Here is a 57671-nt window from a genome sequence, read left to right on the forward strand (position 1 = left end):
ACCGAACAGGCTTTCGACCTGGCCTTGTCAAAACCAGAGGTCTTGAAAGACCTCATTGAAAAGGAAGTCAAGACCCTCCTGAATTAAAATGGAATTTCTCAGGCAACTGGCTGCCAGTACCGAACTACCCATAATTTCAGCATTCCTGCTGGGGTTAATGACGGCCGTGAGTCCCTGTCCTCTTGCTACCAATATTTCTGCCATAGGATTTATCAGCAAAGACCTTGAGGATCGCCGAAGGGTATTCCTCAATGGAGTGTATTACACCCTCGGAAGGGCCATCAGCTATTCAGTTCTTGGAGCCGTCCTGATATTTATCCTGAAGCAAGGCGCCAGCACCTACAGGGTTCAAAAGCTGGTCAGCGTTTATGGCGAACGTATCCTCGGCCCCTTGCTCATCCTGATTGGCCTGTTTATGCTGGGGGTTTTTAAGCTGAATTTTTCCTTCCTGGGGAAACTGACCTCTTCCATGGAGAACCGGGCCAAAAAGGGTTCGCCCTGGAGCGCACTTCTGTTGGGGGTGGTGTTTGCCCTGGCTTTTTGTCCATACAGCGGAGTGCTATATTTTGGTGGCCTCATACCGTTGTCCGTTTCATCAAATGCAGGATATTTTCTTCCTGTAGTTTTTGCCATTGCAACAGGTCTCCCGGTAATTATTTTTGCCTATATTCTGGCCTTTAGCGTATCAAAAATGGGCTCGGTTTACAACAAGGTTAAAGCTTTTGAGTTTTGGTTCCGCAAAATTGTAGCTGTGATTTTTTTAATTGTCGGGGCCTATTATTGTTGGATCATTTTTATTAAATAATTTTTTTCAGGTTTCATTTCGCTATTTAGCGAAATACTAAAATAAATACGATGGAAGTTAGAAAAGAGTTTAAAATTCTTTTGGTGATTGTAGTGGTTTTTCTTGGGGTTTTTTTCATGCCCCTTGAAAGTAAGGTGTTTAATACCGCTATCGATGCTACACTTGATCTTTCGCGCTGGTATGCCCGCGAACACGTGATTCTTTGCCTGCTGCCCGCTTTTTTGATCGCCGGGGTCATTTCCGTTTTTGTAAGCCAAGCCTCCGTCATTAAGTACTTTGGTGCAAGGGCTAAGAAATGGGTTGCCTATTCGGTGGCCGCCGTGTCGGGCACCATCCTTGCGGTCTGCTCCTGCACCATCCTGCCCTTGTTTTCCAGCATCCACAAAAGGGGTGCCGGTCTTGGGCCTGCAATTGCATTCCTGTATTCGGGCCCAGCCATCAATATCCTTGCCATCATTCTCACAGCCCGTATTCTGGGCTTTGAAATGGGGGTAGCCAGGGTGATCGGCGCCGTAGTTTTTGCTGTGGTAACCGGCCTCATCATGTCTTTTATTTACCGCAAGGAAGAAAAAGCCCGGGCCGCAGAACAAATGAATTTTCCTGAGATACCCGAAACCCGCCCCTTGTGGCAAACCGCCCTGCATTTCTTTACCCTGGTGGTAATCCTGGTCTTTGCCAACTGGGGAAAACCCTCAGGAGAAACCAGCGGCGCATGGTATTTTATATGGTCAAACAAGTGGTACATCACCGGCATCTTCGGACTTGTGCTGGTGTTCTCCATGATTTATATCCTTAAGATGAAATCCTGGCAGGTGCTGTTGGGCGCTGCCGTTACTGCCCTTAGCGCCTTGTTGATAGGCAATCCGCTGGTGGTGATGGTCGTGGCCATTGCTGCGGTCAGCACCATTGGCCTGATGGATAAGGCCGATCACGGCGAAAACCGCGAGTGGATATTATCGAGCTGGGGATTTACCAAGCAAATTGTGCCTCTGCTGGCCATTGGGGTGGTCATTGCCGGGTTTTTACTGGGCTCCACCCATGATAATGTTTCCATGCCGGGTGTTGTTCCCAACGAATGGGTGGCCTGGCTGGTGGGTGGAAACTCTTTGGCAGCCAACTTCTTCGCTTCCGTAATCGGGGCATTTATGTATTTTGCCACCCTGACCGAAGTACCCATCCTGCAAGGGTTGCTGGCCTCCGGAATGGGGAAAGGTCCTGCCCTTGCCTTATTGCTGGCAGGCCCATCTCTTTCGCTGCCTAATATGCTGGTGATCCGCGGCGTTTTAGGAACCCAAAAAACGCTTGTTTATATTTCCATTGTAGTGGTGCTATCTACCCTTGCAGGTATAATTTTTGGAAGCATATAAATTGTTATTATAGCAAATCTTAAAATCCTGGTAATGAATTTTCTTAAAATGAAATCAGGTCTATGACAAGTAATGAGATTAATAATTGAAAACCTGAATAGGTAAATCCTGATTTTATAACTGAACTGGAATATTTGATAATTACCAAAGCTTTAAGACAACGTACTTTAAGAAACAAACTTTTAAAAAACACAAATAGTGAAAACAACAGACAAACCTGCCCTTCAGGAATTTCATATTGAAGGAGTAAAGCATATTACCCCTTCGCTGGTTTTTGAAGCTTTGAAGAACAATGAAGCGGTGCTAATTGATGTTCGTGAGGAAGATGAAGTGAGCCTTGAGAGGATTCCCCTTGACAATGTTTTGTATCACCCTCTATCGGTAATTCTTGACAGGATACCTTACATTTCCAAAGATCAGCAAATTATTTTAGGATGTTCGGCCGGAGTCAGGAGTGTCAAAGTAGCCAATTTGCTTAACATTCAGGGATTTCCGAATGTGGCCAATCTGGATGGTGGTTTTGCCACCTGGAAAACAATGGGGCTTCCAATAGAAAGCGTTTTGTCATTAGGAGGAAATTGTGGATGTGGTTGTAATCCCTCTCCAACCGGAAGTAAAGGAGGTTCTTGTTGTTAAGAAACCTAATTTTGGCTGGAGTTTTGCTTCTGGGTCCACTTCCTTGACAGGCATTACAATTAACTTCGGAAAAGCATCCCATCAGACTATACGAAGGTGCTATTTTAAGTATTTACCGTGAAGTCATATCAAATCTTTACAACAAACTCAAAAACTGAAGAAAGCAAGGCATGGTTAACTGATTATCCGAGAGAGAAGGTAAAAAGGAGAAGCCATTACATTCCCTGATGTGGCAGAGCTGAGAGAACTTTACCGAAAAGGACACCTGTGGGAAAAAGTGACCAAACAAATGAAGGCATCCGGGAAGCTGGAGCCGAAAGATAAATAACTTTTAAACCTTTTTATTATGAACATAAAAGTTCTTGGTCCGGGTTGTCCCAATTGTGTGCGCCTGGAAAATCTTTGCAAAGAGTTAGTGGATGAACTTGGGCTTAACGCTCAGGTTGAAAAGATTACCGATATTAATGAGTATGGAAAATACGGAGTCATGTTAACTCCCGGACTTGTGGTTAACGGCAAGGTGCTTTTACAAGGTAAACTGCCCACCAAAGCCACTCTATCAAATTGGCTTAAAAACGAGGAATAAATAATTATACAAGGGTAGTCTTTGAAAGCCTTAATGATCTTTTCAGCATTCGCCATTGCCGTTTCATCTTTGGCAAATTGGCAGAAAACCCGTGAAGGTTTATCTCGTGGGATTAAAATGTTTGTCAAGCTGCTTCCGGCATTGGTGTTGGTTTTAGTTTTGGTTAGCCTTGTGCTCTTTCTGCTGCCAGACGAATTGATCATTAAATACCTGGGTGAAGGATCCGGAATGAAAGGCTGGCTGATAGCCGCATTTTTTGGCTCTGTTGCCATGATACCCGGCTTTATTGCTTATCCCCTTGCCGGGATGCTTGTTAAAAGTGGAGTTGCTTATGGAACCATTGCTGTTTTTATCACAACTCTTATGATGGTAGGTATTGTAACACTGCCCATAGAGGCTGAATTCTTTGGTTGGAGAACGAGTCTTATCCGGAATGGACTGAGCCTGATTGCTGCAATTTTTATAGGTTTCATAATGGCCTTAATTTTATGAAATTACTTACAAAATATTCCTTTGCAATTTTGTTTCTGGCATTTATCGGATTGTCATATTGGTTTGATTTTTCGGTCGGTGAACAGATCGGGCTGAATTTCTGGACATTTTTCAAAGAGATGATTGTGTTCCTGCCAATGATGTTTATTCTGATAGGCCTTTTTGATGTCTGGGTGCCCAAGGAGCGTATCGAAAAACATATTGGTGAATCCTCGGGCTGGAAGGGAACCGGCCTTGTCATTTTACTTGCAGGTCTGCAGGCTGGACCACTTTATGGCGCCTTTCCCTTTGCTTATATCCTTTGGATTAAAGGTTGCAGTATTCGCAACATTTTTATCTATTTAGGCGCCTTCGCAACAATAAAAATTCCCATGATCGCTTTCGAAATAGGTTTTCTTGGGCTGAAGTTTTCTTTACTTCGTACCCTCATTACTTTGCCGGTCTTTATTCTTTTAGGTTATCTAATGGAATGGCATTTGCAAGACAAAAACTTTGAAGTTAAACACCCCTAAGTATTAATGTAAATTTTACAGTATGAAGAATCTAAAATTAGGCGGTACCGGTTTTTTTGCCTTTTTTGTTTTTATGGTCGCATTAGGCTGCACTGGGAACACCGGGTCAAACCAGGCAAATGTCATTGAAAACGAAACCTTGGCTATGGCTGAGCCGGCGGCTGAGAATGTGGCAACAGAAGCATTGGAAGCAAAACAGGAAAAAAAATATAAGGTTACTTTTATTGAGCTTGGTTCAGTACGCTGCATTCCTTGCCAGAAAATGGTGCCTATCATGAAGTCCATTGAAGAAAACTACGGTGACCAGGTCAAGGTTATTTTCTATGATGTCTGGACCCCTGAAGGTCAACCTTTTGGACAGAAATACGGTATTAATTTAATCCCAACCCAGGTTTTTCTTGATGAAAACGGGGAAGAGTATTTCAGGCATGAGGGGTTTTTCCCCGAAGAAGAGCTTGTTAAGGTGCTGAAAATGAAAGGGGTTATTTAATTGCCCCTGAGTTTTTAATTAAAGTTGGTTTAAATCGCGTTGAAAATCAACCTGAACGATTGTGGTTCTGAAAAGTGTCCGCCAGTGGATGGGAAAATAAGTTTTTGTGGATTTTTATCAGGGGTAGATGCGCAAAAAAAAGTGATTTTTTTAAAATAAGTGAATAATTTTTTGCTGTAAATAAAATTATGTCGTAAGTTTGCGACATAGAAAACATTGACATTGAATAAATCTACAAAATTTGATGTAAGCCTCCAGGAGCTTGCACTTTTTGCCAGGGCTATTTCGCATCCTGCAAGGCTTGCTATTTTGAAATACCTCGCTGAAACAAAAACGTGCATTTCAGGCGATATTTCAGAATATTTACCCCTGAGTCGTACCACTGTTTCACAACATCTTTATGAGTTAAAGAAATTGGGGTTGATTCACGGAGAAATTGATGGCCTGAAAGTCAATTATTGTTTGTGTTCTGGTTCCATTCAAGCATACCTCGAAAAATTCGAGGCTTTTTTCACTCCAATCAAAGGTGTTGATATTGAATGCCCGCCTAATTTGAATGAGAAAGAAAAACTTAAATAAATTTCGATTTTTTTGAATTGCTGTTCTGAATAACTCTTTGTTAATCTCTAAACTGTTTTTATTATGAAAAAAGCACTCTTTTTATTCTCATTTCTGGGTTTTATGTGCATTGGCCTTTTTGCCCAGAATAATCCTGTTGCCAAGGCTGATTCCATTATTTTTAAGAGTTTGGTTCACGATTATGGAACCATTGAACAGGGTGGCGATGGAACCTGTGAATTCAGTTTCACCAACACTGGAAAAGAGCCCATTGTGCTTTCCGGTGTACGTGCATCCTGCGGCTGTACTGTTCCTGAATGGTCAAAAGAACCGGTTCTGCCAGGCCAAACCAGCGTCATCAAGGTGAAATACGACACCAGGAGGCTGGGCGCAATCAACAAATCCATCGTTGTGAACTCCAATGCCATCAATTCCCCAGTGATTTTAAAGATCACCGGGAATATTGTTGCGAAACAATAAATTATTGATTTCCGAAATTACTTTTTTCAGTATTTGGAAAGCTATCCACCGGCTTTTTGCCCATGATTTTAGTGGCTGAGGGCCGGTGGAACGCAATAATCCCAAAAACGACTTTGCCCGTTTTGTGTTTAATGTCTTTAATCAAATGAGAAGCGGTTGTCCCGGCAAAATAAAAGGGCAACCTTAAAAACTATTTAAAAAATGAATTGTTATTAGTATATTTATATAACAAAGCACCTAAAGAAAATTCAAAATGAAAAAAAGCAATATTTTTATTACAGCCCTGGCTTTGTTTTTTGCAGTATCCTGCAGCGGCCCTGAAAAAAAGGAGGCTGAGCAATCCTCCGATGGAATTGTCCAGGAACAAACCCAACAAGCTGCAGAGGACCCGCAAGAGGAGGCCCTTACCGATTTGCCGGAACAGGCATCAAGTCAGTCGTCTGCTGGGCAAAATGAAGCACCGCCCTTGCTGAACCCTCCCCACGGACAGCCTTATCACCGCTGTGATATTCCTGTTGGAAGTCCTTTGCCAGCCGGTTCACCTCAAGAATCAACCACCACGGCGGCTGCAACTCCTGCATCTGCCCCGGTTGACAGGTCAATGATTCCCACCGTTGAAAATGCCAATCGAATGGGTGCTTCGGCGGGCAGCCAGGCCACTGCTGCAACAGGAACGCCGCCACGGCTTAATCCTCCGCACGGACAACCGTTCCACCGTTGCGATATTCCGGTTGGAAGCCCACTACCAGTCAATTAAGGTTTTTTGTATTTTTGCCCCGAGGTTTATTGGCAAGCCAGCGATTGGTGCGCTGGCTGCATTAAAACTTGTATTCCGGGTTTAATTGAAAGAATAACAATCAGTTATGGATAATCATTCAACAATAACAGGTGCTTTTCGTGTTTCTGAGCAGGCCGCCGAAAAGTTCAAGGAAATCATTGAGTCGATGGAAGAACGCCCTGCAGGGGTCAGGATTTACAATGCTTCGGGCTGCTGCGGCGCTTCGGTGCAGATGGAGTTGGCTGAAGGCTTGCGCCCCGGCGAAATGGAGGTGGATGTGGAAGGGGTACCCTTTTTTGTGGCAACCGATTTTCTGCCCGAACTCAGCCCCGTGACCATTGATTTTACTGATGGTGGTTTTCGCCTCCTGGGCTTCAAGAAAAGTGAAGGCTGCTGCGGCGGGCATTAAAAAACCTCAACATTTTCCCTGATTTTCGTTGAATTTCCTCTAAAAATCAGACTGTTAAGCTTATTTCAACACTTTGTTTGAAATAAGCTTTTGTTTGTATTAAAAACTCCACCCTCTGTTCTACCATGGTCGTACCATGCTCATGTAATGGTCGTGCCTGCTTCTTGTTTGCTTCGTCCTCACACGACCGTGGTAGGTCTTTGTTCCTATTCTGAGCCGTAATTGAGCATATTTTTTCAAAAATTTATGACGTAAAATTACGTTACTTGAAAAATGTGACGTATTTTTGCGTCATCCTGATAAAGCCTTGAAAGAATGAATAGCGACAAACGTGTTTTATTTGATGAAGAGCTGCAAAAACATGCGGCATTGTTCAAAGCCCTGGGGCATCCTGCACGACTGGCCATCCTGCAGTATCTGGCGCAGATGAAGACCTGCATGACGGGTAACATTGCCGAAGAGCTGCCTTTAAGCCGGACGACAGTGAACCAGCATCTGAAGGAACTCCGCGATGCCGGCCTGATCAAAGGAACAGTAGAGGGGGCCAGGAAGAATTATTGCCTTGACGCCCGGGCCATTGAAATGCTGAAACAGGTCGCAAATGATTTCTTTTCAAAAATCGACATCAGAAAAACCTACTGTTGATGTCTCAAAATCCAACGTATTATTCTCTATCTCAAACTTAACCTTAACCTTAACCTTAACCTTAACCTCAACCTTATTAGATGTCTTTGAAAATCCTGATTCTTTGTACCGGAAATTCCTGCCGAAGCCAGATGGCCCACGGATTCCTGAGCTCCTTCGATGATCGCCTGGTGGTGCGTTCAGCAGGGACTGAAGCTTCCGGAAAATTGAACGAAAAGGCCGTTGCGGCCATGAAAGAAATTGGCATTGATATCAGCCACCACACCTCCGACTCTGTGGATGAATACCTTGGCGAGGAATGGGATTATGTGGTGACCGTTTGTGGCGGGGCCAATGAAAACTGCCCTGCATTCCTGGGCAAGGTGAAACACCGCCTGCACATTGGTTTTGACGATCCTTCGCACGCCACCGGAACCGAAGCATTTATCTCTGGCGAGTTTATCCGGGTGAGGGAAGAGATAAGGGAGGGTTTTTATAAATTGTACACGGAAGAAATTTTACCGCATTTATGAAAGAAAACGAGCTAAAAAGGATTGTGAAGGAAAAATATGGCCAGATTGTCCTTCTTAACGAATCGGGAAATGGATCTGGCTGCTGTGGTCCGGCTTCGTCCTGCTGCGGGGGTGCTGACAACTCCGATTTTAGCGAAAGCTATGAAGGGAAGGAGGGCTATCTGCCTGATGCCGACCTGAACCTGGGCTGTGGCATACCCACTGAATTCGCTGGGATTAAAGCAGGGCATCATGTGCTTGACCTGGGCAGCGGAGCGGGTAACGATTGCTTTGTGGCCCGCGCCCTGGTTGGCGAGAACGGGCAGGTGACAGGGATTGACTTTACGGATGAAATGGTGGAGAAAGCCACGCGCAATGCCACAAGACTGGGGTATCCCAATGTCCGTTTCCTGAAAGGCGATATTGAGGCTATGCCACTTGCTGATGAAAGCTTTGATGTGGTGCTTTCCAATTGCGTGCTGAACCTGGTGCCCGATAAGCGAAAGGCGTTTTCGGAAATTCAGAGGGTATTGAAACCCGGGGGACGATTCTGTATCTCGGATGTGGTGCTGAAAGGAGTACTACCCCCTCAGCTTCAGCAGGATGCGGAAATGTATGCGGGTTGTGTTTCAGGTGCCCTTCAGAAAGAGGAATATCTGTCTGTTATTCACGATCAGGGGTTCGCTGAAGTAATCGTTCACAAAGAAAAATGCATTACCCTGTCTGATGACTTACTTGTTAGTTATCTTGATGAAAAGGAGATGCTTGCATTCAAAAATGGGGAATCGGGCATTTTCAGCATGACCGTCAGTGGCGTAAAGAAGCAGTAATTAAAAGGTTTAATATTTATGGAACAGAAAAGGAAGATCAGCTTTTTTGATAAATACCTTTCAGTATGGGTAGCCCTTTGCATCGGGCTTGGGATTTTGATTGGCCACTGGGCTGGTGATAGCATTCAAGTCATCAGCAGTCTTGAAATTTCCCGTGTGAATATTCCTGTGGCCATCCTAATCTGGCTGATGATCTACCCCATGATGCTGCAGGTTGATTTTTCGAGCATTAAAAAAGTGGGCCGTAAACCCAAAGGGGTGATCCTGACCTTGGTGATTAACTGGTTGATAAAACCTTTCAGCATGGCTTTCTTTGCCTGGCTGTTCTTTTCGAAATTATACCAGGCCTGGATTACACCCGAGATGGCGGGGGAGTACATTGCAGGTGCCATCATCCTGGGAGCAGCGCCCTGTACTGCCATGGTGTTTGTCTGGTCGTACCTGACCGATGGCGACCCCAATTATACGCTGGTGCAGGTCTCGGTCAATGATCTGATCATCCTGGTTGCCTTTGTTCCCATTGTGGGCCTGCTGCTTGGCATTACCAACGTATCGGTTCCTTACGATACCTTGTTTGCCAGCGTGGTGATCTTTGTGGTGGTGCCCCTGGCGGCGGGCTATATCACCAACCGTTACCTGATCAGAAAGCACGGGGAGGATTGGTTTAAGCAGGTGTTCCTGCCTAAATTGAAGCCTGTATCCATCCTTGCCCTGCTGGTGACCCTGATACTATTGTTTGCCTTCCAGGGGACCAACATTACCAGCAACCCGCTGATTATTTTATTGGCTGCCATGCCCCTGGTCATCCAAACGTATTTTATTTTTTTTCTGGCCTGGTTCATTGGAAAGAATATCAGACTGCCTTTTAATGTATGTGCTCCGGCTGCCATGATCGGGGCGAGCAATTTCTTTGAGTTGGCCGTGGCGGTAGCCATTGCCCTGTTTGGACTGGAATCACCGGCCGCCCTTGTGACCGTGGTTGGGGTGCTGGTGGAGGTGCCGGTCATGTTATCGCTCGTATGGTTTGCCAATCGCTCCAGAGGGCAATTTGTAAAGTAAAGCCAATGAAAGATCTTTTTGAACACCGGGGATTCTGGTCAGGTGACGTGAAAAATGTCACCCCCCGAGAAGCCTTTGACCTTTGCCAACAAGGGGCGGTAATGCTGGATGTAAGGGCCGATGAGCTGGTAGCCTTTAAGTGTTTTGGGGTTAGCAATTGGCTGAATATCTGGGAGAAGGAGCTTTCTGACCGCCTAGGTGAACTGTCGAAGGATTTGTATTACATTCTTGCCGACTCGGTGGGGATTCACAGCAAGGAAGCTTATCATCTGTTGCGGTCAGTGGGTTTTGAAAGGATAGTCCACCTGGCAGGTGGTTTGGTTGAATGGGAGCGTGACGGGCTGCCTGTATTGGAAGATGTCAGGGAGCGCTTGTCGGGTTCCTGTACCTGCCAGTTGCGCAAGCGCGAAAGAAAAGGAAAGATCGGTAAGCAAAAAACAGGAAGGACATAAAACAGTAGTGGGAACAACTCTGTTCGAATTGTTCCCACTCACTTCGGAAAACTTGCGTTTTCTTCTGTGCCAGACTACAGTTATTCTGACCGGCGCGTAAAGTTCAGTCCGAAGACTTTCTCTTTAACGGCCCCTGGTTTTCCGGCTACACCAGCTAAGGCATAACCTTCAAACTTTCCGCTGGAAGTACCCGAAAGCACTTCTTCCTGGATGAAGTGTCGTTTTTCTGAGGACCTTTGAGGGGCTTTCTGTCATGTGCTTAAACAGTTTCTGTCCTTTCCTTTCGGTCCGGCTGCCAACTGTAAAAGTCATTAACAGTATCCTGTCTCAGGGCAAATCCTTTTGGCCCGGGGGCCTCTGGGATTTCAGCATCTCATCCTTTGCCGAAGCTTTGGATCGATTTGCTGCCTCCGACTCAACCTTTTAAAGAACGCTGGGCGATCTTTGCGTGATTGACCTTGCCTTTCGTTGCACGCCTCGCGGCGTGGTATCAGGGCAGGAACTTCGGCTCCTCAAACTGGCAAACCTTTCGGTTTGTTCGATCCGGTCTGACGCTCACCTAAGAACGTCATCCTTCTCCCGGTTTTTTGGAGCGGCCTTTTATCGCTCGCCTGGTTCAACAAATATACAACCCTTAATCAACGCAAAGCAAGTTTTTTGGCTTCTTTTAATGAACTTGTTATCAACCATTTTTATTAACAAATGTTCATAACTCCACAAGCCGCTTTGGATAAATGTTTAAGGCCAGGGAATTGCCGTATGGAGGGGGTTATTAACAAAATTTCTGGCAAGGTTATTAACAGCCTGATCGTGAAATACAAGAAAAAACCCGGCAGAAAAGCCGGGTTGGTATGAATTGTTTTTCCAGCAACAAGGGAATTAACACCCTGCCCTCATCCAGGCTGGTCTGGTAATCTCTTCGGAGCCCGGGCTGGTTTGCATAAAGCGCAGGTAATCGAAGCGTGCCTTCTCATCTTTGAAGAAGGCATGAGCAGGATCGAAGTGGTCGATGGCGTATTTTCGGGCCATTTCAAAAGATCCGCCAAGAACCATCGCTTCCTTCACTCCGCGGGCAAGCAAGAGCATCCTGGCTTTTTGGGCTGTGGCCTCTTCCCCGGCATAGAGCACAGGTGTCTTTTTCCCGGCTTTCCTGATCTTACGGATGTTTTTCTTCTTCAGAAGCTTTTCGAAGGGGATGTTCACTGCCCCGGGAATCTGGTCCTCAGCAAAAGCCTGCTCGTCGCGCAGGTCAATGAATAAGAAGTCCGATGCCTGGCCATCTGAGATGGCGTCGTGAAGCTGGGCGTAATTCATAAAATATTCCTGTCCATCAAATTTTTCCATTACCTGCCGGTTGTTGAGCTTGTAGTTGCTGGAAAAAATAAAGTTTGCAGCGAGCCCGGCCAGCAGGATGGCAAAAAACAGGAATGCACCGTTATTTAAAGTTTTATTGCTCATATTTATTTCTTTTTTGATTTAACAACCGCCAGCGCCACCAACGATCTCTACCGTCTGGATTACAGGCTGTGACCTCTCAGGGTTTTTTTCAATGGCATTGCCTTCCTTAAAATAATCCCTGGCTTCCAGCACAAAGCGCTGGTAAAAGTTTTCTTCGCAATTGAGCGAGCGCTCATCCCTGATCGGGGTGTTGAACACATAATCGAAGAGATTGTTAAGCCCGCCCTGAAGGATATAAATATGCTCGGTTCCCGCCCGTTTTGCGGCCGACCAGGCCAGTTCAGCAGCGCTGTTTCCGAATCCGTAAAACACCAGCTGAGACTCATTTTCCTTGAAGAATTTTCTCCAGGTTCTTTCAAACAGGCTGTTGAGGGGGATGTTGACGGCCCCTGGGAGTGCATATTGCTGGAAGTCTTCTGGTTCGCGCACATCAATCAGGATCATCGATTTGTCCTGGGTCATGATGCGGAAGGAGACCTCCTGTGGGGTGACAAAAAGCTCAGGATCATGCATTTCGGCCAGGAGTTGGCTGGGCGATAATTCGCGAATCGTGCTGTGACGTTCGCTGGGCAACACCAAATAAATGACAGCCAGCAGGAACAACAGGAAGGCCGGAAGCACGTATGAAGGCCTTTGTTTTTTGATATCGGGCTCAACCTTGTTGACACGGTCTTCAATGATCTGCGTAAAAACGAAAGCCAGCAAGGCTATCACTGTAAAGATAAAGGCAAAAAGGTTTCTCGATAAGCCCAGCGATTCGTAGGCAAAAACATTGCCCAGGAACTTACCTGTATATATAGGTTCAAACGTATCGTAAAAATGCCCGAAAAAGAAAACACCGATCATGGCTCCCAGGATAAAGAGCATGGCATCGATTTTGCCGATGACGGCAGCTACAACGCTAGTCCCCGGACAATAGCCCCCCAGAATAAACCCCACGCCCATAATGGCGCCACCCATGAGTGCAGACCAAAGGTAAAGTGGATTGATATAAAGCAGGCTCATATCGATAAATCCGAGATAACCCAGAAAAAGCAAGCCAATCATGGCTGTGATACCAGCAGTGAAGAATACACGCAGCACAACAAAGTCGTATCCGAAAAAAACGCCTGCCAGTTTGCGTGAAGAGGAAAACCCGGCTGATTCAAGGACAAAGCCGAAACCAATGCCCAGGACAAGGGCAAAGAAAAGGTTAAGTTGAGGATTTATCAGTCCTTCAGGAATAAAAGGTGCCATAGTCAGGGGTTTTTAGGTTATATCCATAATTTTCTGAAAAACCAGGCTACCATATAGCCTGTTCCGAAAATGGCCAACATGGTAAGTATCCCACCACTTGACAGGACTGCCATGCCGCTGAGGGCAGCCCCGCTGGTGCAACCGCGTCCAAACTGTGCCCCCAAGCCAAAGAGCGCACCGCCCAGGATGGCAAAAACGGCTCGGGTGGCCGGTTTGATGCGAGGGCCTCTTTCCATTTTAAAGCCCAGACGATGTCCTGCCGCCCCACTCACCAGCCCACCGATGATGACCCCCAGGGAGAGGAACACCAGCCAGGATAGCAAGGGGTTCTCTCCTGAGGTGAAGAAATCGGCATAAAAGGGAGATTGGGCAGCATATTCAGGGGCTGTAGTCATTACGGTGGCTATGACCACACTTTTCATGGTCCCGCTGGCTCCCAGACCACGCCCTGTTATGACGTATGCAGCCAGCAATACCAATCCCAGCAGGAAACCTGCCAGGTAGGAGTTCATATAGCTTTTGGGTTTCTTTTCCATATCTTCAGGAATTTGAAAAGGTTCTCATTCTTGGTGTTTCCCTGTGACGTTTTTAGCAACCCCCCTGAACGACGGTGGTCTCTATTTGTTGAACAGGGGTTGCCATCTCAGAACTTATTTGCTTGAGGACATCTGTTGCCAGGGGGAAATTCTTGATGTGAATTTCTGAGAATGATCTTCCTGCAGGTTGAGTCAGATTCATGGTTTGATGAATAAAGCCATTGGCGCCATATTCAAGGCTGCGGAAATCGTATCCCATAACTGAAAGAAAAGCATTGGCATAGGAGGCATTCTGCCCTGTGAAGCAATAAACCACCAGGGGACGATCAGTGGGCAAGGTGAGGATGTCAGCCTCCCTGTGAAATGCTTTTTTGGGGTCATACTGGATGGCGCCCGGCAGGTGCCCCTGATCGTATAATGCCTTTGGCCAGTAATTAATCACATAATAGTCCTCGGTTTGCATCAGGATATCCATGTAGTCGACAATCACATCTTCCCAGTTCACTTCCAAAGCTTTTTGTGCACGTTCTCTGAGAATCTCATAACCGTTGGTTTTGTTTGTGTTGAGTGAGGGGAGCTCGCCAGGCTCATTCTTGGGATGAGGGGCAGTTTCCAGATTGCCGATCATATCATCGGAAATGTTGGCAAGCCAGTGACGGCGTGCAATGTTTTCATTCCAGGCACTCATCCCAAACCGCAGGTTATAAGTGTTGTCGTAGCCCAGCATGCGCAGGATGGCGGTGACGTAGCCCGATAAATGGGCGTTGTTACAGACGATGGCGATCTTTTCAAAACTGGCAGGCTCGATCTGGTTCTCAAAGTAATCGAGGATGTCTTCGGGCAGGACATTTACGGCATTCTCAATGTGGCCGCGGTTGAAATCGCTGGCAGAACGCACATCGATGACCAGGTAATTTGAGCCTTTCAGTTTTTCATAGATTTCCTGGGCATCAATAAAGAACGGGATGGAAGGATGATTTACAACATCTCCGTTTTCCTCGAGGTATTGCAGCAAAAGGGCAGTTTCTTCGCTGCTTCCGGTTTGTCCTTCCTGGGTTGAGGAGCCTGAGCAGGCTACCATTGCTGAAGCCAGGAACAGGATAAGCCCGGCCTTCTTGATGTATGCTAAATGTGCCATAAAGGTTAGTTTTTGATATATGAACGCTTGTTGCTTTTAAAATAAGAGATTTTAGATTTTCTCCGGATCATCCGGTTCATCTAGCTTTTTTCCTACCGGATCTTTTACCGTTTTGGATTCGGGGATCTCACCCTCCTCAGCTTCCATTTCTTCCCAACCAGTTAACATAGCCTTGAGGTTGGAGGTAATGGTATGGCCTGTGGTGATAAGGTACAGGTGGACGATCACGAAGGCTACCAGGAAAAAGGCCCCTAAGGTATGAGCCAGGGCGACCTTTTCAAGGCTTTCGATTCCGAGTGAAACCACCTCCCCATCTTTAACATAACGGAAATACATATAGGCAAGTCCAGTGATGATCATTACTGGAAAAATCAGAATTTTTAGCGAAAGATAAACCAGGCGCTGCAAGGGGTTGAGTTTGCTTAGGATGGTTTTGCGGGTGGGGTGGGGGGCATTGCGGAAGATGCCAAAGATATAATATTCGGCCTGGGCCCTCAGGTTTTTAGTGGTAGGAAGGTATTGCCGCCATTCACCCGAGGTAAAATGCCAGAAGATGGTGAAAATGGTGAGGATGATAAAGGCCCATGCGGCATTGTTGTGCAGGGTGACAGCCGTTTCAAAGCCAAAAAGATGTAATGATCCGTGGATCTCAAAGCCAGTCAGGGCAAGAAATAACACCAGAAAAGCCTGTGTCCAGTGCCAGAATCTTTCGTACGCCTTGTAAATGTATACTTTTTCAGTTGCCATCGTGTAAGTTCTTAGTGGGATTGTTTCTGTTTTTTGCTAAAGATAACTCTAATGGTGGCGTGGGCAATCACGCCCAGCAGGGAAAGTATGATCAGTAGTATACCAAACAGGTCCAGGGTGGCATTATAGGTTTGCGAGGGGATGTAGGCGTCTTCCACCAACTGCATCCTTCCATCGTTGCGGGTGTGACAGTCCTGGCACTGCAGGGCCTGCTCCTTGGGAGATACCATATGGTTGACCGGGAGGTACATCTCGGTGGTTATGAAACCGTACTGCCCGCTGTATGGGCGGTTGAGGTATTTCATCCCTTCAATAATTGCCCTTTCCCAGTCAAGATCTACCCAGAGTGCGCCTTCGCCTGCCTTTGGGGCCCAGAGTTTGGCCTGAAGGATGGAAAGGTTGACCTTATCATAGGGTTGGCGGCCGCGGTGCACTTTTGCAGGAATGATTTTTGATTCGGGATCATCGTGAGAACCCAGGAGCGTATTGATCTTCACCGCGGCTTTTGTGGTGTCAATTTTGTCGGATAATAGGTGGTGGTCGGCCGTTCCATTAAACCAGAAGTATTCGGGGATGACATTGGTTTCCCAGGTGAAGTCGCCCTTAATGGAGGTATAGGTGGCGTTACCCAGACTGTCAAGCAATTCAAAGGCCTTCCCTTCAAGCCTCTGGCCGGCGGTCGACCAGTCCCAGGTCATCTTGGTGGCATTCACCTTGGCATAAATGGGGATGTGGCAGGTTTGGCAGGCCACCTTTGCCCCGTGGGTGTTCAGGGTGTGGTTAATGTGGGGCGTAGTGGTATGGCAATCTTCACAGAGGACCCGGTTTCTGTTTTCAGATGACACGGCATAATACTTGCCTTTCATTTTATGGTTCTCGGCCGTGTGGCAGTCGATGCAATTCATGTTTCCACCGTCTAAACCCATATGAACATCCACTTCGCGGGGTGCAGTGAGCAAGGCCAATTCCAGGTCCCCGTGTTTAACATTGTTTCCTCCCCCTCCCACGAAGTGGCAGTATCCACAGTTTCTGGAGGTAGGTCTCCCCACGCTTTGAGCAATGGCTGCAAAATCCTGCCCGGGGGTGGGATAACCTGCTCCTCCGCTTAATTTCTCATAGGTGCCGGTATTGTCGTGGCAGACGAGGCAGTCAATATTGTAGGGGTTTTCAAAATCGAAGGTATTGTCGGCATATCCATAGCCCGCGTGACATTTGTTGCAAGTTCCCTCGTTAGAGAAAATTCCGGTGCAGAAGTTGTTCAGTAGGGTCTTTTTCCCCAGGTAAGTCACGCCCCTTCCGGGTGTGAGCTCTTCGCGTTCCCAGGTGAAGTGTGGACTATTGAGCAATTCTTCGCCACGTTCGGTATGACAGGAGAGGCAAGCCGCTGTGATTTCGTGGGGGTTGGTGAATTCTTGTTGCAAAACCGCATGTTTGCTGTGGTCAACCGACGGAATATGCGGAACTGAATATTCAGCCTGCAATTCCTCTAAAAGTTTGTTTTCCTGAGAGGCTTGGCGAAGAACCACCGTGATGATAAGCAGGGGGACGATGACTGCAAGGATAAATGTGATTATGTTTTTCATCTCAAAAGAATTTGGGACTAATTGCTGGGATAAAGGAAGTTTTTCTTTTTTGAAGTGCACCTTTAAAGCATACAAATATATGTATATAAACCCGAAACTGGAAGGAGCATAAGTGATTTTTAGTTTTTATGAAACAGGATGTTGAACCCTGTAATTCAATGCAATGATACATAATTTTTAATAAGAATAAATAAAAATTTCCAAAAGAAACAGAAATTTGCCATGAGAATTTATTTGAAAAGTCTCCCCTTGGTATAGAGAAGGTTTTCTGTAAAAGAAAATCAAATGGGACCAGGGTCGTTTTTTAGGATGGAATAAAAAAATATCGTAAATTCGAAAAGGCAACTGTATTCTCAAATCTAAACACCATGTCGAGGCCAGACCATACTTGTATTTTTGTGGTGGAGGATGACCTGATGTATTCAAGGGCTATTTTACATTTATTAGAGTCGCGTAATCTTTTGAATGTAAGGTTGTTTTCGAATGGTGAAGAGTGCCTTGAGCACCTGCATCTGGATCCTGATGTGGTTTTATTGGATTATTGGCTTGGCGATGGCAAGAAAAACGGGATGGAGATCATGGAAGTCTTCCGGAGGAAATCGCCCCGGACAAAGGTCATTTTTCTCACAGCCATGGATAACCTCAAAATCGCCCAGCAAACGATGGCCATGGGAGCATATGACTATGTTGTGAAAAGCGAGAGCGCCATGGAGCGTGTCAAAAATTTATTGCGCCGTATTGTGTTCGAGAAGCAAATCCAGGATGAAAACCGCACCCTTCGCAGAAGCCGGAAACTGATCCTTATCTTTTTTTTACTGCTTTTTTTTGCCCTTGCTGGCTTTTTTCTGATTAAATTTACCTGAGATCCAGCAAATTTATTTTTTAGTGTAAAAAAAAATACGTTCCGTATAATGTATTTAATATTTTTTGTATCTTTATCGGTCTTTTTCAAAAATTATTAACTTTTAAAATCCATTCAATGAAAAGCTTTAATTCTTCTGCCATTTTAATCAAAATGGCTTTCTCTTTCATTTTTGTTTTGGCAGCCAGCAGTGCATTCTCACAAAAGGCCTTGCAGCCTTTAGATGACTGGACCATTCAGGTATTAAATCAATTGAGAATCTATGAAGATCAGCTGGACCTTTCCAATCAGTCGCACGAAATCGTTACAGGCCAGCTTGATGATGATGGCACCGAGTGGGTCAATATTGAGATTCCCAGTGGCAATACCTATCGCATCCTGGGGGTTTGTGACAATGATTGCTTCGACCTTGACCTGGAATTATATACCACGGATAATACCCTGCTAAGCCAGGATGTTGAAACGGATGACTATCCATTGGTTTCGGTAACGCCCTCCCAGCAAACTGTTTATCGTGTGAAAGTGGTTATGGCCAATTGTTCCACAGGGCCTTGTCGCTATGGACTTGGTGTTTATAAAAGCGAATAAGTTTTTTCGCATAATTTTGGTATTCAGAACATAAAAGCCGGATGGAAAGATTTCCGTCCGGCTTTAATGTTTTTCAGCGGTGGGAACCACCACCGCTGAAGACTTGATCTCTTCCATTGATAAACTTTGAAAATCTTACAAAGGGCTAGCTGTCATCCTGACATCAAATTCAAAATAAACTTTGAAATTAACCGGGACTTCATTAATATCGCCCACAATTTTTAATGAAAGTTTGTGCGGTGGATTTTTGATGAGATCTGAAAGTTTCTTCGTGCCTTCTTCATTTGTTGGAAGGACGGTGGGGTTGTTCAACAATGGTGAAAGGACCACATTCTGCAGGGTTGAAATGTTTTTAGAGTCAGAGCCGTCTGCCTTAGCAACATTCAGGGAAATATTATTGTATTGCTGGGTTTCGGACCCCTCATGATAGGTAAGCCAGTATCTGACCTCCAAAATTTCGATTTTCTTGATTTTTGAACCATAATCCTTGATCAGGGAGTTCTTAAGTGGCATGTCAATAACTTCACTTTCCTGAAAGGACAAGTCATCTGAGGTGACTGGGAATTCATGCTCGAAGGTGAACGTTTTTTTAACATCCAGCCAATCTTCGCATGCAGTGAGGGAAAACAGGGAGGCAAAAACAATCAGAAACAAAATACCTGGTGTTTTCATAATTGTTGTTGTTTTATGAATTGCCTATAAATTTATAAAAAAATCCTTTAAAAGGAAAGAAATGACTGTTAATTTTGTGTTTATTAAACTTCATAAGATGGGTTTGGTTTATAATTTTTTTCATTAACCAGGGTTGAAAAATCAGTTAAAAGCAATGCACAGGCACAAAATTTGAGCATTTTTATAGCTTAGGTTAAATTATTTGGGCTTTAAATTAATTGGGGGTATGGAAAAGAGACGACTTGTTGTATTAAGTGGTTCAGGGATCAGTGCCGAGAGTGGCATTAAAACTTTCCGCGAAAGCGGCGGGCTCTGGGAGGAATATGACATTTCAGAGGTGGCTACCCCTGGGGCCTGGGATCGCAATATGGAGCTGGTGCTGGAGTTTTATAATCAAAGGCGTAAGCAACTGCTGGAGGTAAAACCCAATGCGGCTCATTATGCCCTGGCTGAACTGGAGCAGTATTTTGAGGTGGATATCATTACCCAGAATGTGGATGACTTGCACGAAAGAGCTGGTTCAGGCCGGGTGATGCACCTGCACGGAGAGCTCAGGAAAGTGCGCAGCACGGCTGACCCTGATCTGATCCATACGCTGGATGGCTGGGAGCTGAAGAAAGGTGACCTGTGTGAATTGGGTTCCCAGTTAAGGCCTCACATTGTTTGGTTTGGCGAACCCGTACCTTTGATTCCTTTAGCGGCCGAACTGGTTTCTTGTGCTGATCTTTTCCTCATCGTAGGGACTTCTTTGAATGTGTATCCGGCTGCCGGGCTGGTTGGTTATGTTAAACGGGGCGTCCCCATTTACCTGATCGATCCCGGTGAAGTATCGGTAAGCCATATTCCAAACTTGGTCTTCCTGCGGGAAAGAGCCACCAGCGGGATGGAGAGGCTGAAAAAGATATTGCTTGAAAAGCAAACCAAAAGGAATTAAGCTGATGCGCAAACTTTCAATGGACGAGCTGGGCCGGAAAACGGCAGAAGAATTTCGACAATCGTCAAAGTTTTCCATGATGCTGGTGCTTGATAATGTCCGCAGCATGATGAATACCGGGTCCTTGTTCAGGACAGCCGATGCTTTTCTGCTCGAAGGAATCTTTTTGTGTGGAATAACGGCCACCCCGCCTCACCGGGAAATACAAAAGACAGCTCTGGGGGCAACGGAATCTGTCCGTTGGGCCTATTACGACGAAACCACCGGGGCTATTCTGGAACTGAAAAAGAAAGGCTATAAGGTTTATGCCCTTGAGCAGGCTGTGGGTAGTGTGAACCTAAAGGATTTTAAGCCTGAACCTGGCCAGCCGTATGCGCTGGTGTTCGGAAATGAAGTGAAAGGGGTAGATGAAAAAGTGCTGGCTCTGTGCGATGGCTGCCTGGAAATACCCCAGTTCGGGACCAAACATTCGCTGAATGTGGCCGTGACGGCAGGAATCGTTATTTGGGACTTTTTCTCAAAATTGAGCTAGGCGCCTTCCTTTTTCTGTTGGTCGTGGTCGGCCTGGAACTTAAATCCCATGCGTTTGCCGGTGCGGATCTTCATGTTAAAGGAATTCTCCATCATGTCGGACACGGTGGTTTCTTTAATCATGTCATAAGGAGGCACCAAAAGATCGAAGTCGATGCTGTAACGCATGGCCGCCTCAATGATGTCGCGCATGGCTTGTTCATTGATGGCTTCGTGCATGAACTGATTGTAATAAAACTTGTTCTGGTGTTTCCCTTCGACCAGGAAAAATCTCTCCTTGTTGATAAAAATTCTGGCCACAAGGTAACCTATGTCGTTCATGCGGTTGTAGCGGAAGGAATCGGCAAGGAAGTTGTAAATATTGATGACACCGGAATAGGAGCGTTGGGAATCTTCCAGGATATAAGGGGTTTTCATGACTTCATGCACTCGGGAAAACTCAAAGACGTTGGTATGCATATTAAAAATAAGCGTATCGCCCGAGAACCTTAGTTCGAATTCAAATCCCCCTTTATCACGAAACTCGATGTTAAACGGAAGTCCCTCCTTGTTTAACCTTTTGTCGGTCTCGATTCGAATTTGATCAGCAACCTTTTTGAACTCCTGAAAAACCTCATAAGTATTTTGGTAGACAAGCCTTTTTAACTGTGACTTGGCTTTCAGTTTATCATAAATGGAACCATTTTTGTTATCCGTCATGGGCGTTTTTTTATTTGCAGAAATCATTTCCCCAAAAGTAAAAAAATATGGAGAAACCCATTAAGTAAACAAAAGAAAATAGAAAAGAACCCTCTATTCAAAAAGGAAGGATATCATGATTACCTTTGAATTGAGCCGGTCAATGGAGTTATAAAACATGGGGTTTGATTCTCCCGGGAAAATGAGGTTGCGCATGCCAAAAGATGCCTTTATTTCTGTTGAAAATTTGAAGTAATAGAAATAATGGTCAAGGCCTATGCCCAACTCGTAATGAAAATCGTTTTTTGCACTGCGGGCAAAGATCACCCCTTCATCACCTTCATCCTTGTACTGATTGGAGGATAAATCAGTGGTGAACTTCATGCCCCCAAGCACATAAGCCCTGGAATTGTTAATTCTGACGGATTTGTATTTCAGGTGCAGGGGGAATTCAATGGTTGTGGCCTCAAACTTTTGTCTGATTGTTCTAATTTCAGCCACAGAAGATGAGGCATTTTGGTATTCATAAACAATATTCCGGTCGCCAAAGGCAAGAGTGGGAACAAACCGAAGGTCGAACAACGGAGAAATCTTCAGATTGGATACGATGCCGATGTGAAAGCCCAGGTCGGGTTCAGGGGTGACAGTATACAGGGGGCCATAAGTGCCGTCATCGATGTGGCCAGTGTTAAGCTCATAGAGTGATTCGACCGGTTTCAGTGCAAAACCCATTTGGTTAAACCCCAGTGAAAACCCGAAGTTGTAAGGTTTGTAGTCATAATGCCCCAGGTTTTCCTGGGCAAAGGCTTTCCGCTGGGCTGATAAGGTGAGGGTGCCCGGCCATAAGAAAAGAGTAAGAAGCAATGCAACTGCAAAAAGGTTCCTGTATTTCACGCCTTATTAAATATGTTGTAGTTTAATATGAAACGAAAAAGCGTTATAGTTATTGTAATCAGGGCGCCAGTCTTTTCATTGTCCACTGACCATCCTGCATTTCATAAACCAGGCGGTCGTGCAGCCTGTTCTGGCGCCCCTGCCAGAATTCAATGTGCTCAGGAATCAACCGGAATCCCCCCCAGAAAGTTGGACGGGGAACTTCCCTGTTTTCAAATTTCTTTTCAAACGCCTGGTATCTTTTTTCAAGGTAATGCCGTCCACTGATCTCCTGGCTCTGGGGTGAAGCCCAGGCACCGATCTGGCTGGTTCTGGGCCTTAAGGCAAAATAGGTATCAGACTCTTCTTCGGTAACCATTTCCACTTTTCCTTCAACCCTGACCTGCCGCTGCAGTTCAAGCCACAAGAAGACCAGGCTTGCATAAGGATTGACCTGAAGTTGATTTCCTTTATGGCTGTCGTAATTGGTGAAAAAAACAAACCCGGTTTCGTCGAGGGTTTTCAACAGAACAACCCTGGCACGGGGTTTTCCTTCCTGATCTGTGGTGGCCAGGGTCATTGCATTGGGTTCGGGAATGCCACTCTCAAGGGCCTGATCAAACCATTGGCTGAACTGGCTGAAAGGGTGGCCCAGGGCCACCGACTCATCGAAGGTGGCCGCAGCATATTCCTGCCTGAGATGCGCCAGGTTTTTTTTCACCATTATGTTTTATTTGCAAAGGATTTCCAATGCTTCTTTCAGCAATTGCTCGCGATTAACGGGTACAACGCCTACCTGTTCGCAAACGATTCCCCCAGCCAGGTTTGCCAGCCGGGCAGTAAAATCAGGGGAGGCCCCTGCACCCAGGCAAAGGGCCGCAATACTGATCACGGTGTCGCCCGCCCCGGAAACGTCTGCAATTTGCCGAAGATGTGCTGGAATGTGTCCGAAGTGAGGCTCGCCTGTATTGGTTTTAACCTGGTAAAGGATCCCCTTGTCGGACAGCGTGGCCAGCACCATTTGCGCATCCAGCTTTTCCTGAAGGACATCAATGGCTTTTTTGATCGCTTCTGTGCTTTCGGGTTCCTCGTCCAGTTTTAAACCTTCCCGCAATTCTTTCAGGTTTGGCTTGAAAAGATCTGCACGATGGTAATGCAGGAAGTTCTTTTTCTTAGGATCGACCACAACCTGAATTCCGCTCTCATGGGCCAGATCCGTGACTTTCCCGATCAATTCACTTGTAATAACCCCTTTATCATAATCTTCAAAGATGATCACATCGGCCTTTTGGGCTTTGACCATTCCGCTGATATGGCTGAACAAGGCCTCTGTTTCTTCTGCAGCCAGATCGTGTTCGTGTTCTTCATCTACCCTGAGTAACTGGGCATTATTGCCAATGATCCTGAACTTAACTGTGGTCTGGCGCCCAGAACTTCTTAGGATCCCTTCGGTTGGCATCCCTCTTTGCTTTAGCAGTTCAAGGAATTGTCCCCCCTTTTCATCCTGCCCGATGACAGCACAAAGCATGGGAGTAGCCCCCATGCTCTGGATGTTAAGGGCAACATTGGCAGCGCCACCCAATCGGTTTTCCCGTTTTTTCAGTGCGACCACAGGCACTGGTGCCTCGGGCGAGATACGATCTACTTTACCCCACAAATAGGCATCGATCATCACATCGCCAATGATCAGTACCCTGAGGTCCTTAATTCGGTTAAAAAGCTGATGAATAGTTTCTTTGTCGAACATGTTCACGGTTCAAAACGGATTCCAACATCCAGGCATTATTTAAGGTCTGCCAGCGCTTTTTTCATTCGGTTGACCGCTTCAATCAGAAGGTCATTTGAAGTGGCGTAAGAAAACCTGATGCACTCAGGATCACCAAAAGCATCTCCTGGCACCAGGGCAACATAAGCTTTATTTAGTAGATACATGCAAAGGTCAGGAGCATTCTCGACACGGGTTTCCCCATCCGTTTTTCCAAAATAGGACTTCACATTGGGAAAAACATAAAAAGCGCCTTCCGGCTTGTTGGTAATGAGCCCGGGGATGTCTTTCATCAAATCCAGGACTAAATCGCGGCGTTCACGAAACTTCTCCAGCATTGGAATGGTGTTAGCCGGATCTGCTTCCACGGCCGCAATGGTAGCCCGCTGGGCTATGGAATTGGTGCCCGAAGTAAATTGCCCCTGTAGTTTGGTACAGGCTTTGGCAATATCCAGGTGAGCGGCCAGGTAACCCACACGCCAGCCTGTCATTGAAAATCCCTTGGAAACCCCGTTGATGATGATTACACGGTCGCGAACAGATTCGAACTGGGCAATACTTTCGTGGCTTCCCGAAAAGTTGATGTGCTCATAAATTTCATCCGAAAGGATAAAGACATGTGGGTGTTTTTCGAAAACCTCTGCCAGGGCTTTCAGCTCTTCACGGCTGTATACCGAACCAGTGGGGTTACAAGGGCTTGAGAACATAAACACCTTGGTTTTAAGAGTAATGGCGGCTTCCAGTTGTGCCGGGGTGATCTTGAAATCGTTTTCAATACCTGCCGTAACATAAACAGCTTCTCCTTCGGCCAGCTTGACCATATCGCGATAGCTTACCCAATAAGGGGATGCAACGATCACTTCATCACCAGGATTCACCAGGCAAAGGAGGGTGTTGATCAGCGCCTGTTTGGCTCCGGTGCTCACCACGATCTGATCGGGACTGTAATCCAGATTGTTATCGCGCTTCAACTTATGGGAGATGGCCTGACGCAGTTCCAGATAGCCGTTTACCGGGGTATAAAATGAGAAGTTCTCATCAATGGCCTTTTTGGCAGCTGTCTTAACAAAGTCAGGGGTGAAAAAATCAGGCTCTCCCAGGCTCAGATTGATAACGTCATAACCTTGCGCTTTCAGTTCACGACTTTTGCGCGCCATGGCAAGGGTTTCAGATTCAGATAACTTTGTGATTCGGTTTGATAGGGTGATCATAGTAATGATTAATAAAAGAGAATGATTTTGAATTAATGGTTTGATTACAGGTATTTTATGTTTGCCTGAAGCGGCAAATTTAGCAAATAAACCGCTTAAGCTGCAAAAACCCTTGCAATTTTATAGCCGCGAAGGCTGCTTAACTTTCATGGGTAAATGTAAAAAGCCATTATCTTTGTGGCCAAAACCTCAGAAATATGTCAGAAATTGTTAATGTGATCCGTTACACCATTCCTGCTGTGATCGTATTTATCACGGCTTATTTCCTGTTAAAGGAGTTTTTCCATCAGGAAAGTAAAAAGCGCGAACTTGATGTCAGGTTGGAAAAGGTGCGGATCATGATGCCCATCCGGATGCAGGCCTACGAGCGTATCATTTTATTCCTGGAACGTATTTCCCCCACCAACCTTGTGATGCGTGTGCACCAGCAGGGGATGACATCGGCCGAATTTCAGAAAGTGCTGGTCCAGACCATTCGTGATGAATATACTCACAATCTTTCGCAACAATTATATGTATCAACCAAGGCCTGGGACCTGGTGAAAACAGCCCGGGAGGAAATGATTCGCCAGATCAACACCTCTGCTGCACAGCTGGGAGAAAAAGCCACTTCCATCGATCTGAGCAACAAACTCCTGGAGATGAGCATGGAAAAAATGGCCACAAAAAAGGCCCTTGATTTCCTGAAAGAGGAAGCCAGGCAAAATTTCTAGAGCAACCTGAATGAAGATAATACTGAACAACCGTCCCGAAGAACTGGAGGGTTATGAAGAACTTACCGTTAACGAATTGCTTAAGGTAAAGAACTTTACCTTCAAATTTCTGGCTGTGCGTATCAACAGCAGGCCTGTAAGAACCGCTGAATACGATGATGCGGTTATCAGGGATGGCGATCAGGTGGTGGTGATGCACCTGATCAGCGGGGGCTGATTTGCCTGGCCGCCGTATTGAAATGCCGGATGCCGATAAGTCTGTCGTGCAAGGTCCCTGGCTGGCGGTGGTACACAAAAATCGAATAATCATTCTCCGCTTCTGAAAAGCTGCCTTCAATTTCACTTACACGCCCCATTGATGAACCGTCATCCAAAACGACATACTGGTAATTGTAATAACCCTGTTTAAGTAACAGGCTCGTCTCGTATTTCCGGGCGCGGGAATTATAGACCATCTCGTTGTCACGGGTCAGGTTCCAGTTAGTAAGTGCCCCCATGACATGTACGGTGGCATTATCCACCGGCGCATTCATCGGCAGGCTGAAATACACCCAGGCATAATCACTCTCCAGCATATCATCGTTGAAATCCACGTTTTTGATGTTATACCTCCCGTTGATGTCACCATCGCTGGAATATCTGCGTGCACTCCTGAGCGGGTCGTTGAGCAGGAAAACCTCCCAATGCCTTGGAGAGGAAGAAATATCGGCTATCCGTTCTGACAGAAAACGCAGGCTTCGAATGTCAAAGCGCCTGAATTCATTGCCACCCTCAAATAATAACTCCTGTTCGTAGTCATAAACAAAGCGGTTCCCCTGTATCATTCTCGGCTGAATGCCAATGATGGCATTATCCCAGCGTCCATTCTGGGTGATTACAAGTTTCATGTCCTGGCCCGGATTGGAAATGTAATAATCCAGGGTGTTGATGGCAAACGATAACTGCTGATGGGAATCGCGATATCTTACAAGGGTGGCCTGCCTTACATCGCCTTCTATTCCCACCTGCTGCTCAAAAACCATAAACCGCCTCGTAAATACCACATCGTCAGGGTTCCCGTTCAGATAAACCTTTAAAATGTAATTGCCCGAAAGCCGCGGCCGCAAGTTATAGGATGGAAATTCGAGATAATATTGCGTGTAAGGAACCACGGTATTAATCGAACGGCTATAATCCCGGATCATATCCTCATTAAACCCGTCAATGTATTCAAAACTTTGCAGGGGAGTAGGAGTCCAGTAAGCATCGCAGTGAATAATGGTGTAGTAATAGTCCTTGTAATCGGCATCCAGATCATCAAATCTTAAAATCAACTGCTCATCAGATTCAAACCGGATATGCGGGGGGGCCATGTCCCAGCCTTTTTTGTAAAATAAAATGGTTTGAATGTTGTTTGAATACACATAATCGCCGTACAGAAAAAAATCTTTAATATCTTTATTCTGATTTTGTTGACTTGAAGGAATTACTGAACCCTTTACTGCCTTTTTGATCGGTTCTGGAATTGCTGCACCAGTCTTTATAGGCCAGTGAAACAAAAAAAAGATCATCGTGGCCCCAACAAACAGGTATTTTCTTACCTGATTAATCTTGTGTTTGACGGAAGTTTTTTTAATGAACATATGAAAGAATTTAGATACCTGTTAAATTGGAGAAAGGCTCCCTTAAAACAAAGCTAATTAAAAACCAGTAAAAGGGCAAAAACGTTTCAAATATTTGAAAATATCAATAATTTTGCCCCTTGAGTCTTAACTACAAATTTTAGTCCAAAGATGCCAAAAACGATCAAGATCAGAAAAGGGCTTAACATTCCTTTGCAGGGCAATGCCGAAAAAATTCTTCAACCTTCCCCTGCAGCACAAGTGTATGCCGTCAAGCCACCCGATTTCCATGGACTGACCCCAAAGATGCTGGTGAAGGAAGGCGATGCCCTCAAAGCCGGCACTCCTTTGTTTTTCGACAAATACAATGAAAAGGTTTTATTCACCTCTCCGGTGAGTGGCACTTTTCAGGAAATTGTTCGTGGGGAGAAACGGCGCATCATGGAAGTGCTGATAAAAGCCGATGGTAAAGATGAAGCGGTTGATTTTGGTGCTGCCAGCCCCGCAGGACTGGACCGCGATGAAATCATCCAGCGCCTTCTTAAAAGTGGTGCCTGGCCCTTTATTCGTCAGCGGCCTTATGCAGTCATCGCCAATCCTTCCGACAAACCCAAGTCCATTTTTATTTCTGCCTTTAGCACGGTTCCCCTGGCTCCTGATCTTGATTTTGTTGTCAAAGGACAGGAAAACTTTTTCCAGGCAGGCCTCGACATCATGAAAAAACTTACGGATGGAGAGGTGCATCTGAGTGTAGATGCCCTCAATACCAGGTCGGAGGCATTCCTGCAGGCTAAGGGTGTTAAAATCCATTCTTTTGAAGGACCACACCCAGCTGGAAATGTTGGGGTACAAATTCATCACATCGACCCTATCAATAAAGGCGACCTTGTCTGGTATGCCGACGTTCAGGACCTTATCATCATCGGCCGCCTTTTCGAAAAGGGCGTTTTCGACCCTACCCGAGTCATTGCCCTTAATGGCCCCGAGGTGCTCAATCCACGCTATTATAAGGTTAAAATCGGGGCTCAGTTTCTATCATTTGCTGAAAATAACCTCCGCCGTGAAAAGGGTACTATCCCCAGAATTATTAGTGGCGATGTGCTTACCGGCACCGCCATAGAGGAAAAAGGTTTTCTGGGGTTTTATGACAACCAAATTACCGTAATCCCCGAAGGTAATCATCCTGAATTTATGGGATGGCTAATCCCCAATATCAACCGCTTCAGCATGTCGCGCACCTGGCCTTCTTTCCTGATGCCCTGGAAGAAATATCGTCTCGATACCAATATCCGGAGCGGCGAACGCCCCTTTGTAATGACCGGTGTATATGAAAAGGTGCTTCCTTTGGATGTGATGCCTATGCAGTTGCTGAAGGCTATTATGATTAATGATATTGAAAAAATGGAAAAGCTGGGTATTTATGAAGTGGCGCCCGAAGATTTTGCACTTTGTGAATATGTCTGCCCATCCAAGATTGAGATCCAGACCATCCTTCGGGAAGGCCTCGATTCCATTCGCAGTGAATTTGCCTGATGAGCCAGTATTGATTGTTAACTCAAAAGTGATTTGCCTTGAAAGCATTAATTCAGTTTGTTGAAAAGAAGATACAGCCCAATTTTGAATCGGGAGGTAAGCTTCATAAATTCCACCGGAGTTTTGAAGCTTTTCAGACCTTTCTTTATGTGAAGGGCGATGTAACCAGACAGGGTAGCCACATTCGCGATGCCATCGATATGAAGCGAACCATGTTTCATGTGGTCATCGCCCTGGTCCCCGCACTGCTGTTCGGCATGTGGAATGTGGGGCTGCAGCACTATATTGCCTTGGGCATGGATGTTACCTTCTGGAACGAATTTTGGTTTGGTTTTATTCGTGTGTTTCCCATTGTGGTGGTTAGTTATGTGACGGGTCTGGCCGTTGAATTTATCTTTGCCGAAATCCGCAATCACGAAGTCAATGAAGGCTTCCTGGTCTCGGGGATGCTGATCCCGCTCATCGTGCCCGTTACAACCCCTCTTTGGATGGTTGCACTGGCAACAATTTTCGCAGTGATCATTGGCAAGGAGGTTTTTGGAGGAACCGGAATGAATATTCTTAATCCTGCACTGCTTGCAAGGGCCTTCCTGTTTTTTGCCTACCCCGCATATATGTCGGGTGAGGTTTGGATCAACACCACCCTGCGCGAAGGACAGCAATTGGTTGACGGATTCTCAGGGGCAACCCCATTGGCTATGCTGGCCTCCAACGAGGTTCAGCAGCTTCCTTCGGTCCTCGAGATGTTTCTTGGCACCATACCCGGTTCCATTGGGGAGACCTCTACCGTGGCAATTCTGATTGGGGCGGTAATCCTGGTGACTACAGGCGTAGGAAGCCTCCGGATTATGCTCTCCGTGGTGGCAGGCGGACTGCTGATGGGCGGGGTGCTCAACTTGTTTTCAGTGAACGAATTTATGGCTATTCCTCCTTATTATCATTTGATCATGGGTGGGTTTGCCTTTGGGGCCGTTTTTATGGCTACCGACCCGGTCACCGCTTCCCAAACACCCAAAGGGAAATACATCTACGGCCTCCTTATCGGGGTATTTACCGTATTAATACGCGTGCTTAACCCGGCATATCCCGAGGGCATGATGCTGGCCATTCTGCTGATGAACGTGTTTGCTCCGCTGATTGACCACTATGTGGTGGAAGCCAATATGAAACGGCGCATCAAACGTATGAAGCCTTCCACGGTAAAAGTCCAAGCTTAAACCTGAAAATCTCAAAACAATGTATAGCAACAAGTATATTTTTATTTACTCTTCGGTGATGGTGCTCATTGTGGCATTGCTGCTTTCGGCAGCTGCAATGTTTCTCAAACCCATGCAGGAGAGGAATATGCGCATTGAGAAAATGCAGAACATACTGGCCTCCATTAACATTACGGCTTCCCGTGGGGAAGCTGAAACCTTGTTTGACCAGTATATCGTGGAAACAAAGGTGGTTAACAGCAAGGGGGAAGAGATTGAAGGTAATGCCTTTAATGTCAACCTCCAGGATGAGAACCGTAAGGCTCCGGAAGAGCGTCAGCTCCCCGTGTTCATTGCCGATGTGGATGGAGATACTTATTACATCGTACCCCTGAGGGGCAACGGCCTTTGGGGGGCTATCTGGGGTTACTTCAGCCTGGCCTCGGATCTGGAAACCGTCGTTGGTGCCAACTTTGACCATGCCAGCGAAACCCCCGGGCTGGGAGCCGAAATCTCACAGCGTGAATTTGAAAACCAGTTTGCCGGGAAACGCATTTTTGATGAAGAAGGTACCTTTACTCCCGTGACTGTTGTTAAGGGGGGTGCCCCCGAAGGAGATCCCCACGGTGTGGATGCCATTAGCGGTGGCACAATTACCTCCAACGGGGTGACCAATATGATCCGCGATGGCCTGGGTATCTATGAGTCGTACTTTTTAAAATTGAAATCCTTATGAGCGAAAACACCAATAAACCCAAAAAAGAAGAGCTATTCTCTCTGAAAAACCGGAAGCTCCTCTCAAACCCAATGGGAAAGGATAACCCCATTACTGTGCAGGTGCTTGGGATTTGTTCGGTGCTGGCCATTACCGTCCAGCTGAAGACTTCCCTGGTAATGGCAATATCTGTGCTGGCCGTCATGGGCGCTTCCAATGTCATTATTTCTTTGCTGCGCAACACCATCCCGCCACGCATCCGAATCATCGTTCAGCTGGTTGTGGTGGCATCCCTGGTGATTCTTGTCGACCAGGTATTGAAGGCCTTTGTATATGACGTGAGCCGCCAATTGTCGGTGTTCGTGGGGTTGATCATCACCAACTGCATTATCATGGGGCGCCTGGAAGCCTTTGCCCTTTCCAACAAACCCTGGCCTTCTTTCCTCGACGGGATTGGCAATGCTGCTGGTTATGGTGCCGTTTTGCTGACCGTAGGGTTCTTTCGCGAACTTCTTGGCTCAGGAACACTGTTTGGTTACCAGGTGATCCCCAATTTCCTCTATAATATTGGCTATGTCAACAATGGTTTCATGATTCTGCCTCCAATGGCGCTCATCGTGGTCGGGGTCATTATCTGGATACAGCGTCACAGGAACCCCGAACTGGTCGATATTAGCTAATACGGCGATTCGTTAACAAAAACATTAAGAAAAAATGGAAGAGTATATCAGTTTATTTGTCAGGTCAATTTTTGTTGACAATATGGTATTTGCCTATTTCTTAGGCATGTGCTCATACCTGGCCGTATCCCGGACCGTGAAAACCAGTGTTGGTTTGGGGATCGCCGTAACTTTTGTCCTGGGGATCACGGTTCCTATAAATTATCTTTTGACCAATTATGTTCTTGGTAAAGGAGCATTGTCCTGGCTGGGGCCCCAGTTTGCCACAGTCGACCTGAGCTTTCTCACCTTTATTATGTTCATTGCCATCATTGCCGCCATGGTTCAGTTGGTGGAAATGGTCATCGAGAAATTCAGTCCTACACTCTATTCCTCGCTGGGGATTTTTCTCCCCCTGATTGCCGTGAACTGCGCTATCCTCGGGGGCTCTCTCTTTATGCAGGAACGTAGCTTCCCCAACGTAGGGATGGCAACAGTGTATGGTCTGGGTAGCGGGATTGGATGGTTCCTTGCCATTGTGGGCATTGCTGCCATTCGCGAAAAAATTCAATATTCCAACGTGCCAGCTCCCTTGCGCGGATTAGGAATCACCTTTATTATCACCGGGCTTATGGGTATTGCTTTCATGAGCTTTATGGGAATCGAACTGTAATTGAGTAACACAGAAAAATTTTTACAACATGCTTTTGCTTGAAATTAGTAATCTGTGGATCATCACCCTGAGCGTAGTCTTTTTCCTGGTGGTTATGCTGCTGTTGGTGGCCCTGCTGCTTTATGCCCGGGCCAAACTGGTTCCCAGTGGGCCGGTGAAGATTACCATTAACGAAGAAAAAGAACTGACCGTGAATGCTGGCAGCACGCTGCTGACCACCCTTTCCCAGCAGGGAATTTACCTTCCAAGCGCCTGTGGCGGGGGCGGTACCTGTGCCATGTGCCGCTGCCAGATCCTGGATGGTGCCGGCGATATCCTGCCCACCGAAGTTGGCTATTTCTCCCGCAAGGAAATTCAGGACAACTGGCGCCTGAGCTGTCAGGTCAAAGTCAAAGCCGATCTGAAGATCCAGGTGCCCAAAGAAATCTTCGGCATCAAGAAGTGGGAATGCGAGGTGGTCTCTAACCACAACGTGGCAACCTTTATTAAGGAATTTGTGGTTAAACTGCCCGAAGGCGAAACCCTTGACTTCGAATCAGGAAGCTATATCCAAATTGACGTGCCTGAAATCGAGGTCGACTTCAAGGATATGGACATTGAAGAGAAGTTCCACAGCGACTGGGATAAATTCAAAATGTGGGACCTCAAGATGCGAAATCCCGAACCCATCTTCCGCGCATACTCAATGGCCAATCACCCCGCGGAAGGCAATATCATTATGCTTAATATTCGTATTGCCACCCCGCCATGGGATCCCAAACGAAATGCCTTTATGAATGTGAATCCCGGGATTTGTTCTTCTTATATTTTCTCCCGGAAACCCGGTGACAAGGTTATGATATCAGGGCCTTATGGTGAATTCCACATCAAGAAAACCAACCGCGAGATGGTGTATATCGGGGGTGGGGCTGGGATGGCTCCCCTGCGTTCGCATATTTTTCACCTCTTCCATACCCTGAAGACCGACCGCAAGGTCTCTTACTGGTATGGTGCCCGCTCAATGCGCGAGGTCTTTTACGAAGAGGACTTCCGCAAAATTGAAAGAGAATTTCCCAATTTTAAGTTTAACCTGGCCCTTTCTGAACCCCTCCCGGAAGACAACTGGAATGGCTATAAGGGCTTCATTCACCAGGTGGCACTCGATAACTATCTGAGCAAACACCCCGAACCTGAAGAGGTAGAATACTATCTCTGCGGGCCTCCTATAATGAATGAATCGGTCCTCCGCATGCTCGATAACCTGGGTGTGCCAAAAGAGAACATTGACCTTGATGATTTTGGCGGTTAGCCTCAAGCCCCGGTAACGGGGCTTTTTTTGCTCACCTCCATGCTTTTAATATGAAACAGCAACGTCAAAGAGAAGCGAACAGGGTCACTTGGGTTGGCTTTTTCTCCAACCTCGGCCTGACAGTGTTCAAACTGGTTGCAGGCATCCTGGGCCATTCCGGGGCTATGATTGCCGATGCCATACACTCGGTTAGCGACTTTGCCACCGATCTGGTCGTGGTTGGCAGCCTTAAGGTGTCTTCCCGCCCCAGCGACGGGAACCATAAATACGGGCACGGTAAGGTCGAAACCCTGGCCGCCGCATTGGTGGGAATGGTGCTTGCAGTCGTGGGCCTTGGCATCCTGTTCAACGGCGCTAAGAATATTTACACACACTACCGCATCGAAGCCCTGCAAAGTCCCGGCATCATTGCCCTGATGGCTGCCATTCTTTCTATACTGATCAAAGAGTTTCTGTATCGTTATACCATTGGTGTGGGAAAACGCATCAACAGCCAGGTGGTGGTAGCAAACGCCTGGCATCACCGCAGCGATGCCTATTCATCAATCGGTACGGTTTTGGGTATCGGCGGTGCCATTTTCCTGGGTCCCCGCTGGGTCATCCTCGATCCACTCGCCGCAATGGTGGTTAGTTTCTTTATTTTAAAGGTGGCTTATAAGATTTCCCGGGATTCCCTTGCTGAACTGATTGAAACTTCTCTGCCCCATCAGCAGGAGCAGGAAATCCTGGATCTGGCAGCGGCCATTCAGGGGGTTTTCAATCCCCACGACCTGAAGACCCGCAAGATCGGGAGCGATATTGCCATAGATCTGCACATCAACGTGAAGCGAGAGCTCAATGTGGAAGAAGCCCACGATATTACCGATGAACTCGAAGACTGCCTGCGCCGTAAATACGGCCCTGAAACCCATATCTCCGTCCACGCCGAACCCCTGATTGAAAATCATAACCAAGAATAAAAGATAATGATGAATAAACGATTTCTTCTATTTTTTATCGCTGTTGTCTTTTCGATTGCAGCCTGTAATGTTTCGCCCAAGGAATCCCAGCTTGTAAATATTCGCGGGGTGGTGTTCGGAACTTATTATTCTATTTCCTATTATGAGGAGGGGGGAACCGTTTTTCAGGAAGAAATTGACAGTCTCTTCAACGTCTTCAACGAGTCTATGTCGTATTATGTGCCTCAGGCCCTGATCTCAAGGGTGAATAATAATGAGACCCAGGAAGTGGACGAATTCTTCCGGGTGGTTTACCTGCGTTCTGTTGAAATTTATAAGTCCTCAGCAGGGGCTTTTGATCCCACCGTTTCCCCTTTGGTCAATGCCTGGGGATTTGGGTTCCTGAAAAGGGAAGAAATGTCGCAAAAAAAGATCGACAGCCTACAGCAATTGACCGGGCTTGACCGTACCCGTCTGGAAGGGAACATCATTATCAAGGACGACCCCCGCATTCAGTTTGACTTCAATGCCATTGCCAAAGGCTATGCCGCCGATGTAGTTGGAAACTTCCTTGAAACAAAAGATATCACCACTTACCTTGTTGAGATTGGCGGCGATTTGGTGGCCAAAGGGCTCAAACCCAACGGCACCAAGTGGCGTATCGGCCTCGAAAAACCAGCCACCGAGTTTGATGACCCACAGGACTGGGATTTTTATGTTGAACTCCAGGACCGGGCTGTAGCCACTTCTGGCAATTACCGTCGCTATTATGAAGAAGACGGCCAACGCTTCTCACATACCATCGACCCCTTTACAGGTTATCCCGTGACCCATAACCTGCTGAGTGTTTCTGTGTTTGCAAAGGATGGCATCACCGCTGATGCCTATGCAACGGCGTTTATGGTTATGGGATTTGAGAAAGCTAAAGGTTTTGTGGAATCCCATCCCGAAATGGATGCTTTCTTCATTTTTTCAACCGGTGCTGAACAATATGGCACCTATGCAACCCCTGGACTGACGCTCCTTAAGAGAGAAGATCTGTAAGTAAGGAATAATTCCTTAAGGGGTTTAAGCTGATTGAAAAAAAGGGAATAGTTATTGTTCGCTGATCAGTTTCAGGTAACGCTCCCTGATTGGATTGATCTTCTCGGGTGACATCCCTTCCTTGTAAATTCTGATCAGGTTCACAATCTGCTTGTTTTCGTATAAGTAAGCCGTTGCGGCATCAAAGAATAACAGATCGGTATCATATTTTGCCTTAGCGGTCAAACCCCTGAAATCCTCCCAGGGAATAAAGTCGGGCACTCTGAAATATCCCACATTGGCTTGGGTGGTGTCCAAATAAATGCCGCTATCATAAGGGATGAGGTACATAAACTTTTGCAGGCAAATCATCACTGGTTGCTCTTTGAAGCTGGCAAACTGTTTTTTAAACCTGATGCCTTCATCCTGGTAAAGTTTCTGGATATGCGGAACCTGACAGTATTTCTTAAGCTGTTTGATCCGGATCACCTGGCAGGTGCGCGTGTTCATGCTTGTACTCCCGGCGGCTGCGTCAAAAGGACAATTAACCTTTTTCTGCACTTTTGCAGTGGCCCTGAGAATGGTTTCAAAACCATGATACCCGTCGAGGACGAAATACAAATACGCGTCCATATCCATCTCCGGACGGTCGTTATAGTAATAGAAAAAAGGCCTCGGCGATTCCATCACCTGGGTTCCTGTCAGGACCAGGTCTTTGTCAAGGGTGGTCAGGGGTTCTTCTTTGGTGACACCACCAAATCGTTCGATGATCCGGTTATTTTCCATGGCAAAAAGGTTTTGGTGCTGTACCGCTAAAGATACAAAAAATTAAATACCAAAACAAAAGCCCGGAAAACGGGGTGTAAAAAATATGTAATAAAGGGGGATGTGATTTTTAACTGAGCTTAACCTCAATGGTATTCTTGCAATCCTCGGGGGCTTCCGAATGACAAGAGCAGGGAAGGGCTTTTCCCGTTTTGGGGTCGAAGTTGCTTCCGCAAGTCTTTTTGAAGCTTTCTCCAGGGATGAAGAACATTTTGATGGCAATGCCGCCGATGGCGAGCGCAACGAGGGCTATGGCGAGAAGAAAAACTTGCATATCAGAAAAGTGTTTTAATTTTTTCTTACATAAAGATAACTATATTTTTCCAATTTTCTCTATTTTTTGCTAAACCAGGCCATCAAAATTCCTGCAGCCACCGAGGCGTTGAGCGACTCGGCAGCATCTGCCTTGCCGGGCTTTCTGCCTCCGTGTATCCTGACTTTTTTATTCACCAGGGATGCCACCGCTGGGGAGATGCCCTTCGATTCATTTCCAATGACCAGCAGGCCATCCTTGGCTGCCTCCACATCATAATGGTCTGTTCCTTCAAGGAAGGCGCCGTAAACAGGAAATTTCCCCTTTACCTTTTCAAGGAAAGGCACCAGTTCCGAATAATTGACATCCACCCTTAGAAAGGAACCCATTGTTGCCTGGACTACCTTGGCGCTGAATACCTCGACCGTATCGGGGGAGCATACAATCCTTCGAATGCCAAACCAGTCGGCCGTACGGATGATGGTGCCGAGGTTGCCCGGGTCCTGCACCTGGTCGAGCAACAACGTAAGCCCGCCAGCACCAGGTTCCGGCTCATTCCCTGCCTCAGGCATTCTCACCACGGCAAGCACCCGGTTTGGAGTCTTCAGGCCGCTGATGCGACCAAGGTCCTTTTCGCTTACTTCATAGATATCAATTCCTTGTGGGATCTGATTCCGGTGGCTCTCCAGCCAGCCAGTCAGGGCATACACCCCTTCCACCCGGAAGGTGCTCGCCCAGAGTTCGGATACGATTTTTTCTCCCTCGGCTACAAAGGCTCCGTATTGCCGCCTGAATTTCTTCTGCTGCAGGCTCTGAACGTATTTGATTTGCGAATGGGTGAGCAAGGTGTGGGGTTTTGTTTGCAATATTACAAAAAAACCTGTCCCCTCAGCGAGGAAACAGGCTTTTCAATTGGTGTGGTTTTCGGCAATTGCTTATTCGGCAACCACTTCAAATTTGATGTCGAAGCGAACTTCTTTGTGGAGGTTGATCTTGGCGGTATAAACGCCCAGTTCTTTCACTGCATCACCGTCCACAACGATACGCTTGCGGTCTACTTCAATGTCGTACTGCTCTTTGATGGCTTCTGCGATCTGCAGGGCATTTACTGAACCGAAAATCTTGCCTGATGTACCCACTTTGGCGCCAATTTTCACTTCAATATCGCGGAGTTTATCAGCCAGCTTTTCGGCATCCTTCTTCACCTTTTCCTCTTTATAAGCACGTTGCTTGAGGGTCTCGGCCAGTTTTTTCTTCTCCGAAGGAATGGCAAGAATGGCGTAGCCTTTCGGGATCAGGTAATTGGCGCCGTAGCCGTCTTTAACGGTTAAGATATCGTCTTTGAATCCCAGGTTGGGAACATCTTGAATCAGAATAATTTCCATCGTTTTACCTCCTTATTTTAAAAGATCAGCTACATAAGGCATCAGGGCCAGGTGACGGGCACGCTTGATGGCGCGGGCCACTTTACGCTGGTATTTTACCGAAGTCCCGGTAAGACGGCGGGGAAGGATCTTGCCCTGCTCGTTGACAAACTTCAACAAAAAGTTGGCGTCCTTATAATCAATGTATTTGATGCCTGCTTTCTTGAAGCGGCAGTATTTCTTCTTCTTGATATCTACGGCAATGGGTGCCAGATACCTGATTTCTGAATTTTGCTGATTAGCCATTTTTCAAATCCTTTGTTCGTTAAACTACCTGTTTATTCTTTCTCCGTTACTTTAGAAACGTCCTTATCGGCGCGCCTCTTTTCGTTGTATGCCACGGCAAACTTGTCGAGCGATACGGTCAGGAATCGGATAATGCGCTCATCCCTTTTCATTGCAAGCTCTAGCTCGGCAACTACGGTGGGCTCGGCTTTGAATTCTATCAAGTGATAAAAGCCGGTCGATTTTTTCTGAATAGGATAAGCGAGTTTGCGCAGGCCCCAATGATCTTCATAAACGATCTCCGCACCTTTGCTTTTCAGGTAGTCCTGAAACTTACTTACCGCTTCCTTCATCTGTTCATCAGACAAAACGGGAGTCATAATGAAAACGGTTTCGTACTGTCTTACCATTTTTGTACTGTTTTTAAATGATTGATTTACTTTGCTTTTTCGTTTTTCTCAAACGAGTTGCAAAGGTAATAAAAGTTTTTGTAAATCCGTACCGGCTTTTAAAAGAGATTTTTAACCTTTAAAAAGTGATTTCGGCGAGGGCCTATCCCGGGATCAGGGTCGGAGTTAATACGGAGTTTATTCGGTTTAAACCGAATAAACTCCGTATTAACTCCGTATTAACTATGGGCCTGGCAGGGCATTAATATGTCTGTGATTCTTTTTTGGATTGATTTTCAGCGCTTTATGATTTCAGCGCTTTTGGTGGGAAATGGAACACCTGGATGATGGATTGAAAATTGTTTTTTCGTACTTTTGCCCGGCTCTGATCCCTTAATATTTATGCAGGAAGAAACTAAACCCCTTTCATAGGGCTTGGTGGCCTTGGTTTGGTTTGCAGGAATTTAGCGGGACGTTTTGCAGCCGCAGAATTTTGTTAGCGGAGTTGGGGTTTCTTACCTGAACTCGCTGGCTTCTTCCGATGGTTCACTTTCGGTGCCTTCCAGGTTTTTTGTGGTAAGATGGTAGGTGTACCATTTCCCGGTTTGAACATCCCGGTCAAGGTATTCCTCGGCATCGGCTTCAAGGGTAGCAATAAGAAGGGGTGTTCCACCTTCTTGACTTCGGTAGACCAGAACCGACTGAATGTCAGGATAAATGGCCCTGCTCCACTCCAGTTGCATTCCTTCCTCTATTGAGATCGTTCTCAGGCCAAAAGGGGCCACAGGGATGTTAATCGGAAGACTAACGGTGGCCAAGGCTCCCTCTGTACTGACATTCCCATCCAAATCGACAGAATGAACTTTGTAAGTGTAGGTTTTTCCTGCTTGGGCCGTGCTGTCGGTGTGGTTGTTGAGTAAAAAAATGGATTCTGGATCAAATAAATCGCTGAATGCGCCATCCGTTTCTTTTCTGAAGATTTTATAGCCAACGATGGCGATATTGTTTTCCTCCATATCTTCCCAGAATAAGCGTACCCTGCCGTTTTCTTCATAGGCATCAAGGCTTAAGGGGCTTTCAGGTGGTGTTGAAATGAGTGGTCGGGCATAGGCTTTGTTTGAGAAAGCGCTTTCAACAAAGCTGGTGCTTTCCGTCACGGCGGCATAGGTGTATGTTCTGCGGCCGGAGAGTAGGGTTAGCGTATCGTAATATTCCACGAAATCTTCGCCGGACTCAAAGCGTACCAGACTGCTTATGAGAGACAGCTCAGGGTCGAGGCCATCGTCACGATAAATCCTTACTCCGGCAGCCTCCGCATCGGTGGCCTGTATGCGGAGGTGAACCCCACCCTTTACGCCACGCGCAAATTCTATGAAAGGCGGGATGGGTGGATTGGGATTGTAGGAGGCACTGAAGATGACATTGCTGGTCAGGGGCTTATTGCCGCTATTGGTAATGGCTATTATCTGGTAGTAGTAGTTTATGTCGGCTTCCGTATCGTAATCGGTGAAGGAAAGTTCGCTGGCAGGGATCGTGGCAATTTTCTCAAATCCCCGCTCGAGATAACGGCTTTTGAATAGTTCAAACATTTTCACGTCTTCATACGTGTTCATTTTCCAGGAGATGGTAATACCCTTCTCCCTTCCGAGTTTCTCCGCCTGGGTTGAACTGAACCAGTGGCGTTTGGTTATTGTGTTTGGAATGATAACAATGTCAGAAGTTTGCCCGGCTTGCCCCAATGTATCAATGGGGGCCAGAAAATATTGCAGGTTGGAATCAATGGCCAGAAAGGGAGTGATGGTATCTTGCAATACGTAAAAGGTGGTGTCGTTTCGTTGATAAAGCATTTTTATCCCAACTGCCTCAATGGGTTCTCCCGGTTTATACCTGACGGGAATGAAATCAGGGGCTGGATTATTACCCGTTGAAAACCACTTGATATAAACCATTTGCGGGGTTCTTTCACTTTCGAAAAAGTGAATGGAATCAAACCTGGCTTCTGGCTGAGTTTGGCAAAAAGCCGCGCTTGCCCATAAGCCTGAAATTATCAAGAAAAAATACTTTCTCATTTTGACCAGTTTTTTGTTTATTGAACGCTGGAAAATTTTTTTAACAGGTTTGGATCAAGGACAAAGGCTGCCGCTTGAGGTACAACTACCCAAGAAAAGATTAAAGTCTGTTCCGGTGCTGGCAATTTTTAATGTCAACCCAAATTCGGGAGAAGGTGTACTCCAGTCAATCCAGCCTAATGGCGTTAAGAATTCGGCAGATGCACCGGCACTCAGGCTCCCGCAGCCAGTAATATCATAGTTTCCATTGGAATAGTACACTCCGGCAATTCCCAACTGTGCTTTGGCATAAGCAGATACATTAAATACTTCAATGCTTGCACTTCCTGCAATATCACCCTGGGCCATCAGTGACAGGCCATAGGTGTTAACGGCCGGATCGAAACTCATCCAGGTGCGGGCGTAAAGCGATAGATCTGCATTCACTTTTACTCCAATTACCTCATCCGATTCAGGAACAGGTACGCCCCATTCTATTGGGTGAATTAATTCTTTCGTTAAACTACCCTGCAGCAAAAAGCCCGAAACGTGACTTTGAAAGGCGGATGGAATGCAGGTTAGTGCGCCAAATGGAGCTGCTAATGCAGGTGGAACGTCCTTGTAATCGCCGAAAAGGCCGAAAAGGTTACAGCCGCCGATGCCTGGGATTTGAATCTCTCCACTGATGTTCAGATACCAGCCGTTGGGGTCGAAGATGCAGTCGGCTACGCCATCTGCTTGCATTCCCATCAGGTTTTTATGAATGTCAAGAGAGCCTTTCAAACGGGAGTTGGCGAAGTCGTAAGTAAAACTCATACCGGGAAAATCATCTAGTTTGCTTACCTTGATGCTTTGTCCCTCTGCAGATATTTCTCCTTCACACACAAATTTTATCCTGCTTTTTTGGGGGTTGTCGCTTATGCCTGTCATACCCATCATTTCTCCTTCAAACCAGAAGTTATTCCACTTGTTGATTGATTTATTGAGTTCCATTCCACCCACCACTTTTTCAAAATATTTTGATTTATCCTGGGTAATGAAAATATTCTCATTTGGAGGAATTTCAACTATGGTAGATGCGCTTCTGTGCAACAAAACTATGTTTACGGGCAAGAGTTTTCCTTCCTCTCCGGCAGTGCCCCTGGCCGTAAAAAGGTCATTGCTGAATTCAATGCTTTTCCTGTCCCACATAAAAGACATATTGTTGTGGATGAAGTTGATGGTACCCGGGCTGTTGACTTTAAACGTGTAACCCGAGGTGTTTTTCTCCCAGGCCATATTGCCGGCGAATTCATCGATATACTGAATCCGGGGTTTGTATTTCCCTTGAACTACGATGTACGGAGGGTCAGCAAATTCGTAAACAAGGATTTTTGTTCCGCTATATGTTATGAAATCAACAACACTAAAGAGTTTAATGCTTGCATTCATAACATTAATCCTGGGTTCTGAGCCATCGCTGAGCAAGGAAATGAGGGAAATGGGAACCCTTTGATTGCCTAAACCGGGAAGCTGTTCAATGTAAGCGGTTTGGGGGCCTCCATCGCTGGCTGCAAAAAGCTTCCATTTCATTATTCCGTTATCTTCAACGTAAGTAAGGCCTTTGTTGGAGGTTGTAATATGTAATGGGATGGAATTCAGCAGCGTGATGTTGCTGAAATCGGCCCGTGCGTTCTGGTATTTTAAGCTTGCATAGGTTATTTCAAGGTCTTTGATCCCAGCCTTGATTTTTGCATCGATGGTGGCGTTTTTTAACCAAATGCCATTCGAGCTCAAATCCCAGTCATTACTGGTGAGTTTCCACTGTCCAAGTTGAAGGGTGATGGGGTTGTTCTGTCCCAATTGGACCTCGTTTTTGGTGATCACCACGTTGCCTACGTTTAATCTCAGGTTTCTGGGGTTGGTATTGTCGCAATTGGTGTGAAGGGTCGTTTGCAGTGAGACCCGGTTTTGATTCAGGAATGATTTTGCCGGGTCGGCATAGGCTGCATTGGTAAATTGGGGGAAAGAATAACGTACTTCGCCCCCAGTGTTGTTGCACAGGTAAAACCCATTGGAAGTGAGGGAGACTGGGTTCTTTACCAGCGGGTCGGCCACAAATGCAGGGATTAGCATTTTCGTGGTGCCTGAACCCGTATTGGTGGCCAGATACAAGTTAGGAAGGCCAACCAGCGAAATGTTGAACTCGGTGGGCGGAACCATCACCCTGCCTTTTATCACCCCGTAGGCCGAGCCGGTGCTGTATCTGTCAATGATCAGCCCACGATAAGCGGATAGCTTTGCCCCAAATGTGTTAAATACTGTCAGGTCAAGGGTTGATGTTGAAAGATTTACGGGTAAACTGGCCGGCTCAGCATTGGGTATACCATTTTCATTGATCTGGCTTCCCGGTTTGATTTCAATATTCCTGAACCCCAGAATAGCACCCGCGTACGCATTGAACTGGTTATTGTCTGGAAGGTCAGTAATATTTCCGCTGATGAGTACTTTCCCATCGTCAGTTGCCACAAGTTTGGTTACTTCCATCGGAAACCCCATAAGCCGGGTGATATCCATATCATCGTACACCGTGAGATTAAAATCCTGGTTGTGGCATTGGTCGGAGGGTTGCATAATCAGGATTTGCTTTTCATCGCCTATATAATTTGATTGGGACTTGGAGGCCGTAAAAATTTGCTTGTAGAACCGCACCGGCACATTGAATATTTGGTATGCACCAAGCCCTGAAAGACTGGTCAGGGTGTCCTTGTTTCCAAGGTAACGAACATTCGCCTCGTGAACCGGTGAATCTGTTCCTACTCCTGCATATACATTTCCTTTAAGGCAGGCTGCACGTGGCAAACCGCAGGAAATTACTGTGGGACTGCCACTCACCGGGATTTTGACGTCGTAATATTTTGTTTCAAAATTTCTGTCGGTTACTGAAGGCATACCAACCCGCACCCGGTAAACCTGGTTAGCTTCTGTGCCTGCATTTTCAAAGCTCAGTTCAACAATTCCGTTATCATCCGTGAAATCTCCTATTGGAAAACCCTGGTCGTTTTTTACATCAAGAATGTGGACCCAGCAGTTTTTTATGGGCAACAATGGGTTTCCCTGAACGAATACTCTTACTTTAAGCCTTCTTTTTACAGTGTAAAGATTCACGTCTAGGGATTGGGTTGGCTGCCCCGCAATAAAAGTGAGGGTGTCGGAAATGTAACCTTGTTTTTCAACGATGAGCTGTTGGGGCTGTCCGGGCAAACGTGGAACGGCAATTTTGTAATATCCGGTATTAGGGTTGCTCAGAACTGAGTTGCCGTCCAGCAACCTTGCCGTGGCTCTCAATCCCTTCCCTGTTTCACCATCGCGGATATAACCAACCAATTGTGCAGCTTTCTCAAGCTCAATTTCAACATTAACTTGCTTTCCAAAATCAAGGGCAGCATAATTTCGGATTGCCTGCTTGTAGCCGGGATATTTGACCTTGAGCCTTCTGGTTGGCCCAATTACAGCCTGGCTCGTTTGGCTATAGAGCAGGGTCAGGTCGTTGAAGGCAAAGCTGCCATCGGAAGCAGTAATGACTTTTTGTAAAGGAGGAATGCAAAGACCAACACCACCCCCGCCACTGTTCACGCAATCGTTAAGCCAGGCATCCTGATATATTTTTGTAATGCGCGAAAGGATCTTTGCATTCTGTTGGGGCGTAAATGCATAATCTTCCCTCAGTTCCAAGCTTACCCCTTCTATTGGATTCGGGGTGTTGGCATCAAGGACTTTACCAAAAATCCTTGGATAATGAGGCTCCAGGAACAGGTCTTTAGCAAGGGTATGATAATTATAGAATTTGGGGAATTCCATCGTGGCAGGGTTAATCCAACCTTCACCCGAAGGCAGTTGGCTCGGAGGATAAATGGGTATTGGGGCCCCGAAGCTAAAGTGCTGGTTACTGCCTTCCTCAATATCCGCCACAAGGTAGTATTGATAGGTTGGGTTGTGGTGCCAAATCACTCTTTGGAACGAAATAGTTCCTTCAGCCCCTGTTGTTCCGTGTGCAACAACTTGAAAACCATAAAATTTACTGACAATTGAAGATTCAACCTGGGGATTTCCATTTTTACGCATGCCATCTTCCATTGGGTAGATCTGATAGGAGAAATCCACTTTGCGGCATAGATATACATTGATACCGGGCAGAACACTGGTTCCCACGGCATGATCCAATTCTGTGCTGACTGGCTTTGGTTTTACGGTTACTTTTAACTCATAGCTTCTGACTTTCGATGTTACTGTTGATAAATTATTATCCTTCCCAATTTCAGGCAGAATGGCTAATTCAGGGTTAAATAAATAGTTGTTGTGGGGGGCATCAATAAAGATTACCAGAGCTCTATAGGTGTCAAAACCAACTTCTGCCCCGCTGGTTAATAATTCAAAAGAAATATTGTCAAAAAAAGTAAAGTTAAAATTACCGTCATTTTCGGTTTTTGCAGTTGCGATGACTTTCCCTATTTCCGGGTAATCCAGGGTTGGTGAAGTTAAATATCTGTTAAAATTTTCAGGTATGGGGTTCTTTCCTTTTATTACTTCAACATGGGCAACCACCAACCTGATGTTCGCGTTTGCCAGGGCATAGTTGTTGGGGCTTCCCCCTTCCATATATTGATAGTTTAATTTTCCGCGAACAGTGGTGAATTGAAAGGGAGGGGGGGCATTCATTTCGATGCCACCAACGTTAATGATATTTTGAGGAGATTCTTCAAAGGGAAGGTCTGCAAAATCCCAGAGGGATGTTTCTTTTTTAATTTTAAAACTGCAAATTTCGCTCATACCGCGGTTACGGAAGTTCACGTGCCCCCGCGGGTCAAAGGCCTTTACCGCAAAGGCATAGGTTCTGCCGGGGGTCAGGGCAGGCTGGGCAGGGCCGTACAGAAACACATTGCCGATAACTGTGGTTTCGAAAAAAATGGGCGCCCTGGCCGATTTAAAGGCATCGTAAATATTGTGGCCATCGGGTTGAACCTCCACAATTTTTAAACTGTACTGTGTAAGTGGCGAAGCCCCTGCAGGCATAGTCCACGAAAAGACAATATTCTGCGGGGTCATTGGGGTGATTTCTTCGTGGCAAAGGGGCTGAAGAATGATTGGCGCCTCGAGGTTCGAAATTCTTAAAACGGAACTGCAGCCCATAGGCTCTCCTTGTGAAACCATCTGACCATCTTCGTAAGAATAGGCCACAAAACAAATCTGGTAATCATCTTCGGGCAAACCACTTCCGTAAAACACTTCATTTGCAGTTATTCCTTGAAAATCTAAATTGTTCTCATTAAAAATTTCCTGGATGCTGCTCAAACTCAATCTGTGCACCATACCCGGTTGAAGCCTGATGGGATTTGCAGACTGGAACTCTGGCTTTGATTGAATCATTATTTCATTGGCCCCCGATATGGTAACGTGCAAATATATGTCGAGGCTAATTAAATCAACAAGACTGGTTTGAACCGTTACAATCATCTTGTTTGGGTTGCTGATATAGTCACTTAGACTTGGTGAGTAGGGCGGGGCCACCATCACATTCACCTGAACCGGATAGAATTGTGCATAAGCCTTACCGCTAGAAAGGAATGTTAAGATCAGGAAAAGCAAAAAATATCTGGCAGCTTGTGCTGAAATAACGCTTGTCATTTGCTTAAAATGTGAAAACATAGGTCATGTCTCCTTTCAATTCGTTGAATTTTTGTGTGGTAAGCCCGTCAGGATTGGAGGAATTGATGTAAAATAAGTTGAATCTAAGTGCATGGTTTTTGGCCACCTGGTAGGTTGAGTTCAGCATACTGTTGATTACACGGCCTTTACCCAAGTCTTGGTCGGTTTTAATGAAACTGTTGTTCCAGCCAACCAATAATTTGCCTTCAAGAAAGGTTTTGGAGGCTCCAAAGGTAAGCCCGATGGCTTCACTGGAAATCAGGCTATTCTCAAGTTCGGTGTAATTGGCCCCGATCAGAAATGAAAGCCCTTGCTGAAGGAGGCTGATGTTGTAATTAAAGTTTGCCAAAAGGGCTTGATTTTCAGTAAAATGACTTGTGGATTCATTAAAGTCCCTTAGTTCCATTCGGCCCATCATCAGCATTAACATATGATTATATTTCGAACCGGAAAACATTAATCTTGGCATTATTGAGAGGTTGTGGGTGGTTTGAAAAAGTTTAAGGGAGTCGATCAGGGGAACCTTACCTGCGCGTTGGTTGGAGGCATAATTGCTGTAGTTCAGATCGATGCCAAAAATGTGTGAAGGATTGTAGGATGCATTGAGTGAGGAGATGGTGCGCAGGGAGGTTGCTTTTTTGGTATTTTGAAGGTTGTCGCGCTGCAGGCCTAAGCTTCCCCTGAGGTTAAGCTTTCGGTTCATTAGCGAAAGACCCGGGGCAATGGTAATGTTTTCAATATCATTGTTAAGGTAATAGGTGCCCATGGATCTATAACCAGGATCAATACGGCGGTATTCGAGCCGGGTGTTGAAATTTTTCTGGGAATAATTCACCGAAGAGCGAATGGCTGTAAGCAGATCCGTTGATTGGTTAATGGCCATAAAACGCTCAGCTTCCTTATAGATTTTTTTGTTTTCTAAATCATCAAAGTTTTCAATTGGCACTGTTGATGCATCAGTTGTGTAAACACTCAATGCCATTTCACTTTCAAAGGAGAATTTTTCAGAAAGCTGAATTCGGGTATTAAAGCCCGTTACAAGGTTTTCTTCCGGAGGAATGTACTGACCACTGGGTTGTATAACGGTGGTGCTATCATCTTTGATTTTTAGTACTATCACATCGAAAAATGTCTTTTCGGAACCTACTCCAATTTTGGTGGCAAACCCCTTGCGCGTCAGTGTGCTGGTAGTGTCAATGGCCTGCTCATCAGCTGTGGTGCTCTTTTTGAAACGGCCATAAACAAAGCCGAAGCGAAATTTACCAGGGTTCAATTCGAGTCCACCGCCCAGGAACTTGTGTCCGCCCATTGTGTAGTTGCCGAAATTTACGGTGCTGTAACCGATGTGAGCTTTGGCCCATTTGTAAGAAGGGCTCAGCCCGAATTGATTGAAAGGCTGGGTGTAATCGGCACGCTTATTGCTGAATCGAAAGCTGAAAGGCATTGAAATGCCGTAAAAGGAGGCTGTGGCGTTTGCTGAAAGCATCAGCGAGAACGGGTCGCCCCGCGCAACTATTCCATTTGCATTGTAGCCAATAAGATTAGCAGAGAAATTGCCACGGAAGGAAAAGGCCTGCTGGCTGCCCAGCCCTTCCAGTTGTTGCCCTGAGGTCAGAATCGGGCAGAAAACCCACAAGACCAGCAACAAAGAACAAGTTTGATAGCTGTGTTTCATTTTGGGTGAATTGTCACAAAATGCTTTTCCGGGAGTAAGAGGAAGCCATCTTGCAGGTATTAAAAATGTGATTAATCAAATTTGCGACATATCAAATTTTATCGCAAAGATGAATTAGCAAACAAGCATTTTGAATGAGCAATTGGTGTGTATTTTTCTTATTCAGTTAACGGTTGCGAAAAGTCGCTGGATGTCAGCTTTTTTAGTCCTTTCTCTTAATCCTTTACACACCGAACTGAATGTCCGGCAATATTTCCCTGTCGTTCAATATAGGCGTTGCTGTTATTTGCAATCAGGGTCAGTATCCAGGAATCCTCAGGGCTTTCAGACGTTGAACTCCACCAAATGGCATAGTAGCCGGGAGAGTTAAAAGCTCCGGTTCGATAACCACCCGGAATTGCTGTAAACCCGTAAGTGTCTGATGCTCCTGTATTTGGCCCATTCCAGTGGACTGTTCCCTGTTCTTTTAACCTGTTGCCTGCTTCATTTTCTCCGCCAGCAAAATTTACCAGGGTGTTCCATTCATTTTTTGTGGGGACGTGCCAGCCTGTGGGGCAAAGTTGCCTGGAGTCATTCACTGCGAACCAGTTGTAAAGAAGCCCGTAAGTATCTGTCCAGGAAGCCACGTTCTCATAATGGCAAAAGGCGCCTTCCGTGGCTATTAGCCAGGGAGTCCAGTTGGTTACATTGGGTATGAGGTCTCCATTGCGGTATTTTGTGGTTTTGAGGTTTTCTTTCATCCAAACTTGCGATCCGATCTTTACGGTCTCGTAAACATTGCCATCTATATCGGTTACTGGTGGCTGGGGGTCTTCACCCTGGTCTTTTTTGCAAGCATGGTTGGCCAATACCAGGATAGTTGTAAATAGTATTACGAGCAGGAAGCGGAAGGGTTTTTTGGGAGTACTCATGGTAAAAGATTTTATGTTATTCAGCATGCCGAATTATTCCTTGTTCTTATAATGATACTTAATGGTAAGCTGTGGACGGTAGTCCGGCCTGGCGGTTTCATCGCCCGAGAAAATGGCCCAGATGCCGCTTGAAAGGGGAGAGGGGAGATTTACATTGCCATCGGGAATGAATTGAAGCCTGAATTGAAATTTGGTTATACTCGGGTAAGTTTTGATGAAGTTGTTTAATGTAGTGGTGAGGTTCAAAGGGTATTCCTTCAATACGTTATAACCCCAGCTGGCAATGGTTCCGCAATCGTTATAGGAAATAAGGTCGTAAGCAGAAGCCTCGAGCGAACCATACATGACCATAAAACAGTTCACAACTCTTGTGCCCGCGCCATCAAAAGGATGCATGTTGGTGTTTGATTCGTAGACCTGAAGGATCGCTTCGTCAATGATCAATTCGCGATTTGATCCGGGAATAATGTCCGAAACATCAAAACTGATGAAGCTGCGCATAGAATGGCCAGTGGAGTTCCAGCCAATTAGAAGCGACTTTCCTTGTGAATGGCTGTAAAAATCGTGCACTACCCGGTTCGATAAATTTTCAATGTAGCCATCGTCTCCTCCAAGAGAAACGAAGGTTTCAATTTTGGTTGCCACTATGCTGCCATCATCCGACTCGCATGCAGGCAAAAACCCCATGCTGAAAATGGCAAGTGATACAATCAGTGCAATTGGTTTTGTTTTCATAATACCCGGAATTTATGATTTAACTGACATAATCAAATATCAACCAACTTTTTAGGCCGGACAATCATGAATTAGTAAACAGGGGGTTTGGGTTAGCAAACAGCGAATGGAGTCAGGCTTTCAAAATGGTCATTAGTTCTGCCTTCTTGTTTTTCGAAACGCAAAGCTCCCTTCCATCCGACATCACTACCGAACCGCCATCACCTTTGTTGTACCTGACAATTTCGTGAATGTTTACAAGGAATGAGTGATGAATCCTGAAAAAATAATGGGCGTGAAGCCTTTCTTCTACATATTTTATGGTTTTCGAAACCAACAGTTTTTTCCCATTTTTCAAGTGAAGATGCACATAGTTGCTGTCACCCACCAGGTATAAAATGTCTTGTTCGTTCAGGATTTCCAACCCATTGTTGGTAGGTAAAGCTATTTTGGAAAAGTGGTTGTTGCCCTGCTTCAAGTTTTCAAGAAGTACATTTAAATATTCGGTGTTGGAGTGAATGGCCTGGGAGTTTTTTTTCATTTTAATTCGTTCTTCAACGGTTTTTACCGCTTGCACCAGTTCCAAACGGTCGATGGGTTTCAGCAAATAATCGGCAGCGCTAACCTTAAAAGCTTTGATGGCGTAATTGTCGTAGGCAGTGGTGAAAATAATCTCGAAATTCACCTCTTCCAGCATGCTGATCAAATCGAAGCCGTTCATCTTGGGCATGGCAATGTCTAAAAAAATGAGTTCGGGCTGGTGGGTCTGGATGGATTTCAAACCGCATTCGCCGCTCAAACAGGTGTCGACAATGGTAACCTGCGGGCAATATTTCTTAATCAAAATCGACAAGGCATCAATACAATGTTGCTCATCATCTATAATTAAGGCTTTCATGGCAATTAAATTGTGGTTATCAAAGGTAGCATGATGGTGATCTTCGTTCCTGCAGGTTTGTGGTTTTGATCATGTAAGTCGGAAATCGAAATTTTTGCATCGCTGCTGTATAAGCTTTTAATGATGGCTATCCGGTCGGCTGTTATCGACATTCCAACCGATTTATTTTGCGGCGTGAAGTGGCTTTTGAATTCGGCAGCCTTCTCCCTGCCCACTCCATTGTCCTGAATTTTAAAAATGATGTGCTGCCCGTTTTTTTGAGCTGAAACCTCAATTCTGCCTCTGGTTTCCTTGTGAAGCAGGCCGTGCCACACGGCATTCTCAACATAGGGTTGCAAAAGCAAGGGGGGCACATACACCCGGTTGGTGTCCAAAAATTTGTCCGTTTTTATGGAAAAATCAAACCGATTGTCAAACCTGAGCTGCTCCAGTTCCAAGTAAATCTTCAGGGCATCCAATTCATCTTCAAGGCAAACCAGCTTGTGCTTGGCGTTATTCAAAACCGCGCGTATCAGGCGGGCAAACTTGTTCAGGTAATCCGAGGCGGCTTCGGTCTTGTTTTTTAAAATAAAGGTGTTGATGCTGTTGAGCGAGTTGAAAATAAAATGCGGGTTCATCTGGGCCCTGAGCGACTGCATTTCCACTTCGGCAATCTTTTTCTCGAAGTCTGATTTGATCTTTTCTTGACTCTTTATTCTGCTTACCCTATAGCGAAAAATCCCAAAAATTATCAGCAAGCCTACTAAAAAAACTGCAATAAAGAACCAGGTCGTTTGATAAAAAAAGGGCTTAATGGTGAATTCCACTTCCGCTTCCTGGTCAAACCATAAACCCCTGTGAGCCGCCTTCACCACGAAGCGGTATTTGCCAGGCGGCAAGTTGGTGTAATTGGCCATGCCTGGTGCTATGATTATGCTTTTTTGATCGTCATAACCCAGCAACTGGTATTCATAATGAATGCGGTCGGCATCCTGAAAACAAATAGCAGTAAAACGCAACCTGACATTTCTTTCGGAAGGCTTCAATATGAAAGAGGAATTGTGCCGGCCTGGGCCAAGTTGGATGATCCTTTCACCATTCACCTCAATATCCTCAATAATTAGGTTTATAATGTTTTTCGAAACATTCAGGACCGACACATTCTGGCTTTCATAAGCGCCGCTTCCAGTCAGGTAAATGTTGTCCTGCCAGTCAATGAATATTCGGTCGTCGAGTGATTTCAGTTCATGCAGTCCGTTTCTTTTGTCAAAGGCATTAAATTGTTCGGTGTAGGGGTTGAAAAACAGCAAGCCCTCGTTTATAATCCAGAAATTATGGTTTGAGTCGGTGGCAATACGCGAAACATTGGGGTCGTTAAGCCCATGCACCGTGTGAAACAATTTTAAAGAAATTTCATCCTCGTTTTCTGTGATTCGAAGCAGCCCCTTGCCGGGAATGCAAGCCCAGATTCTTCCCAAACTGTCGGTTGCAAACCCCTGGACGGTTTGGTTCCTGATACCCAAATTTTTCATCTCATTGGGGAATTCCGTAATAAACCTTTCGGTCTCAATGTCATAAACCCCGAACCCGTCGTAAGAACCAATCCAGAGCCGGTTTTTGTGGTCCACCATCAGGTCGTTGTAGTACCTGCTTTTAAATAAACTGTTGGGATTGCCCGGGTCATGTTGCAGATAATGCACTGTTTTCCGGTCTTTGCCAATTCGAATCAGACCATGGCGCGGGGCCGAAACCCAAAGGTTATGGTTCTGATCTTCCACGAGCTCGCGCAGAAAGGTAGTGGTGTCATTAAAGGAGATGAATTTGTTGTCACCGTCACGAAACACCCTTAAAGATTGGCTTGCCGGATCAATATACAATAAATGGTTTCTAAGGCTGGTGGCCCAGATTACGCCCCTATGGTCGCGGAAAATGGAATAAATTCTTGCATTGGGTTTTACATCCTCCGAATCTTTTATAAAGCCCCAATCGCCGGTTTGTACATCTTTAAAAATGATGTTGTGCCTGCTGTCAGTACCCAGGTAAAGCATCTCTTCGCTTTCGGCCCTGAAAATGCTTCGTATTGTTTCAACTCCGTAAGGCAAAACCTGCCTTTGAAACGAACGGTAGGAATTGTCCAGAAAATTCAGGCCTTCCTTACCACCCACCCACAAATCCCCATTCTTGTCAATTAAAATATTGCATTGCAGATAGTTCGACAGCAATGACCTGGGGTTGGTATCGGATTTTGGATAAGACCTGAAGGTCCTGGTCCTTTTGTTGAAAACCGCAAGGCCTTCACCAACCGTTGCAAGCCAAAGCTCCTCATCGTTTTTCCTTTCAATAAAAAGAATGGTGAGAAGGTCTTTATCAGAAATAGTAAATATTTCCCACTCCATGGTCACCAAGTTTAGTTTTTTTAGTCCCGTGGCCCATTCGCCGGTCCAAAGCACTGAGTCACCGTCGAAAAACAGTGACTGAGAAGCGGGTCGGTGACTGGTATCCTTTTCGGGTTCCAGAAAAACCGAATGCGTTTTCTTATCAATGAATAAAATGCCTCCCTGGGTGCTTGCCACGATTTGATCCTTGTTGCGTGGGTGGGCATCAACCTGGTAAACCCATGAAAGGAGGCTTTCGTCTGGAAGGCTTTTTTCATCTGCCTGAAGCATCCATTTAATTCTGTCGTTTTTTCGGTCAAAATGCGCCAGACCGTTGGAAGTGGCAATCCAAATGCTGCCATCAGGGTCCTCAAAAAAGTAATGAACCTCTACCGCCGGGAAATGATATCCCTCGACGGCGAAGGGGTGGTAATTGGTAAAAACATCAAAAACAGGATCGTAAATAGAGAAACCATTATTGGTGCCAACCCACAAAAGGGAGTCGCTGCTTTCATATAAGGCAAGAATTAAATTTTCGGAAAGTGAAGTGGGATCTTCGGGGTTGTGCCCGAAAACTTTCATCGAATGCCCATCATACCTGGCTAGCCCGTTGTCGGTGGCAATCCAGAGATAGCCTGTTACGTCCTGTGAAACCCAGCGAACCACATCAGATGGCAGGCCTTCCTCTTTGGTGAAATGTCTGAAATACAAAGTTTCTGCCTCACGAGCGAGCCCTCCCCCGAATTGGGCAGAAAGTTCCAACGTTAACGAAAGCAATAGCAAAGCAATCGGAATTGTGGTAGAATTCCTTTTCACTTTTGAGCCCTTTAATTTTTTCTAAATTTAGGGATTTATTGATATTGAGGGTGCAATAATGAGTAAAGGAGGGGTTTGAATTAGCAAAAAGAGGCTGGAAGGTGCGAAAATTTTTATTTATAGGGCGCGTTGGGATATTCCAGAAAGGATTCCCGAACCAGAATTTATTTACCTTTGCCCCGCAAAAATCCCAGATGACTTTGAATGAAGAAACTAAACCCGGCCTGAAGGAGTGGATGGTCCTGGTGTTGCTGATGCTCATCTGGGGCAGCTCGTTCATTTTGATGAAGAAGGGCCTGGTTTCGTTTACGGGGATGGAACTGGGCGCCCTGCGAATCAGCATTTCGTTTGCGGTGCTGGTGCCTTTTGTTTTCCGACGGATCAGGAAAGTACCCTTAAACAAGTTGAAGTATTTTGCCCTTGCGGGGGTGGTGGGCAACGGGGTGCCGCCCTTTTTGTTTGCCATTGCCCAGACGCGCATCGACAGTTACCTGGCCGGGGTGCTCAATTCGCTTACACCCCTGTTTACCCTGCTGGTGGGCGTGATGTTTTTTGGTATCCGTACCCGCTGGATCAACGTGCTGGGGGTGGTTCTCGGGCTGGTGGGCGCCGTGGGGCTGCTCACCGCTGTGCACGACCCCGCCCTGGGCAACGGCATCCTATACGGGTTGATCATTGTGCTTGCCACCATTTTCTATGCCCTTAACATGAACATCATCAAAAGGTTCCTGGTGGGTTTTGATGCCGTGACCATTACCTCGGTGGTCTTCACCATCATTGGTATTCCTGCTGTCATTTACCTGTTTGCCGGAACGGGATTTGCTGAGAAAATGGTCGTTGGTGGACAGAACTGGATCAGTTTGGGGTATGTGGCCTTGTTGGCCATTTTTGGTACGGCAATTAGCATGGTGATGCACAACTGGCTGATCAGGCGAACCTCAGCACTCTTTGCCTCTACAGTAACCTATATGATGCCCATCGTGAGCATCTTCTGGGGGGTACTCGACGGGGAAGCCTTCCTGCTGGTTTATCTGCTCTGGATTACCCTTATCCTGGTGGGCGTCTATATGGCTAACCGGCAGCCGGGGCTGCTTCGCAGACTGGTTAAGGGCAGGAGGGAAAGGGCCTGAAAGAACTAAAGAAATGGGCTCATAGACTTGGTTTCGGCATTGAAAATAAACCCTGGCAGCAGGCTTTTGGGTTGAAAGAAATGTTTAAATACCACAACTTCAAAATAATATTTGACCATTTTTATAAAAAGGCATTGTTGGTTGAGAAAAAATTTTCTATCTTTGCACCCCAATATTTGAAGTAAACATCATAATCAAAATAGAAATGTACGCAATTGTTGAGATAGGCGGGCAGCAGTTTAAGATCGCCAAAGATCAGAAGCTTTATGTAAACCTTATCCACCAGGATGAAGGTGCAGAGCTTGAATTTGACAAGGTGTTGTTGCTGGCCGACGGTGATAAGGTACAGATTGGTACCCCCGTATTGGATGGCGCCAAGGTGAAAGCCAAGTTACTGGCCCACGTTAAGGCCGACAAGGTATTGGTTTTCAAGAAGAAGAGAAGGAAAGGCTATCAGAAGATGAACGGCCACCGTCAGCCCCTGACCCACATCCAAATCGAAGAGATCGTTGCTTAAGGTATTTGCAAACAGAAAAAATAAAACGATATGGCACACAAGAAAGGAGTTGGTAGCTCACGTAACGGCCGCGAATCGCATAGCAAGCGTCTCGGCGTGAAGGTATTTGGCGGCCAGTTGGCCACTGCCGGCAACATTATTGTAAGGCAAAGAGGCACCACCCACTTTCCCGGTAATAACGTGGGAATGGGCAAGGACCACACCCTGTTTGCCCTGGTTGATGGCAAGGTGGTTTTCAAAAAGAAAGCCGGAGACAAGTCTTTTGTTTCCATTGAGCCTGTTGCCGCTGCCGAATAAAGGCTACCGCAAGGAATCTTAAATCCTGCCATTGCAGGATTTTTTTTTAGGATACAGCCATGGGCTGTTCCACAACAGGAGAGATGCCAGAGCGGTCGAATGGGGCGGTCTCGAAAACCGTTGTCCGCGTCAGCGGACCCAGGGTTCGAATCCCTGTCTCTCCGCCATACAAAGGGTTCCCGCCGGAAGGCGGGAATCCTTTTTTATGTACGCATCCCAAACAGAGTTTGAGGGTGCGTACATAAAAAAATACCTGAGCGGAGCGAAGGAACCCTTTGCATGAGCCACCCCCCTTGAGGGATCACTTGAAGTAATCCCTGTCTCTCCGCCATACAAAGGGTTCCCGCCGGAAGGCGGGAATCTTTTTTTGTAAAAGGCTTATTGTTAACGTCCATTTTTTTCTCAATCTCAACCTTAACTTTTCCCCCAGCCTCAATCCTAACCTTAATCTCAGGCTGAACCTCAACCTTAACCTTTCTTTCTTGCTCATAGTCGGCGAATTCTTCTTAATTTTGAGGCTGCAATCTTCAAAAAGCCTAATTTCTTATGATCGAGATACAAATCATCCGCAACCAACCGGCAGAGGTGGTTGAACGCCTGAAAGTAAAGAATTTTGATGCCGCCGCCATTATTGACCGCATTCTGGAAGTGGATGGAGAACGCCGCCGCACGCAGAAGAGCCTGGATGACACCCTGGCCGAGAGCAATCAGCTGGCCCGCGACATCGGTGCCCTGTTCAAATCGGGCAAACGGGAGGAGGCAGAAAGCCTGAAAGAACGCACCGCCCTGCTCAAGCAACAGGTGAAGGCGCTGCAGGAGATCCTGGAAGGCCTGTCGGCCGAACAGGACAAACTGGTGTTACAGCTGCCCAACCTTCCTCACGGCAGCGTGCCTGTCGGAAAATCGTCGGAAGACAATACCATCGTTCATTCGGAGGGAGAAATTCCCGCCCTGGCAACAGGGGCTTTGCCCCATTGGGAGCTTGCGAAGCAATACGACCTTATCGATTTTGAATGCGGCACCCGTATCACAGGCGCTGGATTCCCTGTTTATAAAGGCAAGGGGGCGCGCCTGCAAAGGGCACTCATTGGCTTTTTCCTCGACAATGCCGTGGAGGCAGGATATACCGAATACCAGCCACCGCTGATGGTGAATGAAGCCTCGGCCTATGCAACAGGGCAGCTTCCCGATAAGGAGGGACAGATGTATCACGTGCAGCTCGATAACCTCTACCTAATCCCAACGGCCGAGGTTCCGGTGACCAACTTTTTTCGCGATATGATCCTGCGTCAGCAAGATCTGCCGGTAATGAGCACCGCCTATTCGGCTTGCTTCCGGCGTGAGGCCGGGTCTTACGGTAAGGATGTCAGGGGCCTGAACCGCCTGCATCAGTTCGACAAAGTGGAGATCGTGCAGATCACCCACCCTGATAAGAGTTACGACACTCTGGATGAAATGGTGAAATATGTTTCGGGCTTGCTGCAAAAGCTGGAGTTGCCTTTCAGGGTAGCCAGGCTCTGCGGGGGCGACCTGAGTTTTGCCTCGGCCCTGACTTACGATATGGAGGTGTATTCGGCCGCCCAGCAAAGGTGGCTTGAGGTAAGCTCCATCTCCAATTTCGAGACTTTCCAGTCGAACCGCATGAAACTCCGCTTTCGCGGCGAGGATGGGAAGACCACTCTGGCCCATACGCTGAACGGAAGTGCACTGGCCCTTCCGCGCATCGTGGCTGCATTGCTCGAGAACAATCAAACACCTCAAGGCATTCG

General features: G+C 46.2%; 60 protein-coding genes and 1 tRNA gene (1 of these 61 running past the window's edge). 36 read left to right on the forward strand and 25 right to left on the reverse strand.

What is annotated here, in order from left to right; genetic code table 11:
- Positions 1-88 precede the first annotated feature (88 nt).
- From V2I46_04345 to V2I46_04420, 16 genes are all read left to right on the forward strand, one after another.
- Positions 89-805 carry an aromatic aminobenezylarsenical efflux permease ArsG family transporter gene (locus tag V2I46_04345; GenBank protein MEE4176719.1) on the forward strand — a complete coding sequence of 239 codons (717 nt, stop codon included), beginning with the start codon at positions 89-91 and terminating at the stop codon, positions 803-805.
- Positions 806-855: 50 nt separating this feature from the next.
- Positions 856-2172: a permease gene (locus tag V2I46_04350; GenBank protein MEE4176720.1), complete on the forward strand. Its 1317-nt coding sequence runs from the start codon at positions 856-858 to the stop codon at positions 2170-2172.
- A gap of 198 nt (positions 2173-2370) precedes the next feature.
- The gene (locus V2I46_04355; protein MEE4176721.1) at positions 2371-2808 is read left to right on the forward strand and encodes a rhodanese-like domain-containing protein; all 438 of its coding nucleotides are present in this window, start codon (positions 2371-2373) and stop codon (positions 2806-2808) included.
- Positions 2809-3154: 346 nt separating this feature from the next.
- Positions 3155-3394: a thioredoxin family protein gene (locus V2I46_04360; protein MEE4176722.1), complete on the forward strand. Its 240-nt coding sequence runs from the start codon at positions 3155-3157 to the stop codon at positions 3392-3394.
- A 33-nt stretch (positions 3395-3427) separates the two neighbouring features.
- Positions 3428-3886, forward strand: coding sequence for a permease (locus V2I46_04365; protein ID MEE4176723.1), 459 nt, complete (start codon positions 3428-3430; stop codon positions 3884-3886).
- Entirely contained in the window at positions 3883-4398 is a 516-nt protein-coding gene (locus V2I46_04370; GenBank protein ID MEE4176724.1) for a permease, read from the forward strand. The genes V2I46_04365 and V2I46_04370 overlap by 4 nt, the downstream gene beginning before the upstream one ends.
- Positions 4399-4420: 22 nt before the next feature.
- Positions 4421-4888 carry a thioredoxin family protein gene (locus V2I46_04375; GenBank protein ID MEE4176725.1) on the forward strand — a complete coding sequence of 156 codons (468 nt, stop codon included), beginning with the start codon at positions 4421-4423 and terminating at the stop codon, positions 4886-4888.
- A gap of 222 nt (positions 4889-5110) precedes the next feature.
- On the forward strand, positions 5111-5467 hold the full coding sequence (locus V2I46_04380; GenBank protein ID MEE4176726.1) for a metalloregulator ArsR/SmtB family transcription factor: 357 nt from the start codon (positions 5111-5113) through the stop codon (positions 5465-5467).
- A 63-nt stretch (positions 5468-5530) separates the two neighbouring features.
- Positions 5531-5926, forward strand: a complete 396-nt coding sequence (locus V2I46_04385; protein ID MEE4176727.1) for a DUF1573 domain-containing protein — start codon at positions 5531-5533, stop codon at positions 5924-5926.
- A gap of 253 nt (positions 5927-6179) precedes the next feature.
- Positions 6180-6683, forward strand: a complete 504-nt coding sequence (locus V2I46_04390) for a hypothetical protein (GenBank protein ID MEE4176728.1) — start codon at positions 6180-6182, stop codon at positions 6681-6683.
- Between the two features lie 106 nt (positions 6684-6789).
- Positions 6790-7113 (forward strand): hypothetical protein, encoded by a 324-nt coding sequence (locus tag V2I46_04395; protein MEE4176729.1) that lies wholly within the window; start codon positions 6790-6792, stop codon positions 7111-7113.
- A 315-nt stretch (positions 7114-7428) separates the two neighbouring features.
- The gene (locus V2I46_04400) at positions 7429-7758 is read left to right on the forward strand and encodes a metalloregulator ArsR/SmtB family transcription factor (GenBank protein MEE4176730.1); all 330 of its coding nucleotides are present in this window, start codon (positions 7429-7431) and stop codon (positions 7756-7758) included.
- 86 nt (positions 7759-7844) lie between these two features.
- Positions 7845-8270: an arsenate reductase ArsC gene (locus tag V2I46_04405; protein MEE4176731.1), complete on the forward strand. Its 426-nt coding sequence runs from the start codon at positions 7845-7847 to the stop codon at positions 8268-8270.
- Positions 8267-9079, forward strand: a complete 813-nt coding sequence (gene arsM, locus V2I46_04410) for an arsenite methyltransferase (GenBank protein MEE4176732.1) — start codon at positions 8267-8269, stop codon at positions 9077-9079. The genes V2I46_04405 and arsM overlap by 4 nt, the downstream gene beginning before the upstream one ends.
- A gap of 18 nt (positions 9080-9097) precedes the next feature.
- Entirely contained in the window at positions 9098-10138 is a 1041-nt protein-coding gene (gene arsB, locus V2I46_04415) for an ACR3 family arsenite efflux transporter (protein ID MEE4176733.1), read from the forward strand.
- 5 nt (positions 10139-10143) lie between these two features.
- A complete protein-coding gene (locus V2I46_04420; protein ID MEE4176734.1) occupies positions 10144-10590 on the forward strand; it encodes a rhodanese-like domain-containing protein in 447 nt (148 codons plus the stop codon).
- Between the two features lie 879 nt (positions 10591-11469).
- Here V2I46_04420 and V2I46_04425 read toward each other — a convergent pair.
- Genes V2I46_04425 through V2I46_04450 form a run of 6 tightly spaced genes read right to left on the reverse strand, consistent with a single transcriptional unit; the run spans position 11470 to position 17288 of the window.
- Positions 11470-12048, reverse strand: coding sequence for a rhodanese-like domain-containing protein (locus V2I46_04425; GenBank protein ID MEE4176735.1), 579 nt, complete (start codon positions 12046-12048; stop codon positions 11470-11472).
- A gap of 18 nt (positions 12049-12066) precedes the next feature.
- Positions 12067-13284, reverse strand: coding sequence for a YeeE/YedE thiosulfate transporter family protein (locus V2I46_04430; protein ID MEE4176736.1), 1218 nt, complete (start codon positions 13282-13284; stop codon positions 12067-12069).
- Positions 13285-13301: 17 nt separating this feature from the next.
- On the reverse strand, positions 13302-13820 hold the full coding sequence (locus V2I46_04435) for a YeeE/YedE thiosulfate transporter family protein (protein MEE4176737.1): 519 nt from the start codon (positions 13818-13820) through the stop codon (positions 13302-13304).
- A gap of 52 nt (positions 13821-13872) precedes the next feature.
- Positions 13873-14958: a rhodanese-like domain-containing protein gene (locus V2I46_04440; protein MEE4176738.1), complete on the reverse strand. Its 1086-nt coding sequence runs from the start codon at positions 14956-14958 to the stop codon at positions 13873-13875.
- A 51-nt stretch (positions 14959-15009) separates the two neighbouring features.
- The gene (locus tag V2I46_04445) at positions 15010-15705 is read right to left on the reverse strand and encodes a cytochrome b/b6 domain-containing protein (GenBank protein MEE4176739.1); all 696 of its coding nucleotides are present in this window, start codon (positions 15703-15705) and stop codon (positions 15010-15012) included.
- Between the two features lie 11 nt (positions 15706-15716).
- Complete coding sequence (locus V2I46_04450) at positions 15717-17288, reverse strand: tetrathionate reductase family octaheme c-type cytochrome (GenBank protein MEE4176740.1); 1572 nt, start codon at positions 17286-17288, stop codon at positions 15717-15719.
- A gap of 368 nt (positions 17289-17656) precedes the next feature.
- Here V2I46_04450 and V2I46_04455 point away from each other — a divergent pair, with 368 nt between their 5' ends.
- Together V2I46_04455 and V2I46_04460 are read left to right on the forward strand one after the other, a co-directional pair.
- Positions 17657-18151: a response regulator gene (locus V2I46_04455; GenBank protein ID MEE4176741.1), complete on the forward strand. Its 495-nt coding sequence runs from the start codon at positions 17657-17659 to the stop codon at positions 18149-18151.
- A gap of 116 nt (positions 18152-18267) precedes the next feature.
- Positions 18268-18738 (forward strand): hypothetical protein, encoded by a 471-nt coding sequence (locus V2I46_04460; protein ID MEE4176742.1) that lies wholly within the window; start codon positions 18268-18270, stop codon positions 18736-18738.
- Positions 18739-18873: 135 nt separating this feature from the next.
- Here the strand turns inward: V2I46_04460 and V2I46_04465 are convergent, their stop codons facing one another.
- Positions 18874-19410, reverse strand: coding sequence for a hypothetical protein (locus V2I46_04465; GenBank protein MEE4176743.1), 537 nt, complete (start codon positions 19408-19410; stop codon positions 18874-18876).
- 226 nt (positions 19411-19636) lie between these two features.
- On the opposite strand from V2I46_04465, the gene V2I46_04470 reads away from it, so the two are divergent.
- On the forward strand, positions 19637-20344 hold the full coding sequence (locus V2I46_04470; GenBank protein MEE4176744.1) for an NAD-dependent deacylase: 708 nt from the start codon (positions 19637-19639) through the stop codon (positions 20342-20344).
- 4 nt (positions 20345-20348) lie between these two features.
- Complete coding sequence (locus V2I46_04475; GenBank protein ID MEE4176745.1) at positions 20349-20876, forward strand: RNA methyltransferase; 528 nt, start codon at positions 20349-20351, stop codon at positions 20874-20876.
- Here V2I46_04475 and V2I46_04480 read toward each other — a convergent pair.
- From V2I46_04480 to V2I46_04500, 5 genes are all read right to left on the reverse strand, one after another.
- Entirely contained in the window at positions 20873-21574 is a 702-nt protein-coding gene (locus V2I46_04480) for a hypothetical protein (GenBank protein MEE4176746.1), read from the reverse strand. The two genes, V2I46_04475 and V2I46_04480, sit on opposite strands and share 4 nt — an antisense overlap.
- 93 nt (positions 21575-21667) lie before the next feature.
- Positions 21668-22447, reverse strand: coding sequence for an outer membrane beta-barrel protein (locus V2I46_04485; GenBank protein MEE4176747.1), 780 nt, complete (start codon positions 22445-22447; stop codon positions 21668-21670).
- 58 nt (positions 22448-22505) lie between these two features.
- Entirely contained in the window at positions 22506-23150 is a 645-nt protein-coding gene (gene pdxH / locus V2I46_04490) for a pyridoxamine 5'-phosphate oxidase (GenBank protein MEE4176748.1), read from the reverse strand.
- Between the two features lie 6 nt (positions 23151-23156).
- Positions 23157-24173: a bifunctional ADP-heptose synthase gene (locus tag V2I46_04495; protein ID MEE4176749.1), complete on the reverse strand. Its 1017-nt coding sequence runs from the start codon at positions 24171-24173 to the stop codon at positions 23157-23159.
- Positions 24174-24208: 35 nt separating this feature from the next.
- Positions 24209-25402 (reverse strand): pyridoxal phosphate-dependent aminotransferase, encoded by a 1194-nt coding sequence (locus V2I46_04500; protein MEE4176750.1) that lies wholly within the window; start codon positions 25400-25402, stop codon positions 24209-24211.
- A 197-nt stretch (positions 25403-25599) separates the two neighbouring features.
- Here V2I46_04500 and V2I46_04505 point away from each other — a divergent pair, with 197 nt between their 5' ends.
- On the forward strand, positions 25600-26115 hold the full coding sequence (locus V2I46_04505; protein ID MEE4176751.1) for a hypothetical protein: 516 nt from the start codon (positions 25600-25602) through the stop codon (positions 26113-26115).
- Positions 26116-26125: 10 nt separating this feature from the next.
- A complete protein-coding gene (gene thiS / locus V2I46_04510) occupies positions 26126-26332 on the forward strand; it encodes a sulfur carrier protein ThiS (protein ID MEE4176752.1) in 207 nt (68 codons plus the stop codon).
- Here the strand turns inward: thiS and V2I46_04515 are convergent.
- A complete protein-coding gene (locus tag V2I46_04515; protein ID MEE4176753.1) occupies positions 26319-27737 on the reverse strand; it encodes a DUF5103 domain-containing protein in 1419 nt (472 codons plus the stop codon). The two genes, thiS and V2I46_04515, sit on opposite strands and share 14 nt — an antisense overlap.
- Before the next feature lie 150 nt (positions 27738-27887).
- Between V2I46_04515 and V2I46_04520 the strand changes: the two genes are divergently transcribed.
- From V2I46_04520 to V2I46_04555, 8 genes are read left to right on the forward strand one after another with little or no spacing between them, the layout of a single operon-like run.
- Positions 27888-29249, forward strand: coding sequence for a Na(+)-translocating NADH-quinone reductase subunit A (locus V2I46_04520; GenBank protein ID MEE4176754.1), 1362 nt, complete (start codon positions 27888-27890; stop codon positions 29247-29249).
- 38 nt (positions 29250-29287) lie between these two features.
- Complete coding sequence (locus V2I46_04525; protein MEE4176755.1) at positions 29288-30466, forward strand: NADH:ubiquinone reductase (Na(+)-transporting) subunit B; 1179 nt, start codon at positions 29288-29290, stop codon at positions 30464-30466.
- 19 nt (positions 30467-30485) lie between these two features.
- Complete coding sequence (gene nqrC / locus V2I46_04530; GenBank protein ID MEE4176756.1) at positions 30486-31181, forward strand: NADH:ubiquinone reductase (Na(+)-transporting) subunit C; 696 nt, start codon at positions 30486-30488, stop codon at positions 31179-31181.
- Positions 31178-31840 (forward strand): NADH:ubiquinone reductase (Na(+)-transporting) subunit D, encoded by a 663-nt coding sequence (locus tag V2I46_04535; GenBank protein MEE4176757.1) that lies wholly within the window; start codon positions 31178-31180, stop codon positions 31838-31840. Before nqrC ends, V2I46_04535 begins: the two co-directional genes overlap by 4 nt.
- A 34-nt stretch (positions 31841-31874) precedes the next feature.
- The gene (gene nqrE / locus V2I46_04540) at positions 31875-32492 is read left to right on the forward strand and encodes an NADH:ubiquinone reductase (Na(+)-transporting) subunit E (protein MEE4176758.1); all 618 of its coding nucleotides are present in this window, start codon (positions 31875-31877) and stop codon (positions 32490-32492) included.
- A 28-nt stretch (positions 32493-32520) separates the two neighbouring features.
- Positions 32521-33780, forward strand: coding sequence for an NADH:ubiquinone reductase (Na(+)-transporting) subunit F (gene nqrF / locus V2I46_04545; protein ID MEE4176759.1), 1260 nt, complete (start codon positions 32521-32523; stop codon positions 33778-33780).
- A gap of 50 nt (positions 33781-33830) precedes the next feature.
- Positions 33831-34739: a cation diffusion facilitator family transporter gene (locus V2I46_04550; protein MEE4176760.1), complete on the forward strand. Its 909-nt coding sequence runs from the start codon at positions 33831-33833 to the stop codon at positions 34737-34739.
- A gap of 9 nt (positions 34740-34748) precedes the next feature.
- Positions 34749-35762 (forward strand): FAD:protein FMN transferase, encoded by a 1014-nt coding sequence (locus V2I46_04555; protein ID MEE4176761.1) that lies wholly within the window; start codon positions 34749-34751, stop codon positions 35760-35762.
- A 51-nt stretch (positions 35763-35813) separates the two neighbouring features.
- Here V2I46_04555 and V2I46_04560 read toward each other — a convergent pair whose 3' ends face one another.
- Positions 35814-36527 carry a hypothetical protein gene (locus V2I46_04560; GenBank protein MEE4176762.1) on the reverse strand — a complete coding sequence of 238 codons (714 nt, stop codon included), beginning with the start codon at positions 36525-36527 and terminating at the stop codon, positions 35814-35816.
- A gap of 160 nt (positions 36528-36687) precedes the next feature.
- Here V2I46_04560 and V2I46_04565 point away from each other — a divergent pair, with 160 nt between their 5' ends.
- On the forward strand, positions 36688-36858 hold the full coding sequence (locus tag V2I46_04565; GenBank protein ID MEE4176763.1) for a hypothetical protein: 171 nt from the start codon (positions 36688-36690) through the stop codon (positions 36856-36858).
- A gap of 41 nt (positions 36859-36899) precedes the next feature.
- Here V2I46_04565 and V2I46_04570 read toward each other — a convergent pair whose 3' ends face one another.
- The 11 genes from V2I46_04570 to V2I46_04620 all read right to left on the reverse strand — a co-directional run bounded on the left by V2I46_04570 (position 36900) and on the right by V2I46_04620 (position 53958).
- The gene (locus V2I46_04570) at positions 36900-37664 is read right to left on the reverse strand and encodes an RNA methyltransferase (GenBank protein ID MEE4176764.1); all 765 of its coding nucleotides are present in this window, start codon (positions 37662-37664) and stop codon (positions 36900-36902) included.
- A gap of 90 nt (positions 37665-37754) precedes the next feature.
- Complete coding sequence (gene rplI / locus V2I46_04575) at positions 37755-38204, reverse strand: 50S ribosomal protein L9 (GenBank protein MEE4176765.1); 450 nt, start codon at positions 38202-38204, stop codon at positions 37755-37757.
- Between the two features lie 12 nt (positions 38205-38216).
- Complete coding sequence (gene rpsR / locus V2I46_04580) at positions 38217-38489, reverse strand: 30S ribosomal protein S18 (GenBank protein ID MEE4176766.1); 273 nt, start codon at positions 38487-38489, stop codon at positions 38217-38219.
- 32 nt (positions 38490-38521) lie between these two features.
- Positions 38522-38878, reverse strand: coding sequence for a 30S ribosomal protein S6 (gene rpsF, locus V2I46_04585; protein ID MEE4176767.1), 357 nt, complete (start codon positions 38876-38878; stop codon positions 38522-38524).
- A gap of 494 nt (positions 38879-39372) precedes the next feature.
- A complete protein-coding gene (locus tag V2I46_04590) occupies positions 39373-40926 on the reverse strand; it encodes a hypothetical protein (GenBank protein ID MEE4176768.1) in 1554 nt (517 codons plus the stop codon).
- Positions 40927-40980: 54 nt separating this feature from the next.
- Positions 40981-46569, reverse strand: a complete 5589-nt coding sequence (locus tag V2I46_04595) for a hypothetical protein (protein ID MEE4176769.1) — start codon at positions 46567-46569, stop codon at positions 40981-40983.
- A gap of 4 nt (positions 46570-46573) precedes the next feature.
- On the reverse strand, positions 46574-48265 hold the full coding sequence (locus tag V2I46_04600; GenBank protein ID MEE4176770.1) for a hypothetical protein: 1692 nt from the start codon (positions 48263-48265) through the stop codon (positions 46574-46576).
- Positions 48266-48480: 215 nt separating this feature from the next.
- On the reverse strand, positions 48481-49176 hold the full coding sequence (locus tag V2I46_04605) for a fibrobacter succinogenes major paralogous domain-containing protein (GenBank protein ID MEE4176771.1): 696 nt from the start codon (positions 49174-49176) through the stop codon (positions 48481-48483).
- Positions 49177-49209: 33 nt separating this feature from the next.
- Complete coding sequence (locus V2I46_04610) at positions 49210-49911, reverse strand: hypothetical protein (protein MEE4176772.1); 702 nt, start codon at positions 49909-49911, stop codon at positions 49210-49212.
- A gap of 112 nt (positions 49912-50023) precedes the next feature.
- Entirely contained in the window at positions 50024-50788 is a 765-nt protein-coding gene (locus V2I46_04615; GenBank protein ID MEE4176773.1) for a LytTR family DNA-binding domain-containing protein, read from the reverse strand.
- A 5-nt stretch (positions 50789-50793) separates the two neighbouring features.
- Positions 50794-53958: a two-component regulator propeller domain-containing protein gene (locus tag V2I46_04620; protein ID MEE4176774.1), complete on the reverse strand. Its 3165-nt coding sequence runs from the start codon at positions 53956-53958 to the stop codon at positions 50794-50796.
- A 200-nt stretch (positions 53959-54158) separates the two neighbouring features.
- Here V2I46_04620 and V2I46_04625 point away from each other — a divergent pair, with 200 nt between their 5' ends.
- The 5 genes from V2I46_04625 to serS all read left to right on the forward strand — a co-directional run.
- Positions 54159-55088 carry a DMT family transporter gene (locus tag V2I46_04625; GenBank protein ID MEE4176775.1) on the forward strand — a complete coding sequence of 310 codons (930 nt, stop codon included), beginning with the start codon at positions 54159-54161 and terminating at the stop codon, positions 55086-55088.
- 205 nt (positions 55089-55293) lie between these two features.
- Positions 55294-55605, forward strand: coding sequence for a 50S ribosomal protein L21 (rplU, locus tag V2I46_04630; protein ID MEE4176776.1), 312 nt, complete (start codon positions 55294-55296; stop codon positions 55603-55605).
- 30 nt (positions 55606-55635) lie between these two features.
- The gene (gene rpmA / locus V2I46_04635; GenBank protein ID MEE4176777.1) at positions 55636-55902 is read left to right on the forward strand and encodes a 50S ribosomal protein L27; all 267 of its coding nucleotides are present in this window, start codon (positions 55636-55638) and stop codon (positions 55900-55902) included.
- Positions 55903-55979: 77 nt separating this feature from the next.
- Positions 55980-56069: transfer RNA gene (locus V2I46_04640), tRNA-Ser, on the forward strand.
- A gap of 379 nt (positions 56070-56448) precedes the next feature.
- Positions 56449-57671, forward strand: the 5' portion of a protein-coding gene (gene serS, locus V2I46_04645) for a serine--tRNA ligase (protein MEE4176778.1). Its footprint extends 49 nt past the window's final position; 1223 of the gene's 1272 nt are visible here — the first part of the coding sequence; its start codon is at positions 56449-56451; the stop codon falls past the right edge of the window.

The organism is Bacteroides sp. (assembly GCA_036351255.1).
Taxonomy (GTDB): Bacteria; Bacteroidota; Bacteroidia; order Bacteroidales; family UBA7960; genus UBA7960.

Bases quoted from the DNA above. Each gene is read 5' to 3' on its own strand.
- V2I46_04345 (MEE4176719.1), top strand. From the start codon at position 89: ATGGAATTTCTCAGGCAACTGGCTGCCAGTACCGAACTACCCATAATT.
- V2I46_04350 (MEE4176720.1), top strand. From the start codon at position 856: ATGGAAGTTAGAAAAGAGTTTAAAATTCTTTTGGTGATTGTAGTGGTT.
- V2I46_04360 (MEE4176722.1), top strand. From the start codon at position 3,155: ATGAACATAAAAGTTCTTGGTCCGGGTTGTCCCAATTGTGTGCGCCTG.
- V2I46_04365 (MEE4176723.1), top strand. From the start codon at position 3,428: ATGATCTTTTCAGCATTCGCCATTGCCGTTTCATCTTTGGCAAATTGG.
- V2I46_04370 (MEE4176724.1), top strand. From the start codon at position 3,883: ATGAAATTACTTACAAAATATTCCTTTGCAATTTTGTTTCTGGCATTT.
- V2I46_04375 (MEE4176725.1), top strand. From the start codon at position 4,421: ATGAAGAATCTAAAATTAGGCGGTACCGGTTTTTTTGCCTTTTTTGTT.
- V2I46_04385 (MEE4176727.1), top strand. From the start codon at position 5,531: ATGAAAAAAGCACTCTTTTTATTCTCATTTCTGGGTTTTATGTGCATT.
- V2I46_04390 (MEE4176728.1), top strand. From the start codon at position 6,180: ATGAAAAAAAGCAATATTTTTATTACAGCCCTGGCTTTGTTTTTTGCA.
- V2I46_04395 (MEE4176729.1), top strand. From the start codon at position 6,790: ATGGATAATCATTCAACAATAACAGGTGCTTTTCGTGTTTCTGAGCAG.
- V2I46_04400 (MEE4176730.1), top strand. From the start codon at position 7,429: ATGAATAGCGACAAACGTGTTTTATTTGATGAAGAGCTGCAAAAACAT.
- arsM (MEE4176732.1), top strand. From the start codon at position 8,267: ATGAAAGAAAACGAGCTAAAAAGGATTGTGAAGGAAAAATATGGCCAG.
- arsB (MEE4176733.1), top strand. From the start codon at position 9,098: ATGGAACAGAAAAGGAAGATCAGCTTTTTTGATAAATACCTTTCAGTA.
- V2I46_04420 (MEE4176734.1), top strand. From the start codon at position 10,144: ATGAAAGATCTTTTTGAACACCGGGGATTCTGGTCAGGTGACGTGAAA.
- V2I46_04425 (MEE4176735.1), bottom strand. From the start codon at position 12,048: ATGAGCAATAAAACTTTAAATAACGGTGCATTCCTGTTTTTTGCCATC.
- V2I46_04430 (MEE4176736.1), bottom strand. From the start codon at position 13,284: ATGGCACCTTTTATTCCTGAAGGACTGATAAATCCTCAACTTAACCTT.
- V2I46_04435 (MEE4176737.1), bottom strand. From the start codon at position 13,820: ATGGAAAAGAAACCCAAAAGCTATATGAACTCCTACCTGGCAGGTTTC.
- V2I46_04440 (MEE4176738.1), bottom strand. From the start codon at position 14,958: ATGGCACATTTAGCATACATCAAGAAGGCCGGGCTTATCCTGTTCCTG.
- V2I46_04445 (MEE4176739.1), bottom strand. From the start codon at position 15,705: ATGGCAACTGAAAAAGTATACATTTACAAGGCGTACGAAAGATTCTGG.
- V2I46_04450 (MEE4176740.1), bottom strand. From the start codon at position 17,288: ATGAAAAACATAATCACATTTATCCTTGCAGTCATCGTCCCCCTGCTT.
- V2I46_04455 (MEE4176741.1), top strand. From the start codon at position 17,657: ATGTCGAGGCCAGACCATACTTGTATTTTTGTGGTGGAGGATGACCTG.
- V2I46_04460 (MEE4176742.1), top strand. From the start codon at position 18,268: ATGAAAAGCTTTAATTCTTCTGCCATTTTAATCAAAATGGCTTTCTCT.
- V2I46_04465 (MEE4176743.1), bottom strand. From the start codon at position 19,410: ATGAAAACACCAGGTATTTTGTTTCTGATTGTTTTTGCCTCCCTGTTT.
- V2I46_04470 (MEE4176744.1), top strand. From the start codon at position 19,637: ATGGAAAAGAGACGACTTGTTGTATTAAGTGGTTCAGGGATCAGTGCC.
- V2I46_04475 (MEE4176745.1), top strand. From the start codon at position 20,349: ATGCGCAAACTTTCAATGGACGAGCTGGGCCGGAAAACGGCAGAAGAA.
- V2I46_04480 (MEE4176746.1), bottom strand. From the start codon at position 21,574: ATGACGGATAACAAAAATGGTTCCATTTATGATAAACTGAAAGCCAAG.
- pdxH (MEE4176748.1), bottom strand. From the start codon at position 23,150: ATGGTGAAAAAAAACCTGGCGCATCTCAGGCAGGAATATGCTGCGGCC.
- V2I46_04495 (MEE4176749.1), bottom strand. From the start codon at position 24,173: ATGTTCGACAAAGAAACTATTCATCAGCTTTTTAACCGAATTAAGGAC.
- V2I46_04500 (MEE4176750.1), bottom strand. From the start codon at position 25,402: ATGATCACCCTATCAAACCGAATCACAAAGTTATCTGAATCTGAAACC.
- V2I46_04505 (MEE4176751.1), top strand. From the start codon at position 25,600: ATGTCAGAAATTGTTAATGTGATCCGTTACACCATTCCTGCTGTGATC.
- thiS (MEE4176752.1), top strand. From the start codon at position 26,126: ATGAAGATAATACTGAACAACCGTCCCGAAGAACTGGAGGGTTATGAA.
- V2I46_04515 (MEE4176753.1), bottom strand. From the start codon at position 27,737: ATGTTCATTAAAAAAACTTCCGTCAAACACAAGATTAATCAGGTAAGA.
- V2I46_04520 (MEE4176754.1), top strand. From the start codon at position 27,888: ATGCCAAAAACGATCAAGATCAGAAAAGGGCTTAACATTCCTTTGCAG.
- nqrC (MEE4176756.1), top strand. From the start codon at position 30,486: ATGTATAGCAACAAGTATATTTTTATTTACTCTTCGGTGATGGTGCTC.
- V2I46_04535 (MEE4176757.1), top strand. From the start codon at position 31,178: ATGAGCGAAAACACCAATAAACCCAAAAAAGAAGAGCTATTCTCTCTG.
- nqrE (MEE4176758.1), top strand. From the start codon at position 31,875: ATGGAAGAGTATATCAGTTTATTTGTCAGGTCAATTTTTGTTGACAAT.
- nqrF (MEE4176759.1), top strand. From the start codon at position 32,521: ATGCTTTTGCTTGAAATTAGTAATCTGTGGATCATCACCCTGAGCGTA.
- V2I46_04550 (MEE4176760.1), top strand. From the start codon at position 33,831: ATGAAACAGCAACGTCAAAGAGAAGCGAACAGGGTCACTTGGGTTGGC.
- V2I46_04555 (MEE4176761.1), top strand. From the start codon at position 34,749: ATGAATAAACGATTTCTTCTATTTTTTATCGCTGTTGTCTTTTCGATT.
- V2I46_04560 (MEE4176762.1), bottom strand. From the start codon at position 36,527: ATGGAAAATAACCGGATCATCGAACGATTTGGTGGTGTCACCAAAGAA.
- V2I46_04565 (MEE4176763.1), top strand. From the start codon at position 36,688: ATGACAAGAGCAGGGAAGGGCTTTTCCCGTTTTGGGGTCGAAGTTGCT.
- rplI (MEE4176765.1), bottom strand. From the start codon at position 38,204: ATGGAAATTATTCTGATTCAAGATGTTCCCAACCTGGGATTCAAAGAC.
- rpsR (MEE4176766.1), bottom strand. From the start codon at position 38,489: ATGGCTAATCAGCAAAATTCAGAAATCAGGTATCTGGCACCCATTGCC.
- rpsF (MEE4176767.1), bottom strand. From the start codon at position 38,878: ATGGTAAGACAGTACGAAACCGTTTTCATTATGACTCCCGTTTTGTCT.
- V2I46_04590 (MEE4176768.1), bottom strand. From the start codon at position 40,926: ATGAGAAAGTATTTTTTCTTGATAATTTCAGGCTTATGGGCAAGCGCG.
- V2I46_04595 (MEE4176769.1), bottom strand. From the start codon at position 46,569: ATGACAAGCGTTATTTCAGCACAAGCTGCCAGATATTTTTTGCTTTTC.
- V2I46_04600 (MEE4176770.1), bottom strand. From the start codon at position 48,265: ATGAAACACAGCTATCAAACTTGTTCTTTGTTGCTGGTCTTGTGGGTT.
- V2I46_04605 (MEE4176771.1), bottom strand. From the start codon at position 49,176: ATGAGTACTCCCAAAAAACCCTTCCGCTTCCTGCTCGTAATACTATTT.
- V2I46_04610 (MEE4176772.1), bottom strand. From the start codon at position 49,911: ATGAAAACAAAACCAATTGCACTGATTGTATCACTTGCCATTTTCAGC.
- V2I46_04615 (MEE4176773.1), bottom strand. From the start codon at position 50,788: ATGAAAGCCTTAATTATAGATGATGAGCAACATTGTATTGATGCCTTG.
- rplU (MEE4176776.1), top strand. From the start codon at position 55,294: ATGTACGCAATTGTTGAGATAGGCGGGCAGCAGTTTAAGATCGCCAAA.
- rpmA (MEE4176777.1), top strand. From the start codon at position 55,636: ATGGCACACAAGAAAGGAGTTGGTAGCTCACGTAACGGCCGCGAATCG.